Origin of the sequence: Aquidulcibacter paucihalophilus (assembly GCF_002105465.1) — a bacterium.
GTDB lineage: Bacteria > Pseudomonadota > Alphaproteobacteria > Caulobacterales > Aquidulcibacteraceae > Aquidulcibacter > Aquidulcibacter paucihalophilus.
Genome location: NZ_NCSQ01000161.1, coordinates 1 through 55,971, shown reverse-complemented (window position 1 = coordinate 55,971; position 55,971 = coordinate 1). Strand labels below are relative to the sequence as shown.

General features: G+C 56.2%; 57 protein-coding genes and 2 tRNA genes (1 of these 59 only partly in view). 30 read left to right on the top strand and 29 right to left on the bottom strand.

Annotated features, from left to right (window positions below; translation table 11 throughout):
* A protein-coding gene (locus tag B7364_RS12565; RefSeq protein WP_157893686.1) for a DUF3363 domain-containing protein crosses the window boundary here: on the top strand, nt 1–776 show its 3' end. The gene continues 847 nt to the left of window position 1, outside the view; only the last 776 of its 1,623 coding nucleotides appear in the window; its start codon lies off the left edge, out of view; the stop codon is at nt 774–776.
* A 16-nt stretch (nt 777–792) separates the two neighbouring features.
* Here the strand turns inward: B7364_RS12565 and B7364_RS12560 are convergent, their stop codons facing one another.
* Nucleotides 793–1,572 (bottom strand): hypothetical protein, encoded by a 780-nt coding sequence (locus B7364_RS12560; protein ID WP_085340384.1) that lies wholly within the window; start codon nt 1,570–1,572, stop codon nt 793–795.
* Nucleotides 1,573–1,815: 243 nt separating this feature from the next.
* Nucleotides 1,816–1,906 (bottom strand) — tRNA-Ser (locus B7364_RS12555).
* A gap of 156 nt (nt 1,907–2,062) precedes the next feature.
* Here B7364_RS12555 and B7364_RS12550 point away from each other — a divergent pair.
* From B7364_RS12550 to B7364_RS12540, 3 genes are read left to right on the top strand one after another with little or no spacing between them, the layout of a single operon-like run.
* On the top strand, nt 2,063–3,553 hold the full coding sequence (locus B7364_RS12550) for an exopolysaccharide biosynthesis polyprenyl glycosylphosphotransferase (protein ID WP_106407631.1): 1,491 nt from the start codon (nt 2,063–2,065) through the stop codon (nt 3,551–3,553).
* A 40-nt stretch (nt 3,554–3,593) separates the two neighbouring features.
* Nucleotides 3,594–5,045 carry an oligosaccharide flippase family protein gene (locus B7364_RS12545; protein WP_085340383.1) on the top strand — a complete coding sequence of 484 codons (1,452 nt, stop codon included), beginning with the start codon at nt 3,594–3,596 and terminating at the stop codon, nt 5,043–5,045.
* The gene (locus tag B7364_RS12540) at nt 5,042–5,971 is read left to right on the top strand and encodes a glycosyltransferase family 2 protein (protein ID WP_085340382.1); all 930 of its coding nucleotides are present in this window, start codon (nt 5,042–5,044) and stop codon (nt 5,969–5,971) included. The genes B7364_RS12545 and B7364_RS12540 overlap by 4 nt, the downstream gene beginning before the upstream one ends.
* On the opposite strand, the gene B7364_RS12535 is transcribed toward B7364_RS12540, so the two are convergent.
* Genes B7364_RS12535 through B7364_RS12525 form a run of 3 tightly spaced genes read right to left on the bottom strand, consistent with a single transcriptional unit; the run spans nt 5,964 to nt 9,325 of the window.
* Nucleotides 5,964–7,100, bottom strand: coding sequence for a hypothetical protein (locus B7364_RS12535; RefSeq protein ID WP_198534237.1), 1,137 nt, complete (start codon nt 7,098–7,100; stop codon nt 5,964–5,966). The two genes, B7364_RS12540 and B7364_RS12535, sit on opposite strands and share 8 nt — an antisense overlap.
* A 34-nt stretch (nt 7,101–7,134) precedes the next feature.
* A complete protein-coding gene (locus tag B7364_RS12530) occupies nt 7,135–7,788 on the bottom strand; it encodes a P-loop NTPase family protein (protein WP_085340380.1) in 654 nt (217 codons plus the stop codon).
* A gap of 55 nt (nt 7,789–7,843) precedes the next feature.
* Nucleotides 7,844–9,325, bottom strand: coding sequence for a GumC family protein (locus tag B7364_RS12525; RefSeq protein ID WP_085340379.1), 1,482 nt, complete (start codon nt 9,323–9,325; stop codon nt 7,844–7,846).
* Nucleotides 9,326–9,465: 140 nt separating this feature from the next.
* On the opposite strand from B7364_RS12525, the gene B7364_RS12520 reads away from it, so the two are divergent.
* Nucleotides 9,466–10,248, top strand: a complete 783-nt coding sequence (locus B7364_RS12520) for a polysaccharide biosynthesis/export family protein (protein WP_085340378.1) — start codon at nt 9,466–9,468, stop codon at nt 10,246–10,248.
* Nucleotides 10,249–10,289: 41 nt separating this feature from the next.
* Here the strand turns inward: B7364_RS12520 and B7364_RS12515 are convergent, their stop codons facing one another.
* On the bottom strand, nt 10,290–10,580 hold the full coding sequence (locus tag B7364_RS12515; RefSeq protein ID WP_232780903.1) for an SEL1-like repeat protein: 291 nt from the start codon (nt 10,578–10,580) through the stop codon (nt 10,290–10,292).
* A 218-nt stretch (nt 10,581–10,798) separates the two neighbouring features.
* Between B7364_RS12515 and B7364_RS12510 the strand changes: the two genes are divergently transcribed.
* Together B7364_RS12510 and thrB are read left to right on the top strand one after the other, a co-directional pair.
* The gene (locus B7364_RS12510) at nt 10,799–11,113 is read left to right on the top strand and encodes a hypothetical protein (protein ID WP_157893685.1); all 315 of its coding nucleotides are present in this window, start codon (nt 10,799–10,801) and stop codon (nt 11,111–11,113) included.
* 6 nt (nt 11,114–11,119) lie between these two features.
* On the top strand, nt 11,120–12,085 hold the full coding sequence (gene thrB, locus B7364_RS12505) for a homoserine kinase (RefSeq protein WP_085340376.1): 966 nt from the start codon (nt 11,120–11,122) through the stop codon (nt 12,083–12,085).
* Here thrB and B7364_RS12500 read toward each other — a convergent pair.
* Nucleotides 12,082–12,897, bottom strand: coding sequence for an alpha/beta fold hydrolase (locus B7364_RS12500; protein WP_085340375.1), 816 nt, complete (start codon nt 12,895–12,897; stop codon nt 12,082–12,084). The genes thrB and B7364_RS12500 overlap by 4 nt on opposite strands.
* Nucleotides 12,898–12,917: 20 nt before the next feature.
* Between B7364_RS12500 and B7364_RS12495 the strand changes: the two genes are divergently transcribed.
* Together B7364_RS12495 and B7364_RS12490 are read left to right on the top strand one after the other, a co-directional pair.
* Nucleotides 12,918–13,685, top strand: a complete 768-nt coding sequence (locus B7364_RS12495) for an NUDIX hydrolase (protein WP_085340374.1) — start codon at nt 12,918–12,920, stop codon at nt 13,683–13,685.
* A 9-nt stretch (nt 13,686–13,694) separates the two neighbouring features.
* Complete coding sequence (locus B7364_RS12490) at nt 13,695–14,342, top strand: dienelactone hydrolase family protein (RefSeq protein ID WP_157893684.1); 648 nt, start codon at nt 13,695–13,697, stop codon at nt 14,340–14,342.
* Between the two features lie 7 nt (nt 14,343–14,349).
* On the opposite strand, the gene B7364_RS12485 is transcribed toward B7364_RS12490, so the two are convergent.
* The 6 genes from B7364_RS12485 to B7364_RS17930 form a co-directional block, all read right to left on the bottom strand.
* Nucleotides 14,350–15,771, bottom strand: coding sequence for an alginate export family protein (locus tag B7364_RS12485; protein WP_157893683.1), 1,422 nt, complete (start codon nt 15,769–15,771; stop codon nt 14,350–14,352).
* A 165-nt stretch (nt 15,772–15,936) separates the two neighbouring features.
* Complete coding sequence (locus B7364_RS12480; protein WP_085340371.1) at nt 15,937–17,280, bottom strand: TolC family protein; 1,344 nt, start codon at nt 17,278–17,280, stop codon at nt 15,937–15,939.
* A complete protein-coding gene (locus B7364_RS12475) occupies nt 17,277–18,560 on the bottom strand; it encodes an efflux RND transporter periplasmic adaptor subunit (protein ID WP_198534236.1) in 1,284 nt (427 codons plus the stop codon). The genes B7364_RS12480 and B7364_RS12475 overlap by 4 nt, the downstream gene beginning before the upstream one ends.
* Nucleotides 18,561–18,564: 4 nt before the next feature.
* Complete coding sequence (locus tag B7364_RS12470) at nt 18,565–19,284, bottom strand: ABC transporter ATP-binding protein (RefSeq protein WP_085340369.1); 720 nt, start codon at nt 19,282–19,284, stop codon at nt 18,565–18,567.
* A 4-nt stretch (nt 19,285–19,288) separates the two neighbouring features.
* Nucleotides 19,289–19,768, bottom strand: coding sequence for an FtsX-like permease family protein (locus B7364_RS12465; protein WP_157893682.1), 480 nt, complete (start codon nt 19,766–19,768; stop codon nt 19,289–19,291).
* A complete protein-coding gene (locus tag B7364_RS17930) occupies nt 19,726–20,499 on the bottom strand; it encodes an ABC transporter permease (protein ID WP_157893681.1) in 774 nt (257 codons plus the stop codon). The genes B7364_RS12465 and B7364_RS17930 overlap by 43 nt, the downstream gene beginning before the upstream one ends.
* Before the next feature lie 144 nt (nt 20,500–20,643).
* Here B7364_RS17930 and B7364_RS12460 point away from each other — a divergent pair, with 144 nt between their 5' ends.
* The gene (locus tag B7364_RS12460) at nt 20,644–21,318 is read left to right on the top strand and encodes a TetR/AcrR family transcriptional regulator (protein WP_085340367.1); all 675 of its coding nucleotides are present in this window, start codon (nt 20,644–20,646) and stop codon (nt 21,316–21,318) included.
* Here the strand turns inward: B7364_RS12460 and B7364_RS12455 are convergent.
* From B7364_RS12455 to B7364_RS12435, 5 genes are all read right to left on the bottom strand, one after another.
* Nucleotides 21,315–22,178, bottom strand: coding sequence for an S-methyl-5'-thioadenosine phosphorylase (locus tag B7364_RS12455; RefSeq protein WP_085340366.1), 864 nt, complete (start codon nt 22,176–22,178; stop codon nt 21,315–21,317). The two genes, B7364_RS12460 and B7364_RS12455, sit on opposite strands and share 4 nt — an antisense overlap.
* A gap of 5 nt (nt 22,179–22,183) precedes the next feature.
* Complete coding sequence (locus tag B7364_RS12450) at nt 22,184–22,864, bottom strand: hypothetical protein (protein WP_085340365.1); 681 nt, start codon at nt 22,862–22,864, stop codon at nt 22,184–22,186.
* A 2-nt stretch (nt 22,865–22,866) separates the two neighbouring features.
* Nucleotides 22,867–24,153 carry a cytochrome P450 gene (locus B7364_RS12445; protein WP_085340364.1) on the bottom strand — a complete coding sequence of 429 codons (1,287 nt, stop codon included), beginning with the start codon at nt 24,151–24,153 and terminating at the stop codon, nt 22,867–22,869.
* A 133-nt stretch (nt 24,154–24,286) separates the two neighbouring features.
* Nucleotides 24,287–25,039: a hypothetical protein gene (locus B7364_RS12440; RefSeq protein WP_085340363.1), complete on the bottom strand. Its 753-nt coding sequence runs from the start codon at nt 25,037–25,039 to the stop codon at nt 24,287–24,289.
* Nucleotides 25,040–25,269: 230 nt separating this feature from the next.
* Entirely contained in the window at nt 25,270–25,674 is a 405-nt protein-coding gene (locus tag B7364_RS12435; RefSeq protein ID WP_085340362.1) for a hypothetical protein, read from the bottom strand.
* A gap of 91 nt (nt 25,675–25,765) precedes the next feature.
* Between B7364_RS12435 and B7364_RS12430 the strand changes: the two genes are divergently transcribed.
* Nucleotides 25,766–26,188, top strand: coding sequence for a DUF1801 domain-containing protein (locus tag B7364_RS12430; RefSeq protein ID WP_085340361.1), 423 nt, complete (start codon nt 25,766–25,768; stop codon nt 26,186–26,188).
* Here the strand turns inward: B7364_RS12430 and serS are convergent.
* Nucleotides 26,176–27,462 (bottom strand): serine--tRNA ligase, encoded by a 1,287-nt coding sequence (serS, locus tag B7364_RS12425; RefSeq protein WP_085340360.1) that lies wholly within the window; start codon nt 27,460–27,462, stop codon nt 26,176–26,178. The genes B7364_RS12430 and serS overlap by 13 nt on opposite strands.
* A gap of 77 nt (nt 27,463–27,539) precedes the next feature.
* On the opposite strand from serS, the gene B7364_RS12420 reads away from it, so the two are divergent.
* Nucleotides 27,540–28,463 carry a 50S ribosomal protein L11 methyltransferase gene (locus B7364_RS12420; protein WP_085340359.1) on the top strand — a complete coding sequence of 308 codons (924 nt, stop codon included), beginning with the start codon at nt 27,540–27,542 and terminating at the stop codon, nt 28,461–28,463.
* A 2-nt stretch (nt 28,464–28,465) separates the two neighbouring features.
* Here B7364_RS12420 and B7364_RS12415 read toward each other — a convergent pair whose 3' ends face one another.
* Nucleotides 28,466–29,587: a hypothetical protein gene (locus tag B7364_RS12415; protein ID WP_157893680.1), complete on the bottom strand. Its 1,122-nt coding sequence runs from the start codon at nt 29,585–29,587 to the stop codon at nt 28,466–28,468.
* Between the two features lie 160 nt (nt 29,588–29,747).
* Between B7364_RS12415 and B7364_RS12410 the strand changes: the two genes are divergently transcribed.
* The 4 genes from B7364_RS12410 to B7364_RS12395 are packed head-to-tail and all read left to right on the top strand — an operon-like array spanning nt 29,748 to nt 34,661.
* On the top strand, nt 29,748–31,559 hold the full coding sequence (locus tag B7364_RS12410; protein ID WP_085340357.1) for an aminopeptidase P family protein: 1,812 nt from the start codon (nt 29,748–29,750) through the stop codon (nt 31,557–31,559).
* 55 nt (nt 31,560–31,614) lie between these two features.
* Nucleotides 31,615–32,889, top strand: a complete 1,275-nt coding sequence (locus tag B7364_RS12405) for an MFS transporter (protein WP_085340356.1) — start codon at nt 31,615–31,617, stop codon at nt 32,887–32,889.
* Between the two features lie 42 nt (nt 32,890–32,931).
* Nucleotides 32,932–33,849 carry an SDR family NAD(P)-dependent oxidoreductase gene (locus B7364_RS12400; protein WP_085340355.1) on the top strand — a complete coding sequence of 306 codons (918 nt, stop codon included), beginning with the start codon at nt 32,932–32,934 and terminating at the stop codon, nt 33,847–33,849.
* A 32-nt stretch (nt 33,850–33,881) separates the two neighbouring features.
* Nucleotides 33,882–34,661 carry an META domain-containing protein gene (locus tag B7364_RS12395; protein ID WP_198534235.1) on the top strand — a complete coding sequence of 260 codons (780 nt, stop codon included), beginning with the start codon at nt 33,882–33,884 and terminating at the stop codon, nt 34,659–34,661.
* Here B7364_RS12395 and B7364_RS12390 read toward each other — a convergent pair.
* The gene (locus tag B7364_RS12390) at nt 34,658–35,569 is read right to left on the bottom strand and encodes a LysR family transcriptional regulator (RefSeq protein WP_085340353.1); all 912 of its coding nucleotides are present in this window, start codon (nt 35,567–35,569) and stop codon (nt 34,658–34,660) included. The genes B7364_RS12395 and B7364_RS12390 overlap by 4 nt on opposite strands.
* 140 nt (nt 35,570–35,709) lie before the next feature.
* Here B7364_RS12390 and B7364_RS12385 point away from each other — a divergent pair, with 140 nt between their 5' ends.
* The 6 genes from B7364_RS12385 to B7364_RS12360 all read left to right on the top strand — a co-directional run bounded on the left by B7364_RS12385 (nt 35,710) and on the right by B7364_RS12360 (nt 40,437).
* Nucleotides 35,710–36,285 (top strand): flavodoxin family protein, encoded by a 576-nt coding sequence (locus tag B7364_RS12385; protein WP_085340352.1) that lies wholly within the window; start codon nt 35,710–35,712, stop codon nt 36,283–36,285.
* Between the two features lie 3 nt (nt 36,286–36,288).
* Complete coding sequence (locus B7364_RS12380) at nt 36,289–36,987, top strand: pirin family protein (protein ID WP_085340351.1); 699 nt, start codon at nt 36,289–36,291, stop codon at nt 36,985–36,987.
* Between the two features lie 165 nt (nt 36,988–37,152).
* The gene (locus B7364_RS12375) at nt 37,153–37,746 is read left to right on the top strand and encodes a hypothetical protein (RefSeq protein WP_085340350.1); all 594 of its coding nucleotides are present in this window, start codon (nt 37,153–37,155) and stop codon (nt 37,744–37,746) included.
* Nucleotides 37,747–37,813: 67 nt separating this feature from the next.
* Nucleotides 37,814–38,356 (top strand): DUF3833 domain-containing protein, encoded by a 543-nt coding sequence (locus tag B7364_RS12370; RefSeq protein ID WP_085340349.1) that lies wholly within the window; start codon nt 37,814–37,816, stop codon nt 38,354–38,356.
* 127 nt (nt 38,357–38,483) lie between these two features.
* Nucleotides 38,484–38,957, top strand: a complete 474-nt coding sequence (locus B7364_RS12365) for a hypothetical protein (protein ID WP_085340348.1) — start codon at nt 38,484–38,486, stop codon at nt 38,955–38,957.
* 346 nt (nt 38,958–39,303) lie between these two features.
* Nucleotides 39,304–40,437, top strand: coding sequence for a GNAT family N-acetyltransferase (locus B7364_RS12360; RefSeq protein ID WP_085340347.1), 1,134 nt, complete (start codon nt 39,304–39,306; stop codon nt 40,435–40,437).
* Here B7364_RS12360 and queD read toward each other — a convergent pair.
* From queD to queC, 3 genes are read right to left on the bottom strand one after another with little or no spacing between them, the layout of a single operon-like run.
* Entirely contained in the window at nt 40,434–40,805 is a 372-nt protein-coding gene (gene queD, locus B7364_RS12355) for a 6-carboxytetrahydropterin synthase QueD (RefSeq protein WP_198534234.1), read from the bottom strand. The two genes, B7364_RS12360 and queD, sit on opposite strands and share 4 nt — an antisense overlap.
* Nucleotides 40,802–41,437: a 7-carboxy-7-deazaguanine synthase gene (gene queE / locus B7364_RS12350; RefSeq protein ID WP_085340346.1), complete on the bottom strand. Its 636-nt coding sequence runs from the start codon at nt 41,435–41,437 to the stop codon at nt 40,802–40,804. Before queE ends, queD begins: the two co-directional genes overlap by 4 nt.
* Entirely contained in the window at nt 41,434–42,174 is a 741-nt protein-coding gene (gene queC / locus B7364_RS12345; RefSeq protein WP_232780901.1) for a 7-cyano-7-deazaguanine synthase QueC, read from the bottom strand. Before queC ends, queE begins: the two co-directional genes overlap by 4 nt.
* A gap of 319 nt (nt 42,175–42,493) precedes the next feature.
* On the opposite strand from queC, the gene B7364_RS12340 reads away from it, so the two are divergent.
* Nucleotides 42,494–43,774 (top strand): pentapeptide repeat-containing protein, encoded by a 1,281-nt coding sequence (locus B7364_RS12340; RefSeq protein WP_085340344.1) that lies wholly within the window; start codon nt 42,494–42,496, stop codon nt 43,772–43,774.
* 23 nt (nt 43,775–43,797) lie between these two features.
* On the opposite strand, the gene B7364_RS12335 is transcribed toward B7364_RS12340, so the two are convergent.
* Both B7364_RS12335 and B7364_RS12330 read right to left on the bottom strand, forming a co-directional pair.
* Nucleotides 43,798–43,874, bottom strand: a tRNA-Met gene (locus B7364_RS12335).
* A gap of 21 nt (nt 43,875–43,895) precedes the next feature.
* Entirely contained in the window at nt 43,896–47,345 is a 3,450-nt protein-coding gene (locus B7364_RS12330; RefSeq protein WP_085340343.1) for an indolepyruvate ferredoxin oxidoreductase family protein, read from the bottom strand.
* Nucleotides 47,346–47,501: 156 nt separating this feature from the next.
* Between B7364_RS12330 and B7364_RS12325 the strand changes: the two genes are divergently transcribed.
* Nucleotides 47,502–47,990, top strand: a complete 489-nt coding sequence (locus B7364_RS12325; protein WP_085340342.1) for an Lrp/AsnC family transcriptional regulator — start codon at nt 47,502–47,504, stop codon at nt 47,988–47,990.
* Here the strand turns inward: B7364_RS12325 and metC are convergent.
* Nucleotides 47,977–49,176, bottom strand: a complete 1,200-nt coding sequence (gene metC, locus B7364_RS12320; RefSeq protein ID WP_085340341.1) for a cystathionine beta-lyase — start codon at nt 49,174–49,176, stop codon at nt 47,977–47,979. The two genes, B7364_RS12325 and metC, sit on opposite strands and share 14 nt — an antisense overlap.
* On the bottom strand, nt 49,173–50,039 hold the full coding sequence (sseA, locus tag B7364_RS12315) for a 3-mercaptopyruvate sulfurtransferase (RefSeq protein WP_085340388.1): 867 nt from the start codon (nt 50,037–50,039) through the stop codon (nt 49,173–49,175). The genes metC and sseA overlap by 4 nt, the downstream gene beginning before the upstream one ends.
* 139 nt (nt 50,040–50,178) lie before the next feature.
* On the opposite strand from sseA, the gene B7364_RS12310 reads away from it, so the two are divergent.
* Together B7364_RS12310 and B7364_RS12305 are read left to right on the top strand one after the other, a co-directional pair.
* Nucleotides 50,179–50,802, top strand: coding sequence for a ChrR family anti-sigma-E factor (locus B7364_RS12310; RefSeq protein WP_085340340.1), 624 nt, complete (start codon nt 50,179–50,181; stop codon nt 50,800–50,802).
* Between the two features lie 46 nt (nt 50,803–50,848).
* Nucleotides 50,849–51,526 (top strand): DUF6134 family protein, encoded by a 678-nt coding sequence (locus B7364_RS12305; RefSeq protein WP_157893679.1) that lies wholly within the window; start codon nt 50,849–50,851, stop codon nt 51,524–51,526.
* A 2-nt stretch (nt 51,527–51,528) separates the two neighbouring features.
* On the opposite strand, the gene B7364_RS12300 is transcribed toward B7364_RS12305, so the two are convergent.
* Nucleotides 51,529–52,890 carry an MFS transporter gene (locus B7364_RS12300; protein ID WP_085340338.1) on the bottom strand — a complete coding sequence of 454 codons (1,362 nt, stop codon included), beginning with the start codon at nt 52,888–52,890 and terminating at the stop codon, nt 51,529–51,531.
* A gap of 127 nt (nt 52,891–53,017) precedes the next feature.
* Between B7364_RS12300 and B7364_RS12295 the strand changes: the two genes are divergently transcribed.
* From B7364_RS12295 to B7364_RS12280, 4 genes are all read left to right on the top strand, one after another.
* Nucleotides 53,018–53,938 (top strand): NAD-dependent epimerase/dehydratase family protein, encoded by a 921-nt coding sequence (locus tag B7364_RS12295; protein WP_085340337.1) that lies wholly within the window; start codon nt 53,018–53,020, stop codon nt 53,936–53,938.
* A complete protein-coding gene (locus B7364_RS12290) occupies nt 53,935–54,144 on the top strand; it encodes a hypothetical protein (RefSeq protein WP_085340336.1) in 210 nt (69 codons plus the stop codon). The genes B7364_RS12295 and B7364_RS12290 overlap by 4 nt, the downstream gene beginning before the upstream one ends.
* A gap of 124 nt (nt 54,145–54,268) precedes the next feature.
* A complete protein-coding gene (locus B7364_RS12285; protein WP_085340335.1) occupies nt 54,269–55,288 on the top strand; it encodes an adenosine deaminase in 1,020 nt (339 codons plus the stop codon).
* A 53-nt stretch (nt 55,289–55,341) separates the two neighbouring features.
* On the top strand, nt 55,342–55,785 hold the full coding sequence (locus tag B7364_RS12280) for a protease inhibitor I42 family protein (RefSeq protein ID WP_157893678.1): 444 nt from the start codon (nt 55,342–55,344) through the stop codon (nt 55,783–55,785).
* Nucleotides 55,786–55,971 lie beyond the last annotated feature (186 nt).

Genomic DNA, 55,971 nt, shown 5'->3' with positions numbered 1-55,971 from the left:
TGGCAGCGGCTAATGACGGCACTGTCCCACGCGCAGAGATTGATCGGCATGACACCTTTGGCGCGGTCACGCGTGCTCGCATTGCTCACCTCACCCGCCTCAATCTGGTGGAAGCGGACACGCAGGATGGGGTACAGTTTGTCGATAGCTGGAAGGGCAGACTGGACCGGCTACAAGCGGCTCAGGACCAAATCCGGTCACACTGGGCAGCCAAACAATTGGAGGCGTTGACGGGGCTCTCTGGCACCAAAGTTGAGCGAGAGGCCCCAAGGCGCGAGGCACCGGTCGAGGCTGCTTTCGACACGCCTTCATCCCCTCAGAAGCCATCCCGAGTTATCGCGTTTGACCCAACCATCGAGCGGCTGACGCCACTTGATGTCGAACTGATGCGGCGCGGCCAGTTGAGTGCGAACGCTGCCACTTCGACGCACATGGGGGCAGAAGTCGAGGCGGTCCTCAAGGCGCGCGCCGATCACATTGTGAGATCCGGCCAGGCGATCGCCCAAGGCCAGGGGCTAGGATATGAGCCAAAAGCCTGGGCCAAACTGCGCGAAGCGGAGTTGAAGTACGTGATGGCCCGCGACCTCGGGATCACGGCGCCCGGTCACATCAGCTATGGCAGGGCCGAAGGCTTCGTTGAAGGGCATGTCACGACCAGTCTGGGCAAACACGCGATCATCAATCGCGGGGTGGGCTATGCGGCCATGGCCGTACAAGCAGGACAGGAGCTGGCCATTGGACAGACTATCGGGCGGGCGATGGGTGTCGAGCGTTAGTCAAGTAACCGGTTGCTCATCCGGTTCTTCGAAACTGGCGCAAGTTTGCCCTTATCGACGGTCGAGGCTTGCCTTGCATGTGTGCTGTTTTGATAGCAGCCTGTCTGCTGATAATCCACTCGGGCAAAGGTGGTAAGCCAATCTCCAAAAACCGACCAGCTGCCTTAGCCCATGGATGGCCGTCAATTTCGAGCTGCCGCAAATCAGATGACTTCGAAACCTGATCAATCGATATGATTTGATCAGCAGTCTTGCTCTTCAAAGCATCAAAATGCTTCTGATCAACTAATTCCAGAAATTCAGCCAGTTCTTCCTTTAGCTCGTAACTTCCTATGCCGGGGTCCACTGGCGCATCTTCCAGATAAATCAGCGGCGCGACTGATTCCTGGATGTTATCCCACCAAATCGAAGGAAGTTTGGCCCAGCAACTTCGAGATGAAGCGGGGTGGTTATGCAATTCGGCAACCGTTAAATCGACCCGTTCACCGTACTCGGTTATTGTCCAAACGTGATAATGGTCCTTCCAGAAACCGCCCCACGTGCATAGGCTTCCATCTTCGGATGCCTCCAGAAGACATATATCACCGATGAAATTCTTCGACTTTATCCCGTAGATATCGAGCAACCGCTTAACAGCAATTGACGATTGCAAGCATCTCATTGACACCGTGCCACCATAGAATTCGAAGAGTGCGTCGGCCACCAGACTGCTAATCAAGCGCCGCAAGAACGGGCTAGTCAGTGATAGTCGCTTAGACTTTTTCCTCTGAGCATCAAGAAATTGTGGCTTCAACATGTTTAACTTCGATTCGACACCGCCGCTTGTCCAGTTTTTGTTAGACCAAAACGAGCTATCAGAACAAATAAGCTTTTCCCGAAGTCTCTCACCCCGCTTCGAAACACATCGAAACGGAACGATCAAACTGCGTAGTAGGTGGACATTTTGCAGTGCCCTAGCGAAAAATTTCGTGGGTACAGTCGTGGGTACAGATTTCGCACTTCTGTAAGCTATTGAAAAATAACGCAAAAATAGAAAAACTGGCGGAGACGGAGGGATTCGAACCCTCGGTGCCCTTTTGGAGCACGCTCATTTAGCAAACGAGTGCCTTCAGCCTCTCGGCCACGTCTCCGCACACACGCCTGATAGCCCGACAAAAGGGGACAGAGCAAGAGCATCACATCAGTGAAGCTGCACACAGCCGTTTGGCACCTGCATTGGGCCTGGTTTCGTTAAGAGGGCGTCTACCCAATCCTGCTAAACGCATAGATTAAGGAGCACCTCGCCAATGGCACGGGTTGAGTATAGAGACGACATTGTCGGCGACCAGCCCATTGTTATGGCACGGAAAGCCGCTCGCGGTGCCCGCTGGTACCGCTCAAGCTTTGGCCGGGCACTCGGGATTGTCGATATTGGCGTCATCTTGCTGGTGATGACCCATGTGCTGAAAGTGGTCACAGACGATCATGTGTTGACCGCCCCCTTAAGCGCCTTCTTGCCCATGGCTCTGGGCAGCTTATGCCTTTGGTGGATTTTGCGGGAGCATGATCTTTATCGCTTTGACACAGAGCCTTTGGCGGTCACGCATGGCGTCAAAACACTTGGGGCGGTTTTTTTGGCTCTACCCTCGAGTGCAGCCATCGGGGCTTTGGTCGCCGTCGCAGTTGGTCGCGCTGCAGAAGTTGGCGCGTGGGAGGCAAGTATTGCAACACTTTTGGCGGGATCTACGATTGTTTCCCTGCACTTCTTTGCAGCCCTTGTCTTGGGAGCGATGAACCGGGCAGGCCTTTTTTCCTTAAATGTGGTGATTGTTGGGGCGACACCCCTTGCCCACAAGCTGATTGAAGAGGCCAAAGCCTCTGGCGATATTTCGGTTCTGGGCGTGTTTGATGATCGATTGGACCGGGCAGAGCCCCTCCCAAACCATGTCAAGCTTTTGGGCGATCTTGATGACCTGATGAGCTGGCCGCACTTGCCCACTATTGACCGGGTGATTGTAGCTGTCTCCAGCACGGCGCAGAACCGGGTTCTTCAATTGGTGACCAAATTGCGCGCTATGCCCAATAAGGTCGTCTTGGCGATTGACATGCAAGGCTTTGACAGTGACGGGACAACGATTGGTCGAATTGGCAATCGCCCTGTCGCTTATGTCTCCGGCGCGCCAGAAGACGCAAAGCGCGCTTTCTGGAAGCGGATGCAGGACCTCGGCCTAGGCACCCTCTTCCTGGTGCTCGTCAGCCCAGTCATGGCCTTGATTGCCGTGGCGATCAAACTGGACAGCAAAGGCCCAATCTTCTTCCGCCAGAAGCGGCATGGCTTTAACAACCAAGCCTTTGAGTGCTGGAAATTCCGTTCGATGCGCGTCGAGACAACCGATGCCTGCGCAGCCCAACAAGTGATGCAGAATGATCCACGCGTCACCCGCGTCGGGCGCTTTATCCGTGCGACGTCTTTGGATGAATTGCCGCAATTGTTCAACGTGTTGGCTGGCACCATGTCTCTGGTAGGACCACGCCCTCACGCGATTGGGATGAAAACCGGCAATGAACATAGCGAAGCTCTAGTCGCCGAATATGCTCATCGCCATCGGATTAAGCCCGGCATGACAGGCTGGGCAGCCATTCATGGGTCGCGCGGGCCTGTCCATAGTGCCGAGGAAGTAGCCCAACGTGTTGCCTATGACCTCGCCTATATTCGCGATGCCAATTTGTGGCTTGACCTGTGGATCATGGTGCGGACCTTGCCCGCCTTATTAGGCGACAAAGGTTCGGTCCGGTGAGCTTTCCGTCCACTTTCCTCGACATACGAGGGCACCGGGGATGATGAGCCGTCACCTTATGGCCTATTTGATCCCAAACTTGGCCCAAGCCGTGGCCAGCTTTGGGATGGTCGCGATCCTCACACGCCTGCTGAGCGATGATGATTATGGCCGCTATACTTTGGTCTATGCGGCCATGACCTTAGCGCAATATCTGTCGGTGGTTTGGATTGAGGCGGCAGCGGCGCGCTTTTATGCCGATGCGGCTGAGAAAGGCGAAAAGCCAGCCCATTTTGCGACCTTAATCACCTTATTCAGCTGGTGTGCCGGGGCATTCGCGCTCATGTCTATCGCAATTCTAGTCGTGTGGCCGGCAGACCTCAGTCTGAAAATCGTCGTCGCCGCAGCCTTTGGCAGCGTCATTACCCGCTCCTTGATCAAAATTGCTTTAGAAACCCGGCGTATGGCCCAAGAGGCCAAGCGCTTTGCTGTGGTTGATACCCTCCATACCTTACTCGCCTTTGGGTTAGGTATTGGCTGCGTGATCTTCCTTGCTATGGGGCCTGAGGGTCCATTCATCGGCATGTTGATTGCGTCTGTGGTGGTTCTTGCAATTGAAGGACCGGCCCTTTGGTTTGCCGCGCGTAAGGGTTCGCTAGAGCCCACCCGCGCCAAGGCCTACTTCGCCTATGGGGCACCCTTGGCGGGCGGACTTGTCCTGAGTCTCGCCCTAACCAGTGGCGACCGCTTTGTCATCGCAGCCTTTTTGGGCGAAGGTGACGTGGGGGCCTATTCGGCAGGCTATCAAGTTGGGGCACGCATCCTCGACATTATTTTCACCTGGGGTGCTACCGCCGTTACACCGATCCTGATTGCCGCTTACGAACGTGGCGGCCCAACCGAAGCCGTAAAGGCCGCCCATCAAGGCTATGTCGTCCGCCTTGGTATCGGCGCGCCCGCGGCCTTGGGGCTCTGTCTGCTTGCCACACCTATTTGCGAGATCCTAATCGGGGAAGCTCTGCGCGATCGCGCGATCCAAGTTGTGCCTTGGATTGCGTTTTCAGCTCTCTTGGCGGGCATGTGCGATTACTTTTCGGAAGCCTTTATGCTGTCGAAAAAGGCCTTGCAACGCGCCCTCTTGCTCTTGGTGCCCGTGGTCACCAGCCTCAGCCTCAATGTGCTGCTGCTGCCGAAATTTGGCTTGATGGGGGCAGCTTATGCCAATGTAGCAGCCTATGCTTTAGGCATGACACTATTGGCTTGGATCGGCCGTCGCTATGTGGCGTTGCCGATCCCTCTGTTTGAAACCGCCAAAATCGCATTGGCCTGCGCCCTCATGGCGGGTGTAGTGATGGCCCTTCCGAGCTTTGGAGCTTTCCAAGACATCGTGTTGAAAGGGGGCTTAGGGGCCCTAAGCTATGGGGTTTTTGTCGTGCTGTTAGATGTGGCCGGTGCCCGCGACCTTGCCAAATCCCTGTGGACCCGCCTCCGGCCGCACGCGGGGACTTCATGAGCGAAACGATCTTCACCAATGGCGTCAAGGCCGAAGGCCCCATCGTTCTCAGCATTGCCACGCCCTTTTTTCGCAATGATCCCAATGTCTTGCTTGAAAGCCTATCGGGCCAAATGGCAGGTCAAGCCGTCGAACTCATCCTGGTGGATGATGGGTCAGCCGACCCGACCCTTACCTCTAAGCTCGAAGCCTTACTGCATGGCCTATCTGTGCCCGCCAGCCTGATAAGCTTGCATCACAATCAAGGCCGTTCGGCAGCCCGCAACCGTTTGATCGCAGCCGCGCAGGCACCGGTCATCCTTTTCCTCGATTCGGATATGGCACCCGATACAGCCACCTTTGTGTCGGATTGGTTGGAACTGGCGCGCGACCCGGATATTGAGATTGCTTATGGCGGATTTTCCACCTTACAAATTGCAGATTGTGCTGCTTTGGCGTTGGCTAAATTGGTTGCCGAAAAGTCCGATTGCGCCTCTGCCAGCGAGCGGCAAGAACGCGGTGCCTTAGCTGTTGCGACCTCCAATCTGATGGTGCGCAAAGCCATTTTGGATGAAACCCCCTTTGACTCCGGCTTTTCGGGTTGGGGCTGGGAAGATGTTGATTGGGCGCTTCGGGCAGACGCCAAGGGCCACCGGGTTCGCCATGTCGATATTCCGGCCACACATTTAGGCTTGGATGATGCGGCAACCTTATTGGATAAGTTTGCCTCAGCAGGCCCGAATTTCCGCAAGATGGTTGAACGGCATCCTTCTATGGGCACTTTGCCTGGAACCAAGCTTGCCCGGATGCTGGCGCGCCTGCCAGCACGGGCATGGATTAAATCCATCGTGAAGGCCTTGGTTTTGTCCGAAGCTCTGCCTTTGGCTCTTCGTGCACAAGGTGCGCGGCTGTGGCGGGCTTTATGGGCGGCAGACGCGCTTAGTTAAGGCGCTGGCGTGTCGCGGGGCGCGGCCGCGCTTGCACCGATGGCGCTGGAATGGATTGCTTAGCAGAAGCCCCCCGTTGCGCCACTTGTGTTCTTTGGGGTGGTGGGGCCACCGCCAACGGCGCGACACCAACGCCAAAGCTTAAGCCAGCTAATAACAGGACCCACGGACCCAAGACAGAAACGTCGCCTGGTGCCCCTAATAGGGTAGTAATCCCCGCAGCCCACACACCAAACAGCACAGCCCCTTCCAGATCTGAGCCGCGGCGGTCGAGCGCCAGACGCACCGTGGCGATAATCGCCCAAAGTGCAGCCAATCCAAGCCCCAACACACCGAGACCTTGCCCAAATGCCGCCCCAACCGAGGCTCCAGCCACCCCAAAGCCATACCCAGTCCAATTGATCGCCCCCAAGGGGTCGGAGGAGAGTGACAGGGGTGTAAATAAACCAAGCAAGGTTAGGGTGAGGATCGAACAGGCCAAGGTGATGGCGATATCGATCGGTGTCCAAGGGCGGCGGGCCGAAATCCAGCGCAGACCATAGCCAAGAGCAGTTGCTAACAGGCCCATTCCTGCAGCCCAAACTACCACCAAATCGCCCAAGACCAGAGCCAGTGCGCCTAGAGCCACCGCCCAAGCCAGCCAAACCCAACGCCATTTGGTTGCAGCCGTACTAGCCCACAAAGCCGCGCACACCGCATAAGCCAAATCACCATCCAGCGAAGTCGCAGGCGGCAAACCGCGCGCTGCAACCGCATGGGCGACAATGGCCAAAGCCCCTGCAAATCCCGCCGTAAAGGCCAAATCCGCAGCGCTGAGGCGGGCGGCCAGTGTTAAGCCAAATACCCACACCAACAAAAGCAAAATGCCGTGCTGTAGGGCGAGGGCCGGAGCCATGGCCCACGCCGCTGAAGCCATGCTGACGCTAACCAAAAGCAAGCCGTCTAAGCGTCGCACAAGGATTGGGGCCAAAGCCTCCCAACGCACAGCAAAAGCGACAAGGCCCATCGAGGCAACACCGGCCTTTAATATCAGGGTTCCTAGCGGCGCTTCTTCTAAGCCTGCAGCCCCCGGCCAGAGGCGCCAGAAACCAGCGCTGAAACAGGCAACAGCCAGAGCCAATAGAGCCATGTCCCAGCGCAACGACAGTTTTGATGCGACCATATTAGCGATTTCGGCTTAAGGACAGGACTGGACTTGCCTGTCCAGTCACCACGATTCCGAGACAGCGTCCACCGCGGCCCAAGACCTCGTCACGCAGATCAAGTGACTCGCGCACATCACTTCGATTGCCATCGATAACCAGGATGACACCGTCCATGTCCGCGGCCAATGCTAAGCCCGCGCGCGATTGTTCTAAAGGCGGCGCATCAACAATGGTCAAATCGACTGCGCGACGAACCGCGCGCCAATAATCGGGTGCAGGTGCCACTTGGAGTTTCTGATTACTCGCTAAAGCGGCCCGATTAAAGCGGCTGACATAAAGCTTTGGAATGGTGGTCTTATAGCTAACAACGGCACCCTCGCCCTGTGCCCCCTCTGGCGTACGGGGTTGGGCGCGCCAGAACGGCGTGACGCCAAACGTCATATCGAATGGGCCTTTAAAATTGGCTGTCGTTCCGCCAAGAGCGGTGAATTGGCCAGGACCAAAGAAGTCCAAATCAATCAGCCATGCAGACTTTGCAGCTCGCTCGGCAGCCAGCTTAGCAAAGGCTCGAGCAACTTCGGAAATTCCAACATCGTGTTTGGCACCCACGAACATGACAGCAGCGCCCGCCCCCCCTGTTGCAGCGGCAACAGCAGACCAGACTCCGTTCATCTGTCCTTGAATGCTTCCCATCCAGACCCCAACTCAAACAAGCCCTTATGCCGCCTTAGCGTGTCACCGTCGCCAAGATCGGAAGACTCAAAGTCCGACCGATCGAGGATGGAGTTGGGAAGGTTGTCCGCGAGAATGCCCGCATTAAACCAACCGCCAGTGCCGTAAGAGCCGCGAAGAAGACAGAGAGCATTGCTACTTCCCTCTTCCAGCTCTTGCCACGAGTCGGCACATTAGCACGTTCAATGACCCGAATATTTTCATTAGAGGTGCGGCTGAGTTCATTTTGGGCTTGAGAAGATGCTTCTCGGGTTGAGAATTGTTTGACTTGTTCTTCCAAGATTGCTTTGCGGCGCATCAAATCATCAAATAAAGGCTTTACTTGACTTAATTGGATGGCGCGGGCCTGCAATTGGGCAACCTGAGCTTCCAAGATGGCTTCGCGTTGAGTCAAAGCTTCAACCTCAGCCGCATTGCGGGCGCGGTCGGCTGCCAAAGTATCGCGAACCGGATTGGCCCCGGTCTTGGTCGTCCCCGCTGCCCGCCCCTGTTCGGAGCCCAAGAGTTCATCCAAGGCTTCGATCCGGCGGCGCATATCCTGCACGGGCTGGCTTTGCTCGGTATAGCGGGTTTGCAGCTCGGCCAATTGGCTCGCCAGTTCAATCCGGCGGCGGGAATTATCCGTCTCAAAAGATAGACGCACCTCACGTGGCTCGCTGCGATAGCTGCGGTCGCTGGCGGCAAAGCGGCCTTCTGCCTCGCGCTGACGCGATTGAACGTTCAACAGATCGGCTCGCGCGGTTGCAAGGAGGGATTGTACGGCGGCGCGCTCCCCCTCAAAATCTGCCACTCCATTTGCGCCCAAGAAGGCGGTAATCTCTGCCTCTAATTCCTGCAAACGCGTATCAAACTCGTTACGCTGCAGTCTTAATGCGCCTGTTTGATCCTCAAACAAGACCTCTCGCCGATAGGTCAAATACTCATCAATCATCGTATTCAACACCTTAGCAGCAATGACGGGGTCTTTACTTTGATAACCAAGTTTAATCACCGTTGTATTGGCTGAGGCCTCGGCAGAAAAATTTCGCTGGAACTGATCAACACCAAAAGCAATGCGGCGCTCAGGCGTGTCAGGGCCTTGGGTGATCTGAATATCTTCGGGATTGAACAGGCGATCCAAGCCGATTTTACGAATCACACGTTCGGCGATTTGTGCTGACTTGATAACTTCGACTTCAGATTGGACGATTTGTTCTTGCTTTGGGGCCGCCCCTTCCCCCGCCGCACCCACACGCGGCGTGAACACATATTCCTGCCCTAAGAGGATCGAGAGCCGCGCATTGGCGGTATAATTCTTTTGAAGCGTGGTCGCGAAGGTGATCCCAAGCCCAGAAATCACAATAAAAACAATAATCATAAGCCATTTTTCGCGCCAGAGAAGACTGATCCAATCTGCGAGATCAAGCTGTGGGCGCGCGCCGCCTGTCGGCTCATAGCCGCCAGAGCGGGGATAGCTTGGGCCTGTGTGATAGGTCATTCTAAATTCCGCGCGTCAGGACGTTTGGCAAAGCATTTTGCTTCCTCCAAACGTTAATCAACCATTATCCATTAACGAAACGTTTAACGATTGGGTTTCTAAGAAACAGGCTATTGCCAACCACGAGAGGGAGCCTGTTCATGCGTGCCAAAACCACCGCTATCCTCTGGTCTTGGGTGGTTCTTGCCTGCACCGCGCTGACGGCCTGTGCGCCAAGAGGCTATGTGGATGCATTGCTCACCGAGGGGAAAAATTGGCAAACCCCACGGCCCGTTGCCACAGTGGATTTCCCCGCCATTCCAACTTTTCCTAGCTGGACCGCCGAAGATGACACTTACCGCTTTTTTCCGGGCGATGTCATCGATTTTCAATCGATTGGCGCACCAGAGCTCAGCCGCAAACTGACCGTTGCCCCAGACGGTCGAATCCATCCCCCGATGTTGGAAGCCATCATGGCGGCGGATCGGACGCCCGATGATTTGAAGCTGGAACTCCAAGGACTGTATGCAGCCTATTTGCGCAATCCTGCCGTTGCCCTTGCACCCGACAGTTTTGCGTCACAAAAATTCTTTGTGGGCGGCGAAGTGGCTAAGCCCGGCCTCTATGATTTATCGGGGGAAATGGACCCGTTACAAGCGATCACAACGGCCGGCGGCTTCTTGAATAGCGCACGCCGCGAAGAGGTTGTGGTTTTGCGCCGTGGTGCCGGGGGCACGCCCTATATGCGTGTCTATGACCTTCGCTCGGTCTGGGCGAGCCAAGCCCTTTTGGCCGAATTGCCGCGCCTGCGCCGTTTTGACGTTGTTTGGGTGCCGAAGTCGCGCATTTCCGAACTGGGGCAATTCACCCAACAATTCGTGCGCGACGCGCTGCCGATTACCATCGGCTTCAACTATAGTATCGGCTCAAACATCATCCAATAAGGGCACCAGACCGCCAAAGTGCGGCCTGCGACCAGACCGATTTAGTTGGCCGTGCGCTGAAGCCACTCGCGTGCGGCGCGCTGGGCTGCCGAAACTTGGCTTTGGGTCATCATGGCGGTTAATTCCTGACGACGCAGCTTGGCTTCGCTATCGCCACGCATCGCAGCAATATTGAACCACTTATGCGCTTCGACATAATCCACGTCGGCACCAACGCCCGTTGCATGCGACAGACCCAAGGCAAATAGGTCGCTACCTGCTTCATTGGGTTCAACTTCGGTGGTCGTTGTGACCTCTAAAGTGCTGCTCATATCATAAGCCATTTTAGTCATTCCCCTAACCATACTGACCACATTCTGGGCCAAGTGCTTTTTCGACCGATTGGCCATTTTGGCCGCTCGCAGGGACAATGTGACGGCTGATAGTGAATCGAATCTTCCCAAGACCTTGCTATAAAATGAATTTCAGTACCTTTTACGTAAACAGGTGGTTCACGCCCTCGGGCATGATTCACCACTCCTTCAGCTACTTTGCTCAGAGATTGATAAACTTGCCTTTTTTCGAACCCGAAGATGCTAACGCTCTATCAACCGAGAATTTCGACGTCTCTCAGGTTTTTGATTTGAACGGCAAAGGGGCGATTGAAGCCTTAGCCCTGGTTGAAGCCGCCCTACAGGATCACCGGCGCGAGGAAGAAGTTAAGCTGTGGTTCAAATTTGATCCACCTACACCCGGCGGTGGGGAAACATTGTTTCAGCCCGTAGGCAGACGATTGCGCGATGCGATTAAGTATGGCCAAGCCGTACGCGCCATGCCAGCCCAAGGCGGTGGTTGGATTGTCAGACTGGCGGCAAAGGTGCGATAGTTAATCATGGCCGTCTATACCGAACCCACAGATGAAGAATTAGCGATCCTGTTAGAAGGGTGGGGTTTGGACGGGTTGCGAAACTTCAAAGGGATTGCCGAAGGGGTTCAAAATTCCAACTTCCTGGTCGAAGCTGCCCAAGGCCGCTTCATCATGACGATTTATGAAAAATCTGTCGCGCTGGAAGACTTGCCCTTTTATCTGGGCTTGACGGAGCGGGCCGCGAATGCAGGCCTACCCGCTGCCCGACCCATTCGCACCCAAGATGGCCAAATAGTGCAAACAATTAGAGGCAAGCCCACAGCATTGTGCAGCTTTTTAGACGGGGTCTCCTCCAAACGTCCCCCCGCAAGCCACGCCCGTGCCGTAGGTGCGGCCTTGGCGCACTTACACCAAGCCCTCGAAGGGTTTGCGCTGTCGCGTCCAAATGATTTGGGTCCCGATAACTGGGCTGGCCTTTGGAAGGGCCGTTCGCGTCATGCTGAAGCATTAGAGCCCGGCATAGCAGCAGCGATCCAAAGTGACCTCGAGCGCTTCAAATCAGACTGGCCCACCGATTTACCCCGCGGCATCATCCATGCCGATCTATTCCCAGACAATGTGTTGTTTCTGGGCGACCAGGTTAGTGGCCTGATCGACTTCTATTTCGCGTGCAATGACTTTTTGGCCTATGATGTGGCCGTCATGCTGAACGCGTGGTGCTTTGAAGCCAATGGCAGGGAATTTGACCTTGTTAAAGGCCGCGCTTTGATTTCCGGCTATGAAAGTGTGCGGCCTTTGAGTGCGGCCGAGCGCGCGGCCCTGCCCCTATTGGCGCGTGGTGCAGCCTTACGCTTCTTCCTTACCCGCCTTGTCGATTGGATGACCCCAATGGATGGGGCCTTGGTGCGCAAAAAAGACCCACGAGACTATGCGGGCAGGCTTGCCTTCCACCGGGCGGCGCGAGATGCCTCTGATTATGGGGCGCCTTAAGCGTCCAACCAGCCTGCAACCATCGAGACCACTTCCTCATCCTGTACCAAGGCACGGTGCCCAAGCCCATCGACGGGCCAAAAGCGCGCACCCGGCCAAGCCTCTGCTGCGCGCTTACCTTCTGAGGCTGGACATTGCTCATCATCGAGGGAATGGATGAACAAAGCGTGGGCTGTCATGGTGGCTGCTGCCGCCGCCAGATCAAAGAAACGGCCCTCCTCCTGACCAAGCGCTAAGGCCGCTTCAATCATCGGCTCTTCCACGCCATAGCGCCGCCAGGCCCGCTCAAACTGGCGCGCTTGCACGACAGGGGGCGAGATCAATACAACTTGGGCCAGATCTAGTCCTTGTTGGAAGGCCTTGGCCAAAGCTGGCCCCCCGAAGGAATGCGTGGCAGCCCCAGAGAAAGGACCAAAGCGGGCTTGCAAAGCCAAAATGGCGTCTGCCGCCAATTCCAAGCTGCAACGATCCCCATCACTATGGCCATGGCCCGGTAAGTCAAAGGCAACCACCGAACGGCCACGCTGACTTAACAAGTCAATCAGGGGCGACCACAGACTGGTGTCATCTTCCCACCCATGGACCAACAACACAGGCGGTTCTTCAAAGCGGTGGCCTAGCAAATGCCAACTGGCAATTTGCACGCCTACAGGCCCAACCATCTCATGCTCGGCTTGATGCAGCTGGGGACTAACACGGGGCACTGCCCGCCGCTTGGGTTGGCCAGATTGGTTCAAAAGATGCTTGGCATGAGTCACAAGGTCGTTCATGAAACAGCGTGTGGAACGCCGCCGCGCAGTTTGCAAGGTCATGACGAAACGGAAACCTCAAGATGGATGACACTTTATTTCCTGCTGCAACAATTTTATTGGTGCGCGATGGCGCGGACGGGCTGGAAGTCATGATGGTAGAGCGCCACGCCAATATCGGCTTTGCTGGCGGCGCGATGGTGTGGCCAGGCGGGAAAGTTGATCCCGCAGACTTTGATGAAGGCTGGTTGGAGGCCGCCGAAGGCCTAGAAGGCTTAGAAGCCGATGAACGCGCCGCCCGCGTCGCTGCGCTTCGCGAAGCCTATGAAGAGACCGGCATTTTGCTCGCCACCCGCAATGGTGAGCCGATCGGTGCCCAAGCCCTAGACCTAACCGATATGCGCAAGCGCGTGGACCGCGATGCGACTTTGTTTCAGCCTTTGGTGCGCGGCCATGGCCTAAAGCTTGCGACCAGCGCCCTTCGCCCATTTGCGCGTTGGATCCCGCCCCCAGCCCTGCATAAGCGCTTTGATACCCGCTTTTATTTGACCCCCGTGCCTTCGGGGCAAGACGGGGTCCAAGACGGCAGCGAAGCGGTCGATCTGGTCTGGATTAAGCCACAGGCCGCTTTGGATGACTTAGCCGCAGGCCGGCGCAAGATTATCTTTCCAACGGCGCGTAACCTCGAGCTCTTGGCCCTGTCCAAAACCGTGGCTCAAGCCTTAGCCGATGTAGCCGCCCGCCCGCAGGGCATCGTCCAACCGATCATTGAAAATGGCGTGTTGAAGATCCGCTCAGACCTTGGCTATCCGGTCACCGAAGAAACACTCGACACTGCAATGCGAGGATAAACTATGGCGATGATCCAACTTCCGACCGGCATTCCGGCACTGTTTGAGCCCGCCAAAGGCGAACAGCGCCGGGGCGGTTTGGTTGTGGCGCAAGAGATTTTTGGCCTAAATGCCAATATCCGCGCTTTGTGTGCCCGCTTTGCTGGCGACGGCTTTGACGTTGTCGCCCCTGCTTATTTCGACCGCATCGAAGCGGGTTTTTCAGCTCCCTATGATCAGGATGGAATTCAAAAGGGCCTATCTGCGGTACGGGCGACATCTTGGGATCAAGTCGCAGCGGATACCCAAGCAGCGATTGATCTGTTGCGTCAAACCCAGTCTCGAACCTTTGTCACAGGCTTTTGCTGGGGCGGCACGGTTGCCTGGGTGGCCGCCTGTCGCTGCGCGGGCGTCACAGCGGCGTCGGGCTTTTATGGCCGGATGATCAACATGTTCTTGGCTGAAACACCACAAGCACCGATTGAGCTGCATTATGGCGACAATGACCCGGGCATTCCTATAAGTTTGGTCGAAGAAGTGCGCATGGCCCACCCTCATGTCCCCATTCATCTGTATCCGGCAGGCCATGGCTTTTTCTCAGACAGGGGCCATGATTTTGACCCCACCCAAGCAGACATTGCTTGGGCGCGCACCCTTGATTTGTTTGATCGCAGTTAAGGTGCCGTCAGAAGAAGCGCGTAAAGGCGACAAACCCATAATGGGTTGTGCCTTGGCGCGAGGCATTGGGGGCAGTTCGCGCAAAGCGACCAGGAATGAGCGCTGACGCGCCAACTTCCACACGAAGCGTGTTAGGCTGCAGCCAATAGCGGGCGCGACTATCAATTGTCGTGCCGATAAAAGTGCCGGACTGACCTGTCCGGTCTTGAACGCGTGCAACCACCCAGGCGTCGCGGGCTTCATCCAAATGGGCGAATTTGAAGGCCAAGCGCATATCGCTGCGGGCATTTGGCTTAACTTCAATCCGCCCACCGGCAGCATTGATATTGGCTGGTGTCAAAGGCCCATGAATACCAGTATTGCCCAGATCGGTTCGCCGCCCGCCAAATAAGCGCTCGGCTTGTTCGTATCTGAGGTCATCAGGATTGCGGTCGCCGGAACCAAAGTCCCAATCCAGCACCAAACGTGGCTGCCACGGTGCATCAAATGTATAGCCAAGATGGGCGTGGGCGGCAAATGTCCGCACTTTCAGGTCAATGGTATCGCTCAGCGCCGCACTTGCCCGGCGGGTACCCGTGCGCCAAGACGTATCGAGTTCAAAATCCCATTGGCCCGTTTGGGGTGGACGGAATAAGCGGAAGCCCGGCTGCAGATAGTCGCGATTGGGAGTATTGGTTCTGGCTGTATCGTGTTCTTTCAAGCGAAACACGAACAATTCGCCTGACGTGTCGGGTAACAAATCGCCCAGCAGATTGGCGCGCCGATAATGCACCCCCAAGAGCAGGCGCGACCATTCCTCGCGGTCCGCCTGCATTTCATTCTTTTCAAGGCTCGCGCGGTCCTGCGGCAGTCGCCCGACCGGCACCACGGCAAGAATATTCCAGGCATCGCCACGCGCATTGCTGGACTGCCAATAGGCACCGGTGAAGTTCAGCAGCACATTGGCCATATCCGCGCGTTCAAGGATACGCCGACCACCTATATCCAAGGTTTGACGCCCCAGTTTCAGGCGCGCATTGTCTTGTTTCAACGCTTGGGCCAAGCCCGTGCCACCCAGATCGATTGAGGCATAGGCCTGCAAGACATCTAGCGGATTAACCAGCGAGGCGCTGAGCGTAGATCCCGAATCATTCAGTTCCTTGCGGCTGTCTTGCAACTCGAAACCAAATGTGACGGGGTCAAACTTTGCTTCAGCAAGGATTGTGGTGCGAAATGCCAGCGCTTGGTCGCCACCACTTCCCCCGGCGCGAAATTGTCCGTCGAGGCTTTCATAGCGAACGCGCGATTCCCCAGAGATTTTCAGCCAGTCGGGCAAAATCCGCTCAGGCGTGGCGGCGGGACTGCTGTCTGGTGCAGTTTGGGCGAGTAACAGCCCGGGCTGAGAGATCGCCACAGCCACGAGGGCATAAGCCGCTAAAAACTGACGCACGTTGAGACTGATGTCCTTCGCTAACTGTCGCAGATCGCCGGTGACGGTTCGGTGGATTCCCGGCTGCTCCCTACTTCAGCTCGCGTGGGATGGCAAAGACCACACACACCCAATCGCCAAGTTACCAAGGCGACTCGCGGATACGTGAAGACTTAGCGCCAATCCCTAAAGTCCAAGTGCCAAAGCAAAGGCAAATTGTGCACGGGCTGCCTCTGCCTGAGCGCTCACTTCCGCGCTCTGGGCCTCATAGGCGGCACGCTCTGCCGTAAGCACATCCAAAAAGCCAGACAGGCCCGACGTATAGCGAACACGGGCCAATCGCGCCTGATCGGCCGCAGAGGCAACATTGGCGGCTTGTGCTTGCGCACTGCGCTCACCTTGGCGAACCGCCGAGGCTTGAGTTTCCAGATCGGCCATGGCCTGCAAGACGCTCTGTTGATAGAGCAAGGCCTCGGTCTCAGCTTGTGCGCCCGCGGCTTTTGCCAATCCGCGCAAACGCCCAAAATCAAACAGCGTCATGGCTACATTCCCCGTCACACGATTGGAGGGGATGGACACGCCTTGGCCAAGATCGGTTTCTAGACCGAGGGCAGTAATCGACAGATTTGGCAAGCGGTCACGCAGGGCTGCGCGGGCATCTAGCCCTGCCGCGCGTAAACGCTGTTGCGCGGCGACCAGATCGGGACGCGTGTCGAGCCAGATTTGTGGGGCCACGACAGCTTGCCGAGAATCAAGCTGCGGGATTGGGGCGATTGGTTGCAGTAAACCGACCAGACTGCCGGGCCTGTCACCGATTAAGGCTTCCAGACCAAGGCGGGCAGAAGTTTGGGCTTGCAGAAAGCTGGGTAAGCGCGCGGCAATCGCATCGCGATTACTGGTAGCTTGGGCCACTCCAAGACCTGTCTCCAAGCCGGCTGCTTGGCGCGCTTTAGCAAGGCTAAGGCTATCCTCCGCACTGGCCAAATTGGCCTGTGTAACAGCGACTTGGGCTTGGGCCGCGCGATAGGCGATGTACAATTGGGCCAGATTGGTGCGGGTGGCACTTGCAACCCGTTGCACATCCAAACGCGCGGCCTGTAGGCGGGCTTTACTGGCACCTGCCCGCGCACGACCGGCACCAAACACGTCTAAGGGTATCGCCAGCGTGGCGCTGCCAACCTTCTCCAAGCTTGCTTTGCCGCCATCAATTTCGGTCCTAGTTTGGCTGCCACCGAGGCTAAGAGACGGCAAGAGCCCAGCCCGGGCGACCATCAAGCGCGCCTCTGCCTCTCTCAAGCGGCTTTGGGCAAGGGCAAGGTCTGGTCCCACCTGCACCCGGTAGAATAATTCTTTCAAAACAGCATCTTGACTGGTTACCACATCTGGCAAGCGAGCGGCTTCCTGCCAAGTGGAGGGAAGGCTTGCGCGGGTTTCAGCCTCAATTTGTGCGCTAGTCGCCGTCGCACAGCCTGAAAGCACAAGGCTCAGCGCCATCAAACTGGCTAGAGCCCCAAAACGAGACCGGCTCATTTCGCATCCCCTGTCTTTTTAGGAGCTGCGGCGCGGACAATTGGTTTGGCCGTGACGAAGACATCCATTTGCTGACCGACGAAGGCCTGGATTCCCGAAGGATTAAAGGCATAAATGGCTTCCACAACGCGCGTATCCACCCGCTCTGCCCCGCCATTAAGGTTCTTCTTCGGCATGGCTTGAGGTTCAAACCGCACAAAGGTTAGGGGGATACGTTTGGAAGCATCCCCGCGCAGGCTTGCTTGGGCGGGTGCACCAGCGGCGATACGGGCGGCATCTTCTTCATCAATCTGCACCCGTACATGCATGGGATTAACCGCACCCATGGCCACGAGCGGTTCTGCCAAGGTCCCAGCACTGGCAAACTCCCCCACCCGAATATTCAGACGCAGGACTTGGCCTGCAATCGGGGCACGTACCGTCAATCGATCCAGGTCTGTAGAAACCACTTTGGCTTGGGCTGTGGCTTGGGCTGCCCCGGCTTGCGCGGCCAAAGCTGCTTGTTGGCCTTCGGTGATGGAAGCTTTGGCGCTGGCGCTTGAGGCTTTTGCCGCCGCTAAACGGGCTTGCGCATCGGCCAAGCCGCCACGTGCGGCAGTAAGCCCGCCTTCAGCCTCAAGGACAGCCCCACGGGCTTGATCATAGGCGGCCTTTGCCCGTTCCATCGCGAATTTAGCGCGATCTCTTTCATCGGTTGAGACCGCGCGTGGATCAGAAATCGTGGCAAACAGACCTAAGCGGGCTTGCGCATCGGCAAGGGCAAGGCGGGCCGCTTCGGCTGCGGCCTGTGCATTGGCCACACGCCCTTCGGCCTGCGTAAGGGTTCCACGTGCTGTTGTGACGCCGGCTTCAGCTTGGGAAATGCCTGCTGCGGCATTGGCTGCATTGGCTTGTAAGGACGGAATGCGGCTGGTGCTTGCCGCACTATTGGCGCGCGCCTGCTGGGCGGCTGCCAATTGTGCTTCCAGACTGGCGCCCAAGGCACGCCCATCGAGACGGAACAAGGGTGCACCTGCGGCCACTTGATCGCCGGGCCTTACAAAGACCTCGCGCACAACGCCTGACAATTCAGACCCAACGGCGATGACTTCGCTAGAGGGCTCGATCACACCAAGGGCGGCCACCACCGAGTCTTGATCGGCTGGTGCGGTGGCTGGCGGAGCGGGTGGCGCGGCACCAGCCTTATCGGGTGGCGACAGGGTCAAGACCGCAAAAGCGATCAAGCCGGTCGCACCAATTGGCAGAATGAGACGGCGCAAAAGTTGGGGAGTGACTTTCATCTTCTTAGACCTTTTGGGGGAGGGATTGGGTGAGGCCATCGTCGATCACACGTCCATCTTCCATGCGGATGATGCGATCGGCGAAGGAAAAGATGCGGTCGTCGTGGGTCACGACGAGAACCGCGCGATTGGGGTCATCTGCGGCTTCATCCAGCAAAGCCATCACGGCTTGGCCTGAGGCAGCATCGAGGGCGGCTGTCGGCTCATCACACACCACCAGAGCCGGATTGTGCGACAGTGCACGCGCAATCGCGACACGTTGCTGTTGACCGCCTGACAATTGGCGCGGGTATTTCGCCTTATGCGGGCCGAGCCCCAAATGGTCGAGCATCCGACCAGATTGGGTAAGCGCGTCTTCCCAAGCCACACCATCGGAGATCAGCGGAGTAGCCGCATTTTCAGCCACATTCAGCGTGGGGATGAGATTATATTGCTGGAAGATAAAGCCGATCTTGCGCCGGCGAAACCGCACCAGATCATCATTCTTCAAGCGGTCCAGACGCTCATTCATCACAGTGACCGTGCCGGAAGTCGCCGACAGCGTGCCCGAAAGGATGGACAAAACTGTTGTCTTGCCGCAGCCAGAGGGACCGACCAGCATGGTCATTTTGCCGTAATCAATGCCCAGCGAAATGCCGTGGAGAACGCGGATCACATCATTGCCGCTGGGAAATTCCTTGATGACTTGATCAATGACGGCGGCTTGAGGGGAAATTATCGACATGTGCTTACCCCCTAAACACGATGGCAGGATCGAGCTTTAGAACTTTGCGCACGCTGGCATAGGCAGAGCCCAAGACAATCGCCATCACCAACAGGGCGCTGCCACCAACAATCTCGCCCAAGGCTTTAAAGCCGCGCAGGCTGGGGTCGGCTTGACCGAAATAGAGGAAGGCGGCGGTGCCCCCGATGCCAATGCCATAGCCGATAAAGCCCACCAGCATGGCTTGGCTTAAGACCATGACCAAAATCTGCTGATTGGTGACGCCTATGGCCTTGAGGGCACCGAAGTTCTTGAGGTTCTCGGCCACAAACATAGCCAGCGTCAATGCGGTGATCACCACCGCCACGAGGATGCCTAGGCCGATAGCAGCCCCAAAGGAGATGGGGATGCCGGTATTCTCAATGATGAATTGCGTACCAGCTGCCGCAAATTGCTGCCGTGTCAGCGCTTTGAGGCCTGTAACCTCTGTAATCCGTTTGGCCAAAGCCTCTGGTTCAACACCGGGCTTGGCCGAGACCAGGACGAAGGAGAGCTTGTTGCGCTCTGGCGGGGTAATCGCAATCGCATCAGAGGCGGGGTAATCGCAATCGCATCAGAATATTTCATATACAGGGTTGGCAGGCCGCTGAAATTGGCAAGCGAACTGGTAAGCCCAGTTACCACGACACGATTATCGTTGATTTCGACGACTTCGCCGACGGGGTCGCGTCCATCGGCCCAAATCAGATTGGTCTTGTTGCCATCAAGGATGGCCGCATTGCGCCCGCGGATCGCTGCCATGCTATTGGCTAAATTCTCTTCCGGCAGGCCCACCATGGACTGATTGTCGACACCAACCAAAGTGATCGCGGCAATATTACCCTGCATGGTTTTGACGGTTGCGGCCGACCGCGCATAGGGCACTGCCCACGCCACCCCATCCACCGAGCGAACCCGATAGAGGCTTTGGTCGCTGATCGGCTGGCCCTGGTCAGGCTGTTTCACCCGTGGGTCCATCACCCAGATTTGGGCCTGTCGCACATCAAGAACCGGATTAGCGCCCCACGTCAAAAGACCTACAAAGATCGAAGCCTGCTGGCTCATCAACAACGTGGAAAAGCCAATCCCAAACACCAATCCAAAATATTTCACCGGGTCGCCCATCAGCATTTTGAGCGCAATGCCAATCATGCCCAGAAAGGACTGCGGCCCGGATTGAGAATTAAGTGATGCCATTGGACTGCTTCTAAGTTTTGGTTCGGGTTCGTCAGATTTGCCTTACCCATACCCATCCAAAAAAAACGCTGCCGGGTACTGGCAATTTCTGAACCGAACTGTTAAGTTCAATAAGTACATCGCTAATTAACTGAACGGTTCAGTATGTCAAGAGACTCGGAACAAAAAATTTCTGACGCACAAACACTGGGCCAGACCGCCTCCGCGCGCTTGGGCCGCCCAGTTGACTTGGCCAAGGAAGCGAAAATCCTTGAAGCGGCCAAAAACGCCTTCTTAGAAAGCCCCTATGACCGCATTAGCATGGACGCTTTGGCTGCGCGCGCTGGTGTATCTAAGGTAACCCTATACGCAAAGTATAGGTCAAAGGATCAGTTGTTTGTGACGGCCATGAGCGTGGGTTGCAGTCCGATTTATCAGCAAGCCATGCTGGAAGTTGAGGCAGGTAAGCCCTTGGCCGAAACGCTGGAACGCTTGGGCATCGATTTCATCAAAATGATGCTGAACCCTGAAATCTCAGCCTTGCATGGGGTTATGATGCAGGCCCTCGCCACCCGCCCCGAACTGCCGCGCACATTTTACGAGCGCGTGGTGCATCACTCGACCCTGATTTTGGCAGAAGTCCTGACCATTGCCGACAAGCGCGGTGAGATTGCCTGCGACCAGCCCTATATGGCCGCGGTGCAATTTATCGCCATGGTACAGGGAGAGTTCCGCTATAAGCAGGAATTGGGGGTCACCCACGGCGTCGACGAGGATGAGCTGACGCAGTTTGTAAAATCCTGTGTCCGCGTTTTCTTGCGCGGCTGGGGCAAGATTTAAAGCACGCGTCCTGCAACCGCCGATAATTTCGCTATTAGGGCCGGATCGCGGGCTTCTGGAGCCGTGATCAAGGCAAAGTCCAAGCATGTATCAATCGGTGACGGCGTCCGTTCGACAGATTTGAGGGCGCGCGCCAACTCGGCCACCATCGCTTTGGCCTTGGTTGAATTGGCATGCATGACTTCCAGAATCGCCGAGACCTCTACCGCGGCATGGTCTTCATTCCAGCAATCATAATCGGTCACCATACAGACTGACGCATAGGGAAGCTCTGCCTCGCGGGCGAGTTTGGCTTCGGGCATATTGGTCATGCCGATGACCGAACAACCCCAAGACCGATAAAGATTGCTTTCGGCCAAAGTCGAAAATTGTGGACCTTCCATCACCAGATAGGTCCCGCCCTCGGTCACATCGGCGCCAGAGCGCCGGGCAGCTTGCGCTGCAAGCGCGGCTAAGCGCGGGCAGATGGGGTGGGCTACCGACACATGGGCGACAAGCCCAGTGCCAAAAAAGCTCTTGGGTAGCGCAAAGGTGCGGTCGATAAATTGATCCACCACGACAAAATGCCCGGGTGGAAGCTCTTGCTTCAGCGAACCTACGGCCGAAATGGACAAAACATCGGTCACCCCTGCCCGCTTCAACACGTCGATATTGGCGCGACTATTGAGTTCGGATGGCGAAATGCGATGCCCACGACCATGGCGCGGCAGAAACACCACCCGTTGGCCATCTAGTTCCGCATCAAAAATTTGATCCGATGGCGCACCCCACGGGCTCTCAATGGTCCGCCATTCCCCAGAAAGGCCCGGAATATCATATAATCCCGAGCCACCAATCACACCTAAAACCCAGTCGGACATCTCGTTTAACCTTCTTTGCGCCAGCGTGTGACGTCACGGCGGCAAGCCTCTAAAGTCGCGAGACGACGCTGCATGACCGCATTGGGATTTTTGGCGCTTGCCAGTTCGCGCTGCCCTTGACGGGCAAAGGCATCATAATCGGCACGAAAACGGGGCTCCCCCCGCACGGTCGAGGCAGCCAATACCATGGGCTGCATGGCATCGCTTAAGGCCATGATTTCGCGCGCTACGCCAATTACTTGTTTAGGCGCACCTGGGCGACTGGCCTGAATACGCGTGATCGCCCCCATGAAGTCCGCCGTGCCATAGCATTGCACCAGGCGCGTATAATCCTTGGTCACGTCAAAATTTGGGGCAATCTCGCGCGCGATTTCGGCAGGCGTCAGCGGACCACGTGGCGCGGCAGGGGGCATGGCTATCGCGGGGTTGGCGATATCGGGCACGCTTGCCTCTGATGGGGCCGACGAGGCTGCATTTGGGCTAAGTTCTTGCGGCAACTCAAATTGCTTGGTCTCAAGGGGGGCAATCAACGGCGTTGCCGGTGCCTTGCGGCCGAGATTCACCGTGACTTCGGGCACCGACGCTGCGGGCGCCGCCGTCGGCACTGGATCTTGAGCCTGGGCAAAAGCGCCTTGGCTGGGCCCGGCTGCCAAAGTGAGAATAATCGCAAAAGGTGCAAAACGCATGATCAGTCCATTACATAGCGGATGGGTAGGTTTTTGAACCCCCCAACAAAATTGGCTTCAGAAAGCTTGGGTTCGCCTGCAAATTCGACGGATTTGAGGCGTGGTAGCAATTCTTCCCAGAATTTCCGCATCTCCAGCTTGGCCAAATGTTGGCCTAAGCACAAATGCGCCCCATAGCCAAAGGCTAAATGCCTGTTTGGGGTGCGATCAATCCGAAATGCATAAGGATCTTCGAACACGTCCTCGTCGCGATTGCCAGAGGGATAGGACAGCATCAGCCAGTCGCCTTTTTGGATGGTTTGGCCGCGTAAGTCATAATCCTTTGTCGCCGAGCGCATGAAATGCCGCACAGGCGTGGCCCATCGGATCGATTCATCGACCAAGCCACTGATCCGATCCAAATCATTTTGAACGGCTGCCAATTGGTCTGGATTTTGGATCAAGCCATAGAGGCCCGCGGCGGTTGAGGACGAGGTGGTGTCATGACCCGCCGTGGCGATGATGGTGTAATAGCTCACCGCTTCAAACGCACCGATTGGCTGGCCATCCATCGTGGCATTGGCTATCACAGTGGCAACATCTTCGGTTGGATTTGCCCGGCGCGCCTCGGTGATCTGGTTGAAATACATAAAGAAGTCCATCAGGACGGCCTGAATGTCGGCCAAAGCCTTTTGCTCATCTTCCAGCTCACCGCCCGACCGGTTCATTTCAGGGTCTTGGGCACCAAATAATTCTTGGGTTAGCTTCAGCATGCGCGGCTCGTCCACTTCGGGCACACCCAGAATTTCCATTATCACCCGCAACGGGAAGAAGAGCGCAATATCATTGAGGAAGTCGCACTGGCCGCCCATGCACACCATCTTATCGACATAGACGCGGGCAATCTTGCGGATTTGATCTTCAAGCTTGCGCAAATTCTGCGGCATAAACCAAGCTTGGGTCATGTGACGGAACTTTGGATGATCTGGTGCATCCATCTGCACCAAGGTGCGAATTAAATGGGGTGAGCCGCCTGTTTGTTGCCGTACCTTCTGATCCACAGACTTGGTGGTCAGAGTTGTTGGCATTTCCCCACTTAAGAACACATCATTCTGGCGACTGATTTCAAGAATATCGGCGTGTTTGGACACAAACCAAAAGGGCTCAAAATCCGGCAATTGGGTCTTGGCAAGGGGATAATCGGCACGAATTCTTGCAAAGGTTTCGTCCATCGTGGCTTGGTTGGCATAGGTCTTTGGACTAACCACCGCCCGCGATAACGCATCGGGTAGGATCGGGTCAGCAGGCATGACTTACGCTCCCTCAGCAGCCTTATAAGAACGGGCTTGTTGAAGGGACGTTGTGACGGTCAGGTTGCAGCGGTCAAGGGCATGCAGACAATTTTGATGCGATGGCCACCAATGGGCGATGTCTGTGCGTCGCTTAAGAGGCCGATAGACTGTCCGCAGCCTTGATCCTGACGACGCCTGATTGGGCCTCAAACCGATAATCCTGGTTCAAAAGCCGGCAAGGCTGATCGCTCGTGATCGCACACTCCTTCTCCGTCAGCTTGACGCCATTGAGTTTGTAATCAAAGCGGATCGTGTTGCCCAGAATGCTGCTGACAACCAATTCGGCGGGTTCGCGCTCTATCAGATTACCTGCCGTAAGCTCATACGGGGTTTGCGGCATGGGTGAGAGGCCCTGCAGACGGCCGCCATAGATATTCTTCCCCCGATTGATGTAGTCCGTGATATAGCCTGCATCAAACACCCCATCATTATTGAGGTCGCGGAAACACTGGGAACGGCGCACACCTTGATCGGGCCATAAGGGTGCACAAAAAGCAACGCCATTATCCAGCTTAACTTGGAATAAGATCGTGCCAGCCGGCACCGAACGGGGGTAAGCAGGACGCCGCGCAAGCGTGTCCACCTTCAAGCGCGCAGTTTGGGTGACGCCCACTTCATACCGGCCAATCACATCGCCCGTCTTTAGCACCTCGCCAGCTTGCTTGGTGCTAATCATTTTGGCTTCAAATTCAAAGTCGATCAACGGCATTTGCAACAGCTTACCCGCAGGCGTGCGCTCATTTTGTGTGGCGGTGCGATCGGCATAAGAGGGCCCCGCTACAACTGCTGCCATACCCACGGCCAAAACCAATGTGTGTCCAAATACTTTGGCAACAAAAGACATCAAACAACCCTTTTCCCAGACGCGCCGCCAATTTCGCGACGCCTAATCTGCGGCTTTGAATGGTGAAGGGCCCGCTGTCGTTTCTAGCCAACAGTTTGGGCGACCCCCGCCGCGTTACAAGCGGGACATAGGGATAGTTGCGGCGGATTGCCAATTACAAAGAGGTAAGTTTCTGAAGTTTAACGTTTAGGTAGCATGCGACTTTGACGAGGTAGACCCTCTACTTCGCTTTAGAGACGCAAAAGTGTTGTGATGGGCCACACCGCAATCGCTAACCCGATAATGACTTCAATCGCGACTGATCGCACGACATGACTGTGCTGGATGTTGCTATCCATGCTGTAGGACAAATAGCGGCCAAGCGCGGTAAACCACCAGCCAGCAGCCAAGACGGAACAGGCTGCAACCCCGGCCTCCTCGCCCCAGAAAATCATGAAGGCCAGTGCGGCTAGGTGGAGGCCCAAAAACATGCCGCCAAAGGTGGCACGAAACTCAGCATAGCCCTCTGGCTGACCATTTTCAGGCTGCAAACGGACCAGCCTGCTGGCCCACATTGGATCAAGCATGCCTTTAACGCCTAGACCGGCCCCAAAGGCAAGCGTTCCAGCCGAAATATAAAAGACAATATCATACATAGGCATAGCCTCGAAAGGAACGTGATGGTCTGTGGTCAATTTCCTATATATTTGTTAATCGTAAAATTTCTTCCAACAGGAGTGCATAAGGTTGGCCAGCGCGAACAAAACCAAGCCCGAACCCAAAAGTGTGGCGGCTTTTCTTGCAGAACTCGACGCACCAAATCGGGCAAATGAAGGCGAAGCCTTAATCGATCTGTTCGCGCGGGTAACTGGGCAACCGCCTGTTATGTGGGGCCCATCCATCATTGGTTTTGGATCGTACCATTATCGGTATGAAAGCGGTCATGAAGGCAATGCCCCGCGCGTGGCCTTCTCCCCGCGCAAAGCCAAGCTTGTCTGCTACCTCAAACTTGAATCGGCTGGCGCAGGCCCGCTACTCGCGCGGCTGGGCAAACACAGCACCGGTAAGGGCTGCCTCTATATCAACAAGTTAAGCGATATTGATCTTGGCGTCCTAGAAGAATTGGTGACCGACAGCTATCAGGAAATGGCTACAGCCTATCCCACGTGAGTAAGCCCGCCCATATAGGGCACCAGCACATCGGGTACACGAATGGTGCCATCTTCTTGCTGGTAATTCTCCAAGACCGCCACCAAGGCCCGTCCAATGGCCAGACCTGACCCATTCAGCGTGTGGACAAAGCGTGTCGCCTTCTCGCCCTTCGCGCGGGTGCGGGCATCCATGCGGCGGGCTTGAAAATCACCACAATTGGAACAGGACGAAATCTCGCGATACGCCCCGGTGCCGTCATTTTGACCGGGCAGCCACACTTCTAAGTCGTAGGTGCGCTGGGCCGAAAACCCCATGTCGCCCGAACATAACAGCATCCGACGATAAGGCAGCTTGAGAGCCTCCAAAATACCTTCGGCACATGTGGTCATCCGCTCATGCTCGGCGGCAGAGGTTTCTGGCGTGGTGATGGAGACCAATTCGACTTTCCAGAACTGATGCTGGCGGATCATGCCACGTGTGTCGCGACCAGCACTGCCCGCTTCAGACCTAAAGCAGGGGGATAGAGCCGTCATGCGGATGGGTAAGCGCTCTTCCTCAAGGATTTGTTCGCGGACTAAATTGGTCAACGAAACTTCCGAAGTAGGGATCAGATAGCGCCCATCGGTAGTCTTGAACAAATCTTCTTCAAATTTGGGAAGTTGGCCGGTTCCAAACAAGGCATGGTCGCGCACCAAAACCGGGGCATTGGTCTCTTGATAGCCATTGTGTTGGGTGTGGTGGTCCAGCATGAATTGGCCCAAAGCGCGCTCAAGACGGGCCACTTGCCCACTCAAGACCACAAAGCGCGACCCTGAAATGCGCGCCGCGCCCTCAAAATCCATGCCGCCCAGCGCTTCGCCGATCGCAACATGGTCCTTTGGAACAAAAGAAAATTGCGGTGGGCTGCCCCAATGCTTGACCACCACATTGCCCGTCTCATCCTCGCCCTCGGGAACCCCAAGGTCAGGCAGGTTAGGCAGAGCTTGGATAATGGCATCGAGTTCTGCTTGCGCGACAGCTTCGATTTGACTGAATTGTTCAATCGTGGCCTTCGCTTCGGCAACTTCGGCCATCAAACGGGCAGCTTCGGCCTCATTCTTCTGCGCTTTGGCCGCACCAATGGCTTTGGAGGCCGAATTACGTACCGCTTCTGCTTCCATACGCTGGGTCATGGCGGTTCGCAGTCGGCTATCAATGTCCAAAATCGCAGGGGTTTGCGGCGACAAGCCACGCAGCGCCCAGCTGGCGTCATAATGGGCGGGATTATCGCGGAGGGCTTTTAAGTCATGCATGGTTTGGCTCTAAGTTGCTGTGCGCTCCTGATAGCGCGCGTTGGACGCGCCTGAAAGAGCACGCGCGCAGACGGAGGATGAGACTGCCCGATCACCTCGACAAAAACGCTTATGGCCTCTATCTCGCGGGCATGTATCTGATCCTCGCCACTGGTCCGCGCGCCGCCATTGAAGGCGCTTCAAAACTCCTCGACGCTCTGGGTGGCTTTGGTGCCGTCGGCTGGTGGGAGTTAGAGCGTCGCCAGTTCAAGCTGGAAGCCTATGCCTACACGCTAGAAGGTGCCCAAGCAGGTGTGGGGGCCATCGCAATTGCTGAACCAGACTTAGACGCCCGCATTGCCCCGCTTGAAGATGCCGATTGGGTCAAAATGTCGCTCGAAGGCCTGCCACCCGTGCCAGCGGGCCGCTTTATGGTGGTTGGCAGTCATGATGTCGGTAAAGCGAAGAACGGCACGGTTGAAATCATCATTGATGCGGGCGAAGCCTTTGGGACCGGTCATCACGGAACCACCTCCGGCTGCCTCCTTGCGCTGGACCGACTGTTGACGCGCGGCAAGCGCCCGCAACGCGTTTTAGACGTCGGCACAGGCTCTGCCATCCTGGCCATTGGTGCAGCCAAAACAGGTAGCCAGGTTGTGGTCGGGACCGAGATCGACCCCCGCGCCAATTATATTGCTGGCCTCAATGCCAAATTAAACCGCGTCGGCCCCACAGTTCGCACCTATGTGGCTAATGGCGTTCGTCGCGCCTTGATCCGTTCGCAAGGCCCGTTTGATTTGGTGTTTGCCAATATTTTGATGAAGCCATTGGTGCGCTTGTCGCCAGACTTGGCCAGCATCGTCAAACCCGGTGGCCGCATCGTTTTATCGGGCCTGTTGACCCATCAAGAGCCCGCCATTCGCCGGGCGTATGGGCAGCGAGGTTTGGTATTGGAACATCGGTATCGCAAGGAAAATTGGTCGACCTTGACCTATCGTCGGCCCGTACGCGCCATCTCATGACCTCAAGCGCGGCGCGTTAAATCGTCATACGAGGTTTCGGTCAGGCTGGTCAGGAATTCATTCAACATCTCTTGGAATTCCCACGCTTGCATATGCAGACGGTTTGGATTGGGGAAACGATAATCCCAGAAGCTGGTGATATGGCTCATCACCCCCATGCTATGGCCCAATTCAATGAAGAGGCGGGGTGCTTCCAGCAAGAACTTACGGAAAGCTGCCGCATTTCCGTGCACTACCAGATCATTAAAGGCGTCATCATAGAGGCCCAAGATCGCAACGCAGCCCCGTGCCGCCTTTTGGATCGCCTTTTTCAGAGCAATGCGTTGGCTTGCGATCGAATTGTCCAACACTTTGTCCATGGCACCTTCAAGGGTTACGCGGTCTAGCGCCACCGAAAGGCTTTTCAACTTATTCATGCTGCCGTTGAATTGCCACTTGAAGTACAAAAAGCCTTTCCAGCTGAATATGCTATCTTCAAATTGCTGACCATCGAGACCCAAGGTGATGCGCAATGGGTCCAAGCGGGACTCGGTGTCCTTGGTCAGGATCGCATCCACCATACGTTTGATACTTTGGCCCATTTGGTTGTTGGAACCGCCAAAGGCCAAGGTAATTAATTGGCGAATTTGTTCGCCTGCGAAAGTACGCATCCGCTCAATGTCGGCGTTTGACATCGCGAAATAGCAATCGGCGGGTGCAAAATCATGTCGCGTCAGCGTCTCTTTCAATAGGAACGGATCAAGGGATGGTAATTTCGATAACAGGCTCAAGAGCCTGAAGTCTTCGTCCATATTGCGCTGTTCGCCACCCAGCATTTCAATCAACGTAGCCTGATAGCCCGCTTGCCCAATCAGAATCGACTGACCGCCTGCTCGCAGGGTCCTTTTGTCGAACGGAAAAATGATTTTGGTCGCCACAGGGCTGGAGCGCGGCATCAAATAGGTTTCATCCGAGCGAAGTCGGTGTTTGACATAAATGGCGCGGTTTAACGTGGGATCTTGAAAGAAGGGACGACGTGCATAGTCATCCTCTTCCTTGTTCTGCTCGAACACTTGGAACAGATTAAGCACGCGACTGGTCGAGGCTGTCCGGTATAAGGCTTCAAGACTTCTGAGACCACGCATGTTTTCGAGCTACCTCCCAGCCTTTGCGTGTTTTTGTTTGCCAGAACTTGGTTCAGCCAAAGACTAGATAGGGGTTTGTAACTCTACGGATGCAAACAAATTGTGAATCCGTCAGTAACATTATCTTGCGCGAGATCGACCATAGCTATAGGTTCGAGGCATGTTTCAAACCTATGATGTGCGCGGTGGCGCTGACCAAGGCCGCAAGGCCCTTCCCCTGATCCGAGCTCAGTTGGAGCACTTAGGCCTCGATGGCCTGTTTGTTCCTCATGAGGATGAATGGCAGAATGAGTATCTGCCCGATTGCGCTGAGCGCTTGGCTTGGGCCACAGGTTTTACAGGCTCCGCAGGTGCGGCCATCATTTTGCGGGACAAGGCTTATTTGTTCTCGGATGGCCGCTATACCCAGCAGGCGCTCAGCCAAACCGCACCGGAATTGTTCGAGCAACGCGACCTGGTCGATCAAGGCCCGGCCGTCTGGCTCAAAGCCGAAGCACCCGCTGGTGCGAAGATTGGGTATGACCCCCGCCTTGTACCCCCGGATGCATTGGCGCGCCTCAAAGAATCGGCGGCCCAAGCAGGTGTTGAATTGGTCGCTGTGGGTGCCAACCCAATTGACCAAGCGTGGCAAGACCGCCCGGCAGAGCCAAGCGCTGAAATCGTCCCCCATCCTGAAACCTTCTCAGGCGAAAGCAGCGCTTCCAAACGCTCGCGCATTGGAGAAAAACTATCAGGCGATGGGATTGAGGCCAGCATTCTGACCGCGCCTGCCGCTTTGGCGTGGCTGTTTAATATTCGTGGCAAAGACGTCACCCGCACGCCTTTGGCTTTGGGCAGTGCAATCCTCAATAAAGATGGCACCGCGCAATTATTTGTGAAACCTGAGAAGGTGACACCGGAACTGCGCGGCTTCTTGGGCAATGAAGTGTCGATCAGTGCCGAAGCTGATTTCGTCGAGGCGCTCAAACAAACCGGCGGCAAGCGGGTTTTAGTCGACCCAAGCCTTTCCTCTGCTCATGTGTTTGATGTGCTGCATGCAGCCGGCGCGCAGGTTGTTCGTGGGCAAGACCCGACGATCCTGCCACGATCCCTCAAAAATGCGGTGGAGATTGCAGGCTCTAAACGGGCCCATGCACGCGACGGGGTTGCATTGGCCAATTTCCTGCATTGGTTCGATCAAGAAGCACCGAAGGGCGAGCTGACAGAAATCGATGTTTGTAAGGCCATTGAAGGGTTCCGCATCGCGACAGGCGCTTTGCAGGATTTATCCTTTGACTCCATCTCGGGCGCGGGTCCGAACGGGGCTTTCCCCCATTATCGGGTCACGGTGGAAAGCAACCGGAAAATCGATCAGAATAATTTGTTCCTGCTCGATTCAGGCGGCCAATATCTTGACGGCACGACCGATGTAACCCGGACGGTCGCAGTGGGCACGCCAAGTGACGAAATGAAGGACCGTTTCACCCGCGTGTTGAAGGGCCATATTGCTTTGTCGCGCGTGCGCTTTCCAAAAGGCACAACCGGCTCAGCGCTTGATGCTTTGGCGCGCATGAGCCTGTGGGAGGGCGGCTTTGATTATGACCATGGCACAGGCCATGGCGTCGGCTCCTATCTCGGCGTGCATGAAGGCCCCCATCGTATCGCGAAAGTACCCAATCATGTGGCGCTAGAGCCTGGCATGATCGTTTCAAACGAGCCAGGATTCTATAAGATTGATGGCTACGGAATCCGCACCGAAAACCTGCAATATGTGACGCCTGCCACCCCGATTGAGGGCGGCGAGCGGCCTATGTTGGGCTTTGAGACGCTTACTCTGGCCCCTATTGATCGCCGTTTGATTGTGGTGACGATGTTGACCGACGCAGAGCGCGTTTGGCTGAACACCTATCACGCCAAAGTTCTGGCTGAAATTGGGCCGCGCGTTGAATCCGATGTGCGGGCGTGGCTGGAAGCGGCAACTGCACCGCTTTAGGCCTGATCGTCTTTAGTCCATTGACCTCGAAGGTCGGCTGACCCATCACAGACGGGTGAGCCGCTCTTTAGCCCCTTTCCGACATACTTCATTTGCCCGCTATTGGTGCGCCCGTGTGTTTTGGACCTTGGGCACGCAGATTCAAATCACGGCCATGGGCTGGCAAGTCTATGATATTGCGCGCGCGCGGGGCGATACGATTGAAGAAGGCGCATTTCTTCTGGGCCTGATTGGCCTATCACAATTTGTGCCCCTTCTGATCCTGTCCTTATTTGGTGGTCAAGCTGCTGACCGATTTGACCGTCGCCTGATCATCCTCGGCTGTATCGCGCTGAAGGTGGCCATTGCAGGTGCTTTGGTTGCCGCATCCGGCTTTGCACCCAATGCTTTGATTGCCGCTATTTTTGCGGTTGCCATGGTGACAGGGATGCTGAACGCCTTTTTGCCCGCAGCCAGTTCCGCCATGGTCTCCAATTTGGTCCCGCGCGAGGAATTGCCCCAAGCCATCGCGCTTATGTCCTTAAGCTTTCAGGGCGGATCAATCCTTGGCCCTGCAATAGGCGGCCTTCTGTTCCATTTCGGGGCCCATGTGCCCTATAGCGCGGCGTTGGGCCTGTTTATCTGCGGCTGGATTTTGGCGTTTTGGACCAAAGCGCCACCGCAAGAAAAAGTGGAAAGCGGGCGTACCTTTGCCATGATCAAGGAAGGCCTCATCTACGTGCGTGACAATAAGATTGTGCTGGGTGCGCTTAGCCTTGATCTGGCTGTCGTGCTCTTGGCTGGCGCGACGGCGCTTTTGCCTGTTTTTGCCCGCGACATCCTCCATGCGGGGCCCACGGCACTGGGTGCTTTACGGTCAGCCGGGGCAATTGGGGCAGGCTTGGTCTCGATCTTTTTGGCAATCAAGCCGATTGAGCGCCATGTCGGGCGCTGGATGTTTGGCGCGGTCTTTGTGTTTGGCTTGGCGACTTTGGGCTTTGGCCTATCGACCACCTTATGGATTTCGGTGGCCTGCTTGGCGCTTGCAGGCGCGGCTGACATGATTTCAGTCTATGTACGCTCCTCGTTGGTCCAATTGGCCACGCCTGATGCCATGCGCGGCCGAGTGTCTGCGATCAGCTTTGTGTTCATCTCTGCATCGAATGAAATGGGCGAGTTTCAATCCGGTGTTGCCGCCCGCCTGCTCGGCCCGGTTACTGCCGTCGTCGCGGGCGGCATTGGCGCCGTCTTGATCGCTGGGGCGTGGATGCGCCTCTTTAAGCCCTTAGCCGAGGCCGACCGCTTTGAAGATGCCGCGCCAGAAAAACAGGGCTCGACCAAGGCGTCTTGATCAGGCTAATCTCAAACAAACACATAATTAGGGAGCACGACCATGGGCGTTTTGGATGGTAAAGTCATTCTGATTACGGGCGGGGGCAATGGCATTGGCCGCGAATGTGCGCTGCAAGCCGCCGCCGCTGGGGCCAAAGTTGTTGTCAATGATTTGGGTGGCTCCGTAACAGGGGGCGATGAAGGCTCGGTTGGCCCCGCCCAAGCCGTAGCCGACGAAATCAAGGCTGCAGGCGGCGAGGCGGTTGCCAATTCTGATTCCGTGACCGATTTTGCCGCCGTCAAAGGCATGATCGAACAAGCCAAGGATGAGTTTGGTGGCTTGCATGCCATCATCAACCCCGCTGGCATCTTGCGCGATGGCATGTTTCACAAAATGTCCGAAGCTGATTGGGACGCGGTGATCGATGTGCATTTGCGCGGCGCGTACAATGTCACCCGCGCCAGTGTGGAATTGTTCCGCGAGCAGCAGGACGGGGCCTATGTCCTATTTACCTCTACCTCTGGCATTATCGGCAATATCGGCCAAGCCAATTATGCGGCCGCCAAAATGGGTGTAGCGGGCCTGTCCCGCATCATCGCAATGGAAGGGGCGCTTAAAAATGTGCGCTCTAATGTGATTGCGCCATTTGCCTGGACCCGCATGATCGCGACCATCCCCGTCAAGGATGAGGCCAGCGCCCAACGGGTGGAGCGGATCCGCACGCGGATGCGCGCCGATCAGGTTGCCACCTTTGCAGTCAGCCTGTGTTCAGCTGCCGCCAGCCATGTAACGGGTCAAATATTCGGCGTACGCGGCAATGAAGTGGTCGTCTTTGACCAACCACGGCCTGTTCGCTCGGTATCGAGGATTGACGGATGGACACCAGAAACACTGATCGAACATGGACTGCCCGCTTTGAAAGGTGGCTTCATGGGGTTGGAAGCCACCGCCGGGGTCTTCACCTGGGACCCCGTCTAAGCACGACGAGCCTTGCGTTCGCGCTGTGCGGGTTGGCGGCGTTCGCCGCCAGCCCCGCGCTAAGCCATGGCAGCCATACCCACACCAAAGCAGCACCCAAGCCGGTTTTGGTGCTGGAGGGAGAGTTTGTTGCGACAGAGTTGAGAGGTCGCCCCCTCAACCGCGCCGCACAAGCGCCCAAAGCGACTTTGATCTTTCTGCCGCAAGATGGCGTCAGCGGCTCGACCGGCTGTAATCGCTTCAGCGGCAAGTTGGTACGCGGGGGTGAAGACAGCACGCGGTTTGGCCCGCTGGCTGTGACCAAAATGGCCTGTATGGGCCCTGCGGGCGCGCTGGAGCGCGACGTGCTTGCAGCCTTACGCGCGACCCATCAAATCCGGAAATTTGGCGGCGAAGTTCGCCTCTTGTCAGCCAAGGGCCGCGTGCTAGCGCGACTACAAACTGTGAGCGCGCGCGTTGAAACCGGTCCAAGCCTTTATGGCAAATCATGGACCTTAGTTCGATTGAATGGTCAGGCGCTCGACCCGCAAAGCCTGAGGCCACAAGTCAGATTTGACGGCAATCGCATCAGCGGCACAACCGGGTGCAACCAGTTTTCTGGAACCTATGAGCGGGCTCTGGGTAAGTCGCGTTTCTTCAGATTGATGCAGACAGAGCGTGCGTGTCTGGCCGCAGTGGGCGACCCTATGGCCGTTGAAGCCGCTTTTGGCGCGGCTCTCAGCAAAGTCGATCAAATCAGTTTGACGGCCAACCAATTGACCCTCAAGTCCAGTACATCGCCTGATATATTGGTTTTTGAAGCGGGCGATTAAAGATGCCACGGTGGGGTGCGCCCACCAAACTTCTTGATCATGAAGTCAGAAAAAACCTCCAAGCGCTTCGGTTTGCCTCGACCGGGCGGGCTTAAGAGGTGGAGTGTCAATTCAGGCGACCGCCAGTCTTCCAGCGCCCGCTCTAGCCGACCTGCACGCAGATCTTCGCACACCAGAAAGTCGGGCAAATAGGCTACACCTAGCCCCTCGCGCAGGGCCGGCATTTCAATCTCACCGCCATTGATGGTGATGGGGCCTTGGACCCGGACCCGTAAATCTTGGCCCTCGGCGTCGACATAGCGCCACAGCGAGTGATTGGGCGTGTTGGTGTAGCGAAAACAGCAATGCATGGCGAGGTCTTCGGGCCTGCGCGGCTTGCCCCGCTCCTGCCAATAGGCCGGTGCTGCAACCGTCAACAGGCGCACGGGGGCGAGTTTGCGCGCCGAGAGACTGGAATCGGGCATTGTGCCGATACGGATCGCCACATCGAAATTATCCGCAACCATATCCACCGTGCGCTCATCGACCGCGAATTCGAGGCTGATTTCGGGATAAGCACGGATAAATTCTGGCAAAAGGTCTGCCAGCCACAAGCGGGCAAAGGCTTGGGGGGCGGCGATTTTCAAATTACCGCGCGGCACCTCACGGATCTCGCGGGCTTCATCTGCCAAGGCGGCAGCTTCTTCCATGATGCGTTGCGCCCGGGCATAGGCGCGCTGGCCCGCATCCGTCAGCGAGAAAAGCCGCGTTGTGCGGGCGAACAGAAGAACACCCAGCTTTTGCTCCAGCTCTGCGATCTGCTTGGACACGGTTGCCTTCGACAAATTCAAATCGCGAGCCGCGGCCGTGACGCTGGCGCGTTCAGCTACTTTGGCGAAAGTCGTCAAAAGATCGAGATCAAGGCTCATGCGTGGCACCCTGCACTGATTAAAACTTCGAAACAATTGGTTTCGTTTTTCCCCAGTATTCGAACAATCAACTTTCGTCCATAAGGCGTTTCAACATCTGTCGCTTTTCTGGTGACAGCTATAAAGAAAGGTCTCCTCCCATGACGAAAATCGCAATCATCTATCATTCGGGTTACGGCCATACGGCTGTCGTGGCAGAACAGGTCGCCAAAGGTGTAACCGAGGCCAAGGGCGAAGCTGTGCTGTTGAAGATCGAATCGGCTGCTCAGGATTTCAGCGCGATTTTGGATGAAGCCAGTCAAGCTGATGCCATCATCTTTGGTGCCCCCACCTATATGGGCGATATCTCGGCACCTTTGAAAGCCTTTTTTGAGGCCAGTTCAAAAGTCTGGTTCACCTTAGGCTGGAAAGACAAAGTCGCCGGGGGCTTCACCAATTCCTTGAGCTTTGCTGGAGATAAGGGCCATGCCCTCAATTCCATCCTGACTTTGGCCATGCAGCATGGCATGATCTGGGTGGGCACAGGTCTCGCGCCTGGCGCACATAGCAACAGCGATGCGGCCCCTGACGTCGTCAATCGTTTGGGCTATTCTATTGGGGTTGCCACCCAGTCAGACAATGCGGCACCTGAAATCACCCCGCCAGCTGGCGACCGTGAGTTTGCCCGCCTCTATGGCGCGCGCATCGCAGAAATTACGCAGAAAATGAAAGGTTAAGCCATGATTGAAAAACGCGAATTCAACAGTCTGGGCCGCTTTAAAAACAGCTGGCTCAATGCCCGCCACCACTTCTCCTTCGGCCATTATCACGACCCAAAGCGCACCCAATGGGGTACGATCCGGGTGTGGAATGATGACGAAATTGCCCCAGGTACTGGCTTTGATCCCCATGGCCATGCCGATATGGAAATCATCACCTATGTTCGCGAAGGGGCCATCACGCACAAGGATAGTTTGGGCAATGTCGGCCGGACTGAAGCAGGCGACGTTCAAGTTATGAGCGCCGGCACCGGTATCACCCATGCTGAATACAACATGGAAGATAAGACCACGACACTCTATCAAATCTGGATTTTGCCAGAAAGTGCGGGTGTGGCTCCGTCGTGGGGGGCGGCGAAATTCCCCAAGGATGATCGCTCCGGTCAGTTTGTGACGTTGGCATCAGGCTATTCCGAAGATGAAGGGGCTTTGCCAATCCGGCAAAAAGCCCGTATCTTGGGGGCGACCCTAAAAGCTGGCGAAACCGTTACTTATGATCTGTCCGCTGGCCGTCATGCCTATTTAGCTGCAGCCAAAGGCGTGGTCGAACTCAATGGCATCGACCTTTATGAGCGCGATGCTGCTGCCATTAAGGATGAGCCTAAATTGACCATCAAAGCAGTGGTAGACGCCGAACTGGTATTGGTCGACGCGCCTTAACGCGACATTGAGGCTAACTTGAGAAGCTGGCCGTTCTTCGAAAGCAGGACGGCCAGTATGTTGTTTAATAAGCCTCCCTCCCCTTCCCGTCCGCGTCGCAGCGCGGGGCATAGGCCTAGTCCACGTCCATCAGGACCAAGACCGAACGGACCTGACACGCCTTTAATGGAACCCGCCGCCCTCGACCGTGCGCTGCGTCATGCGGCTTGGCGCGACCCTCGGGTTGAACGTAAGAAATTCACCGAAGTCTATAGTGCCGTCCGCACTTTGGAGCGCACAGCCGCCTATGTCGACCAAGCGCTTGAACGCTTGGCAGAAGTCGCCGAAGCCCTCCGCATTGGGCAAACCACCGAACATGATTTGATGCGCGGCCTGCAAGCTGCCCGGATTGAAGAGGTACTCGATAGTCTCGATCGGCTCTCCAAAATTGCCGCCGATGGCAAGCTGAATCTGCTCCATGGCGAGTCCGACAGCCTCTATCTCGACTTTGGGCATGAGGCATTTCGCTATGTGCTGCCGCCCTTTGATCTGCGACGTGGCCCCAAAGGGCTCAATATTCCACACTTGAAAGATGGGTTTGAAAATAGCTCAGACGTGCAGGCAGTTAGCCAAGCGGTCAAGCTTGCGCACGTCCGCGTCAGCCAATTTGCCGCCCGCCTTAGCCATGACGCGGGCATGTTGGTGCGTATGGCCAATACCTATGAAGCCGATATCTCGGTTGAGACGGCGGAAGGCGTAACCCACGCGCCCGTCGACTGAGTTACCGGACCGTCAAACTGAACCATTCACGCCCTTGGCACGTAGAGAGGCGTGAAAGGTGTTTAACATGTTCAAAGCCCTCCAAAAGGCAGCCGCCCTGACCGCCGTCGCCATGAGTATGGCCGGTTGCGCCACCACGGCAGCTGCACCTACCGCTAAAGCCCCTCAACAGCTTGTCTTGGAAGATTATTTCAAAGGCAAAACCACCGCTTGGGGTGTATTCCAAGACCGTAACGGCACCCTGATCCGTCAGTTCAAAGTCGACATTGACGGGCAATGGGATGGATCGGTCCTAACTCTCGACGAGCGGTTTGATTATGCCGATGGCGCGAAAGAGCAGCGCATTTGGAAGATCAAAAAGACTGGGCCAAATACCTATGAGGGCACAGCAGGCGATGTCCGCGGCGTGGCCCGCGGCCTGATCCAAGGCAATCAATTGTCGTGGGTCTATGATGTCGACCTGAAAGTCGGTGACCGAACGGTCCTCGTAACCTTTGATGACCGCATGTGGTTGCAGCCCGACGGGATATTGATCAATCGGGCGAAAGTAAAAAAGTTCGGCATTGTCTTTGGTGAAGCAATCATCGTGTTCCAACCTGCGAAGCCCTAAGACGACGGGCGGGTCTGCCTAAAATTTTATGTTGACCCGCCTTGCCGAAATCGCATTTTGCACTCATTTTAGAAGTAGCTGGGGCTAAGTTGTTGTCGTACTGCGGATCGACACAGAGGAGATAGACATGGTGAAGTTTTTTTCTGCCGCTGCACTACTCTTGGCGATGATTGTTGCTTCCCCTGCATCTGCCGGTCAGTTGCAAGTCAATGTGACTTATGGCGAGAAGGCCCAAGAAAAGATCGAGAAGACCTATGGCGTGCGTGAAAAGGCCGTCATTCAGGAAATGGTTGAATCGAGTCTGAAGGAAAGCCTTGGGGATCGGGTTTCCCGCGTTGATGTTGTGATCCACGATCTGACGGCTAATCGTCCCACCTTTAAGGAATTAGGCGATAAGCCAGGTCTGTCCATGCAGAGCTTTGGCATTGGCGGGGCCGATGTCTCTGGCAAAGCCTATGATGCGGCAGGCAATCTGATCGGCGAAGCACGCTATGATTGGACCGGCGACATCATCTGGGCCGACACAGCTTGGGTTTGGTCAGATACGGACCGGACCTTGTCGGTTTTCGCACGTAAGCTGGCGAAGGCAGTTCCAGGCTAAAGCGCAGTATGAGGCGAAGTATCCTCGGTCATAAAACATCAACGGGGCCCAAGCGGCCCCGTTTTTGTGGGGTGGGCGCGCGCTTTTGCAAGCGCATTGAAAGCGCCAACCCTGTTTCAAAATTAAACACAATCAGGCCGGCGCCCTTGATAAGCGCAGGGCTGATTTCCAGTTTCGAGACACATCCTCCAACAAATCTGTCGAGATCGGGCTATTCGTCGCAAGTTCTCACATAAACGTGATAAATTACTCTGGAGGAATATGGGTTCCTGCGGCGTAAGTTTTCAGCGCTTGGGCCAAATCTTGCTAGGCAGGATGCAAGCTCTTTTGAAAAGGGATTCGCGTCATGACCAAAGTTACCCACGTTTCGGTTGCATCATTGGATGGCATTAGTGCGTTTGAGGAAGCTTTGTTCTGCGAGTTCCGCGCCGCTAATCCTGATTTGACGAGCCCTTATTTTTCACCGGACTTTTTAAAAGCTATTGCGCCCCACACGCCCGGTGGCATGTTGGCGCGTTTTCATGATGGTGACGAGATTGTTGGCTTCTTTGCCTATCAGAAGCGTGGCCAAAGCTTGCAACCTGCCGGTGCCCCGCTAGCCGATTATCATGCAGCCGTGATGAAAGAGGGCTATGGGCCAGATTGGTCGCTTCTGTTGTCGGCAGCCGGTGCGAAGCGGCTTGAGTTCAATGGCCTGATTGGGGCACAGGGCCTCGACCGCGCGCCTATCGTCAAGCATCGCCAAATCGTTGACCTCGTCGATGGCTTTGAGGCTTGGTTTGCCAGCCAGAAGGCCCGCTCGCCAAAATATTTCAAGAATTTGGGTCGATGCACCCGCAATGTGGCCAAGGACTTACCGGATCTGACATTTGACTGGACGGAAGTGACCCCAGCCCTCTTGGATTGGGTTTTAGACCTGAAAATCGACCAATATAAGCGCTCAGGCATGCATGATGTGTTCAGCTGTGGCTGGACACGTGACCTTTTGAAATCTCTGGCTGAGCATAAATCCACCGGCGCGTCCCTCATGGCGGGCGTTTATCGCCGGGGTGAGGAATTGGTGGCCGCTGAAATTTGCTTGCTGGATGGGGAAGATTTGCATTTCTGGTTCCCCGCCTATAACCCCGCTTATAGCCGCTATTCGCCCGGCCTTTTGTTGACCTTTGACATTATTCGCCACGCCGCAAAGCTTGGTTTCAAAGTGTTTGATTTCGGCAGCGGTGGAGAGGCTTATAAAACACCCATGACCACGAATGGCCCCCTGTGCTATGAGGGCCAAGTTGGCCAAGCCTTGGCCTTGCCAGTCAAGAATGACCGTTTGCAACGTGCGTGGCTGAGCGTGTGGCGGCGCGCCCATATTGTGCGGGCCTGCGAAGTCTCGATTAAGGGCAGACTCTTAGCCTGTTGGCGGCTTGTTGAACGGGCCCATATTCGCGCCCGTGCCCGTCTCGTCACCCGACCCCAACAATCGGCTGCCTAAAGACCAATCTCGAGCGTACACATTTCGCCCAAGGATGGCCGTGCAACTGAGACACGTCTCAGATTAGGCAGGCTTGGCTTCAAGCGGTCTGCCACCCACGCGCAGATATTCTCCAGCGTTGGCGTCTCAAGGCCTTCGATCTCATTCAGGAATGAATGATCCAGCACTTGGCGGACTTCGTTGATGGCTTTGGTGAGTTCGGCAAAATCACGCACCCAATGATCTTTGCCATCAGCTTCATCCTCTACCGACACATCCAGCCGGAAGGAATGGCCGTGCAAACGGCGATAGGGGTGGCTTTCATCGCCTTGATGGAGATGATGAGCGGCGTCAAAGGTTACGCTTTTGGTCAAAAGGCAGCGGGTCACGGGATTCCAAGCATTTTATGTGTTTGTAAGCTCAATCGCCATTGTGGATGGGCAAGACAATAGGCGACCGCAGCTTGGGTGTTTTTGTCCGTGTGCGGCCCGTCCATGGGTTGGAGGAAAAAATGGTCGAAAGAAAGCCCTTCAAACTGATCGGGCATGGCTAGAGCTTGGGGATAAACCAGCTTCAATTCATGGCCAGACCGCTGGGCTAGGGCTGCATTTGCCTTGGGGCTTACACAAATCCAGTCCAGTCCTTCAGGGGCTGCAATGGTTCCATTGGTCTCCACCGCGATTTCAAAGCCTGCCCGATGCAAGGCAGCAACGAGGGGTGGGTCGAGTTGCAATAAGGGCTCCCCCCCGGTGCAGACCACATAGGGCCTGCCCTGCTGAAGGTCTGGCCAAAGCTCTGCTACAGCCTCGGCCAAGGCTTCAGGGGTTTCAAATTTGCCACCGCCTTCGCCATTGGTACTGACAAAATCGGTGTCGCAGAATTGGCAAACAGCTTCACGTCGATCCTGTTCGCGGCCGCTCCACAAATTGCAGCCAGCAAAGCGCAGGAATACGGCCGGGCGGCCGGCCTGGGCCCCCTCGCCCTGCAGGGTATAAAAGCGCTCTTTCACCATATAGGTCATGGGGCCACGCGTAGGCCTTCTACCGCATGCCCCTGATGTTGGGCTTGCCATTGCTGCCAGCCTACAGCACGCAGCTCGCACGCCGGACACGCGCCGCAGCCATAGCCCCAGTCATGCCGCTGGCTGCGATCACCCGCATAACACGTGTGCGAATGTTCCAAGGTCACGTCAATCAAGGCCTGCCCACCCAAGGCAAAGGCAAGGTCCCACGTCTGCGCTTTGGTGAGATACATAAGCGGAGTCTGAAGCTTGAACGATACATCCATCCCCAGCGACAAAGATTGTTCTACCGCATCCAAAGTCGCACGGCGGCAATCGGGATAACCAGAATAATCGGTCTCGCACATGCCACCAACCAAAACCCCTAAACCCCGGCGATAGGCCAAGGCACCGGCAAAGGTCAGAAAAACGAGATTGCGACCGGGCACAAAAGTTGTCGGCAAGCCAGACGCGGCCATAGCAATGGCCGTATCGCGGGTAAGGGCCGTATCAGAAATTTGGCCCAAAAGGCCAAGGTCCAAAAGATGATCTTCGCCGAGCTTCTGGCCCCACTCGGGCATTTTTCTACCGATCTCATCCAAAATCACCAGCCGCTGGTCCAGTTCCACCCGATGCCGCTGACCATAATCAAAGCCAATGGTCTCCACGCGCTCATAGCGCGACAGTGCCCACGCCAGACAAGCAGTGGAATCTTGACCGCCTGAAAACAGGACAAGCGCATGTTTGGGCTCAATCACGAGGCAACCTTCACGGGGCAAAGTGGGGGGATGGAGGCGCTCCATAGCCTATTTTCAGCCAGACCGAAACTGCCACAGCGCAGAAAGCCCGGCGTGGCGGGACCAAGCGTCCGATCGGGCTCGATCGGGTCCGGCAGCGCCGAATGTTTAGTCAAATCTATGTATTCATTTCACTGACACATTCATCGTCGCGATTTATTGAAGTCACTATCTGGGAAATGGCGATTTTCCTTAACTAAGCCACAACACTCCTCAGCTAATGTCGTGGTTTCGTTACTCAACCAGTATCAAGAAGTTTAGGTGACACTTGAGCAGCATCATGACTTACGTAAAACTGGACTCCGAGACACTTGAAGCTGTCTTGAAACTCCATGAACGTTATGCAGGCGGCATCCTGGGTGGCAAGCGAGCCTCTTTGAAATTTGTCGATCTGTCGGGTGTTGACTTGTCTGGTCGCAATCTGGCCGATGCTGAGCTGACTGGATGTATTTTTGAGAATGCAAAGTTAATCAAGACGATATTTGAGCGAGCTATCCTGTTTGCCTGTGATTTTCGCAAGGCCGACCTGCGCGGCGCGCGCATGGCGAAGGCAGATATGCGCGGGGCAAATCTGCGCGGGGCTGACCTCTCCCATGCCGATTTAACCCAGTCAGACTTCCGCGAAGGCGAAGTGGCGGTGGCCGACAAAAGAAATGGCATGATGGTCGTCAAGCACCGCATGCGTCCGGGTGACGCTGAGGGCACTTTGTTTGTGGGGGCTACACTTGACGGTTCGCAATTCAATGGCGTGCAGGCCAAGGGGGCGGATTTCCAAGACTGCTCGATGAAGGGGGCTAAGCTCTCTGGCGCGATCTTGAAAGATTGCAATCTGGCTGGTGCTGATCTGCAAGATGCCGATCTCACGGGTGCCCGCTTGGAAGGGGCGCATTTTGAAGATGCGATCCTGACTGGGGTTGCCTTGGGCTTTGGCAAGATCGACCCCAAAATGGCCAAGGGCGCTTTGGGGGACCCAACCGACAGCGCAAAAATTCGGGCGATCCAGTTGGAAAATATGGCTCATGAACACCAGGCATGGTGGGAGAGTAATGGCAACGCTGGCAGGCATGCTAAGTTTGATGGTGAAGACCTGCGCCCAATGGCTTCCATGTTTAAGGGCATGCGCCTGACGGCAATTTCGGCGGTGAAATGCAATGGGGTCGGTGTTCGATTCATGTCGACCCAGCTGCAAGGGGCTAACTTCTGTGAAGCCGATTTGCGCGGTGCGTGCTTCGTAGGAGCCGACTTGCGCGGGGCAAACTTTACCCGTGCGCGCCTCAACAAGGCAGATTTCAGAAACGCGAAACTAAGCCCTCTGCGCATCAGCGCCGACAAGACCAAAGCAACTGACTTTACCGGTGCTGAAATGCGCTATGCCAATTTCGACCAAGCCGATATTCGCGAAGCGCTTTTCTATGACGTCGATATGTTAGGGGCGAGTTTCCGCGGCGCACAAGCCACCGGGGCCAAACGTGGCAAATCGCCCCAGAGCGAGGGCCAAGACACCCTAAAAGCCGACGACGCCGCACCAGCGGTGTCGCACGCTGCGGCCAACGCCGCCTAAACAATCCAAGGAAGAAGGCCCGATGGTGGCGGGAGAGAGACTTGAACTCTCGACCTCACGATTATGAGTCGTGCGCTCTAACCAGCTGAGCTACCCAGCCAACGCATCGGGGAGCCGTCATTTAGTGCGCATCGACTTTCGGGGCAAGTCTTTGGGTCAGTTGAGCCATGAGAGTTTTCCGTTTGGCATCTGTGCGCACCCGTGCAGCCTCCTTCACATGGCCAAAACCACGGACATCGTCTGGCAAATTGGCCAGTTCGACGATCTGACGATGGGTTGCTGTGGACAAATGCTGTATCCAGATGGCAAGGTCAGCCAGATATTGATCGCGGAAAGCGCGTTCCTTGGCCCGCTCCTCAGTCGCGCCAAATAGATCCAGCGGGGTGCCACGCAGGACTTTGCCGTGCTGCAGCACTTTGAACGCCCCCAAAATCCAAGCACCAAAGGCCTGTTTTTTGGGTAGGCCCGTTGCAGGATCCTTCGCGCCAAGGAAGGGCGGAGCCAGCCAAATCTTCAACGACTTCCGGCCCCCCAAAGTCGCATTCAAGCCTTCCATATAGGCGGGGTCAGCATAAAGCCGGGCGACTTCATACTCATCCTTATAGGCCATGACTTTGGCCAGATTGACCGCAACCGTGCGCGTTAAGGTATCGCCCAAGCGTGCTTCGGTCTCGGCTTTGCGAACTTTAGCCACCGCGTCCGCATAGATCTGGGCATAGGTTGGGTTCTGATAGGCCGTCAGATGGGCGATGCGATGGGTGATCAAATCATCGAGCGATTTTTCGGGTGGCGGCTCGCGGACTGGCACCATTTCTTTCAGGCGTGCTGGATCATAAGCCGCCAAGCGCCCAAGATCGAAGGCGAGCACATTTTCATCAATCGCCACGCCATTAAGCTTGATTGCCCGATACAGCCCGCGCAGCGATACCGGAACCAATCCCCTTTGCCACGCAAAGCCTAAGAGGATCATATTGGAATAAAGGGCGTCATAGAGATATTCTTCCGCCAAGCCTTCGGCATGGATCACCCCCAGCTCGCGCACCGCTTGGGCGAACAAATCGACCTTGGGCTGACCGCGAAACCCGCGCTTGCGGTTCTGGATAAATTCGCTCGTCGGCTGGATGTCAAAATTGGCGACAGCGCGCGTGGTTTCTTTACAGACCAGATTGAGGCCATCGAGATTGGTTGCCACGATCAAATCGCCCGCGATCATCACATCGGCTGAAGCAGGGGGAACGCGGCCCGAGCGAATATCTTCGGGCTGATTGGCAATGCGCACATGGCTGAGCACTTGCCCTCCCTTTTGGGCAAGGCCGGTCATATCCAGCGTAGAAGAGGCCTTGCCATCGACATGGGCCGCCATGCCGACAATGGCTGACACCGTGGTTACCCCAGTCCCGCCAACGCCAGTGAAGACGATCGAGCGCGGCCGCTCTAAACTCATGGGCTCTGGCAAGGGGATATTGGTGGCGTCAAAGGTCGGACGCGCCCGTTCGCGCTTGGCATTATGGCTGCCCTCAACCGTCACAAAGGAGGGGCAGAAACCATCGACACAGCGGATATCTTGATTGCACGAGGACTGATCAATCTGCCGCTTGGTGCCAAATTCGGTTTCCAGCGGATGGATCGACAAGCAATTGGATTGCTTAGAACAATCTCCACAGCCCTCGCACACGGCCGGATTGATATAGGCGCGGGTCGAAGTGGCCTTAAGGAGCTTGCGCTTGATCCGGCGGCGCTTCTCAGTCGCGCACATTTGGTCATAGATCAGGACGGTCACGCCCTTCGTCTCGCGCAGGCGGCGTTGAACCGCATCCAATTCCTCACGCGGATAGACGCGGACCGAAGGCTCAAGCGCCACATTGGCATAGCGGGTTGGATCATCAGCGACGATCACAACTTTCTTGACACCCTCGCCCAGTAATTGCTTGGCAATTTGCGGCGTGGTTTGACCGCTCTCGGTGGACTGACCACCGGTCATGGCCACCGCATCATTATAAAGAAGCTTATAGGTCACATTGACCTTGCCCGTGACCGCCGCGCGAATGGCCAGCGAACCTGAGTGGGAATAGGTACCATCCCCCAAATTGACAAAGACATGATCTTCATCGGTAAACGGGGCTTGGCCAATCCAGCCAATGCCCTCCCCGCCCATTTGGCTTGTCATATCGGTCTGACGGTCGGGCATGAAGGTTGCCATATAGTGACAGCCAATACCGGCTAGGGCGCGCGACCCCTCTGGCACGACCGTTGAACTATTGTGTGGACATCCTGAACAGAAATGGGGCGTGCGGTGCGCATCCCCCTCTAATGCCTTTGCCCGGTCCTTGCTCTCTTGCACCCGGTTCAAATAAGCCAAGGCCTGTTCGCGATGTGGCCCCTCGGGCACCAGATCAAACAAAGTCTTGGCCAGAACCGGAATGGAAATAGCAGCTGTATCAGGCAGCAATGGCTTGCCATCCAGCCCCCTCTTGCCAATCACCCGTGGGCGTTTGCCATCGGGCAAATCATACAAAGCATCGCGAATTTGGGGCTCGATCAACGCACGCTTGTGCTCCACCACCAAAAGCGTCTCAAGCCCAAGGGCAAAACCACGCAGATGGTAGGGCTCTAACGGCCATGGCATGGCGACTTTAAAGATGGTGAGGCCCAGATCGGCTGCCAATTCTGGGCTGATGCCTAAAGCATCCAAGGCTTCGAAAATATCGCGTGTCGCTTGCCCTGTTGCCACTAAACCGATCCGGCGCTTGTCCCCGCTCAAAATCTCCCGGTCGAGACTATTCGCCCGCACAAAGGCTTGGGCAGCAGGCAGCTTGTATTGGCGCAGGCGCGCTTCCTTTGCCATCGGATCATCTCCACGGCGGAGGTTGACCCCTTGGGGTGGCAATTCAAAGTCGGTTGGCAGGCGGATGTTAAAGCGGTGGGCACCTACGTCAATCACCGCACCAGAATCCATCGTATCGGCCAAGGCAATCAGGCCCGTCCAAGCGCCAGAAAAACGCGACATCTCAATGCCATAAAGGCCAAAGTCTAAAACGTCTTGGATCGATGCTGGCGACAGAATCGGCATTTCTGCGTCGATGAAGGCAAATTCGGATTGGCTGGGCAAGGTGGAGCTCTTGCAAACATGGTCATCGCCCGCAATCGCCAATGTACCGCCAAATTTGGACGTGCCGGCAAAATTGGCGTGTTTGAACACATCGCCAGTGCGATCCACACCCGGTGCCTTGCCATACCAAATGCCAAACACGCCATCAAAGCGCGCCCCAGCAAACTGGCCCAATTGTTGGCTGCCCCACACCGCTGTTGCACCCAAATCTTCGTTCAGACCGGGCCAAAACTCGATATTGTGGGATTTCAAAAGCTTAGAAGCGCGCTCCAGCTGCATATCATAGCCGCCAAGCGGGGAACCGCGATAGCCAGAGATAAAGCCTGCCGTGTTCAATCCGGCCTTCACATCGCGTCGCTTTGGGTCCAAAGGAAGCCGCACAAGGGCTTGGATACCTGTTAGAAACGCTCTACCCTCGTCGAGTTCATACTTGTCGGTTAAAAGAACTTCGCGATGGAGCATCTGATTTGGCCCTCGGGTTTGCTACCATGTGGAACATGGCCTGCTTTTATCTGGGCATCATCTTCTGTTTTCGCGGAAAAAGCTTGCTCTTTTTTTCGTTATTTGCGAAGAAATGCGCAAGATACATGTTCACTTTGCCAGAATTGAGGAAAATTCGTGTCGGAAGAACTAGACGCCATTGATGTACGCATACTCGATCTGGTCCAAGAAGATGCGGCCCTGTCTGTGGCCGAGATTGCCGACAAGGTCGGTTTGTCGTCAAGCCCTTGCTGGCGGCGGATCAAACGGCTGGAAGAAATTGGCGTCATTACCAAGCGCGTAACCATCTTGGAGCGCGCCGCCTTGGGCCTTGATTTCGAAGTAATGGCCTCGGTGAAACTGGCTTTGCCCAATCGCGAAAACCTCGAGAAATTCGAAGCAGCCGTGGCCAACTGGCCAGAAGTTGTCGATTGTGCGACGGTGACTGGGGCGGTTGATTATATGATCCGTGTCGTGACCACCGACATGCATGCCTATGATGGGTTCTTGCGCGACAAACTCTTGGGCCAAGGCCTCGTATCGGATGTGCAATCGCGCATTGTGATTCGCGTTGCGAAACGCACGACTTCAGTGCCCTTGGGGCTTAGCCAGTCTAAGCGGCGTTAAGCACGGCAAAGCCGCGCTCAAGGTCAGCCATCAAATCCTCTTGTGCTTCCAAACCAATGGAGTAGCGCACGATAGGGCCTTTGGGATGCAGCGCCGGAAATTGGCGGTTGATCTGGACCGTGCTCGGTAGAGCCAAGCTTTCAAACCCGCCCCACGAAAAGCCCATCGAGAAGATTTGATAGGCTTCGGCCATGGCATTGATTCTCGCTGCAGCAACAGGCTTGAACACCACCGAGAACAAGCCGCCCGCTCCACGAAAGTCACGCTGCCAGATGGCGTGATCTGGGTGGGACGGTAAAGCCGGATGCAGCACTTGGGCAACTTCGGGGCGACCTTCTAGCCAAGCGGCGATCTCGCGCGCCACCCGGTCTTGGTGGGCCATGCGCAAGCCCATGGTGCGCAAGCCACGCAAGGTCAGCCACGCATCTTCTGCAGACGTCCCAATACCCAGCATCTGGTGCATGGTCTTCAGCTTGATTAGCCAATCGGGGCTGTTTGTGATCAAAGCGCCTGCCAGCACATCGGCATGCCCACCCTGATATTTGGTCAGGGCCTGCATGGAAATATCCACACCCAGATAAAACGGCTTCATATAGAGGCCTGCTGTCCAGGTATCATCGATTAAGGTCGCAACTCCGCGCGCCTTGGCAGCAGCAGTGATGGCGGGCACATCTTGCAGCTCAAACGTCAAAGATCCCGGGCTTTCCAAAATGATCAAGCTGGTATTGGGCTTGATGAGGCCGGCAATATCGGCCCCGATACGAGGATCATAAATCTCTGTTTCAACACCATATTTAGCCAAGACTTCGCGGCAGAACCGGCGGGTTGGGCCATAGGAAGAATCCGTCAGCAGAACATGATCGCCCGCCTTGGTCGCCGCCATCAGCGCAAGGGTGAGGGCTTGCAAACCCGAGGGAGCCAAGACCGTGCCCACCCCGCCGGAAATTTCGGTCAAGGCTTCGCAAAGGCGATCCTGGGTCGAAAGGCCTTCGAGGCCATAGCCCTTCATGTCGCTTAAAGGGCCCGCCCGATAAAGATCATCCGCCTGATCAAACAAAAGGGTAGAGCCGCGCTGAATGGGTGGATTTATCACCCGCTCATGGGAAAATGGGTCGCGGCCGATCTGTACCAGCCGGGTGGCAGCCGAAAGCCCCTCGCCACGGCCACTTTTGGGCGTCTTGCTCATCCAGCAGCCTCAGTCTCGATTGGGGAAGCTGGATCTGCCGCCCACTCACTCCACGCCCCGTCATAGACGGGCACATCCCACAGCCCAAGCCGGGCTAGAGCCAAAGCGATGACACAAGCGGTAACGCCAGAGCCACAGGTGGTCACCACGCGCTTGCTTAAATCAATGCCAGCAGCTTTGAAGGTTTCGGCCAAATCGGCAGGATCCTTCATCGTATTGTCGGGCTTTAAGAGGGTTGAAAACGGCACGTTGAAGGCACCGGGCATATGGCCGCTGGGCAGATTTGGGCGTGGCTCCGGGGCTGTGCCCGCAAACCGACCAGCTGGGCGGGCATCGAGAATTTGGGCGCTTTTGGCGTCGATTTTGGCCAGAACTTGCGCTTTGTCTCGGATCAAATCGGCGCGGCGGCGCACCGTGAAATGCCGCTCACGTGCGACAGGTGGCATGTCCTCAAGCTCTCGACCTTCGGCCTGCCATTTGGGGAGACCGCCATCAAGCACAACCACATCATCATGGCCCATATGGCGGAACATCCACCACACGCGGGCAGCCGAAAAAACGCCCGTGCTGTCATAGACGACAAGACGCAGGCCATCGCCCAAGCCCAGCTTCTTGACCCGGCTTGCAAACTTTTCTGGGCTGGGCATCATGTGCGGGAACGGGCTAGCGGTATCGGAAATCTCATCAATATCAAAGAAGACAGCGCCTGGAATATGAGATGCATCATACTCTTCTTTGGCATTGCGTCCGGCACTTGGCAGATGCCACGAGGCATCAATGATGCGAACATCCGGCGCGCCCAATTTGTCGGCAAGCCATTGGGTTGAAACTAAGGGATCATCAGGATTGGCCCAGCCTGCCATGTTCGTGTCCTCAACCAACTTCTTGCGCTGCCCGCCCAAGGCGTGCCACACGGGGTTTTTTCAGTGCTTATGATCCACTAAAGGGATTTCAACGTAAGTTGCAAAGACTATCTCATAAACTGGCGACACAACCAAACCCATGAACGACGAATTCACTGCTCATACGATTGAAACGGATCAGCGCTATCAAGCGCTCATGCTGGACTATGCGGCTGGCAGTCTGCCGCGCGGGCCTGCACTGGTTGTTTCTGCGCATTTAGCACTGCAGCCGCAGGCGCGCGAGATTACGCGCACCTTTGATGCGGCTGGCGGTATGCTTTTAGATACGATTGAGCCTGTTGAAATTGCGCAGCCTGCTTGGCTGGAAGCTGAAACTGGAACCGATTATTCCAGCCATTCCTTGCGCGAAATTGACGATATGGCCCATGTCCTGTCCTCCATCGATCAAGGCCGCTGGCGGCGCAATCTGGCCGGCATGCTGACCATGCCGCTACCGGGCTGTGATGCGGAATTGCTGAAACTGGAAGCAGGTCGGAAAGTGCCAGAACATGGCCATTCTGGCCTTGAAGTCACGCTGGTCCTGTCGGGTGCCTTGGACGATGGTAATCAAATCTACCGTCGTGGCGAGCTGTTGGTGCATGACGAAGATAGCGAGCACCAGCCCGGTGCAGCCAAAGGTGTCGATTGCATCTGCCTGATCGCCCAGACCGGCAATGTGCGCCTGAAGGGGCCACTTGGGTGGTTGATTAACCGTTTCAACTGATTTTTGGCATAAACGCCCGCAAGGGCTGAGTGAAAGAGGCTTTGTGATGTCATCTAAAAGCAGTCTCCAGTCGAGTCTTTTGGCTACTGCCCTTGTACTGGGCGGGACAGCTTTGGCGTCAAGCGCGGCTGCAGCGACACCGGGGCGGACGGAATTTGAAATCCTTATGAATGGCAAACCCGTCGGCAAGCATATCGTCACGGTTTCCAGAAATGCCGACATGACCAATGTTCGCATTGCCATTGATATGGCGGGCAAAATTGGCCCTATTGGCTTTACCTACCGCCACCGATGCGAAGAGGCGTGGCGTGGCAATCAATTAACCAGCCTGAATTGTTCGGATCAGGAAAATCGCTCGAACAAGGCGGTTGCAGCAAATCTGCGTGGGGCTAATCTCGTCGTCGATGGCACGGGCTTTAAAGGCAATGCACCTGCCACCATTCTGCCTTCCAGCTGGTGGCGGTTTAGCACTATCAACCAATCTCGCCTGCTTGATAGCCGGGATGGCAAGCTAAGCCGGGTGAATGTAAACCGGGTCGGCGAAGAGGTTTTACAGATTGGCGGAACACCCGTTCGGGCCAATCATTATCGCGTGCGCGGGGCGGTCAATACCGATTTGTGGTATGATTCAACGGGTCGATGGGTGCGCACCGCATTCAAGATTGCCGGTCAGAGCTTTGACTATCGGAAAGTGACTTCAGTCGCCAATTCGCCTAGAGAGTAGGGCTATAGGCTCGTCGTGGTTCGATTGCGGGCAATCTCAGCCCTGATGCGGGCTTGCTCGCTGGCGTCAATTGGAAAGCCGCGCATCAGGGTGATCGCGATCAACTTCAAGCCAATGGGGATCGCGCAATAAAGCGCAACAAGGCTCGTTAAGGCCAAGTCGGTTTGTTCTCCGCCTTGCGTGTTAAAGCCAACCAATCCCAGTAAGCCAAAGGCAGCACCGGCTGCCACGGCCAAGGCCAATTTGGTCGCGACACTCCAGAGGGCGAAATAAAGCCCGGTTCTAGGGGCTTGGCCGGTCTTTAACTCGTCCAAATCCACCACATCGGCTTGCATAGCAGCTGGCAACACAATATCCGCCCCCAGAGCCAGACCAGAGCCGATACAGACAATCAAAAACAACCCCCACGCCTCGGGCCCGGTCACGCCGAGGGCCAGAGCAAAGACAAGGCACGCCCACACCATGGCCCAGCACCACACGCGGTCCTTGCCAAATTTGCCGCCAAGCCAAGCCCAAAACGGTGCCGAGACCAGCCCGGCGAGAAAATAGGTGCCGAGTAAAGCCCCTTGCAAATCCGGCCGACCCAAACGCTCGGAAACGAAATAGAGAAACAAGGTCGCAGGCAGGCCATTGGCAATGCCATTGATGATATAGGCTACGACCAGCCGACGAAATGGCTCATTGGCGGCACAATCTTTCAGGCCCTCGCGTAGACTGGCAACTGGCTGTGTCGCCAATGGCGGGTCTGGCACCAAGAGCACACAGATGCCGCAGGCCAAAGGCGTTGTGACCGCAGCAAACAGGCCCAATAGGGCCATCGCCTCTCGTAGCGCTCCGCCATTGGAGACAAAAGCAACCAAAGCTACCGCTCCGATCACGCCCAATACAGTGGCAATCTCGCGCCAGGCTGTTACCACAATACGTTCGCGATAATCTGGGCTCAGCTCTGCGCCCCACGCATTTAGCGGCAAGGTAATGGCCGCCCAGGAGATGGAGACCATCAAGGTCCAAAAAGCGAAATAAGCTGCCCCCGCCCCGTCCGGCGGCGTCATAATCATAAAGGCCGACCAAGCCGCCAGCGGGCTTGCCACCAACACCCATGGCCTACGCCGCCCAAAGCGGCCGCGGGTCTGATCCGACAAGCGGCCTGCCACGAGATCGCTCGCCGCATCTAACAGCCGCACAATCAAAAGGATGAGGCCAATCAGGCCGGCCCCTATGCCTACTTCTTTGGCATAAAAGGTGGGGGCAAACATATAGAAGGGCTGACCCAAAGCCGCGATCGGCACCGCGGGCAGCGCATAGGCAAACAGCCGCCAAGGGGAAAGCAATCGGGCTGTGCCGGGGGGTGTAGGGTCTTTCATGCAGGTAACATGGTGCCTGCAAGCCAAGCTGCCAAGCTGCTAGACAGCGCCGACATTCGCTCGTAAATGTGTGAAATTCACACATATTGGTGTGATCGTGTAAGATTGGCACAAAACGGATGTCAAAATGCCCTCTTTAGGCCGGAAATTCATCATCATTGGCGGCGCAGGTCTGGTCGGCAGCGCCGTGGCGCGGCATTTGGCCCAAGATGGTAGCGCACAGGTGATTATCTGTGATCAATTGGGGTCGAGTGCATCGGGCAAGTGGGCCAATTTGCCGTCAAACATGGCCGACCTTTGGACGCCGGATGATCTGATGACCCATCTTGATAAAGCTTGGCGTGATGTGGCCGGTGTTTTGTGCTTTGCCGATGCCGGCCATAGTGCGGGCGATATGGATGGCTTGTTTGAGACCTCTTATCACCTCCCCCGTCGTATTTGGGATTATGCCGTTGCCAAACAGCGCGCGATCTATTGGGCATCCTCGACGCAAGTCTATGGTGGGGCCACGCCGGACCTGTCGAGCGACCCTCATGTAATTGCGGGCTTCCAACCCAAAACAGCCTTTGGCCGCGCCAAGCAAGCCTTTGACTATTTCGCAGCGAGCCAAGGTACAGGCCCCGACGCCGCCCCAATCGCCACCGGCCTTCGGCTCGCGTCCGTCTATGGCCAAGGCGAAAGCCATAAAGGCGCTCTCGCCAGCTTGCCCAGCCGGGCACGTGCCCATGCTTTGGCTGAACGCCCCCTTTCAGTCTGGGACGAAAACCGGGATTGGGTGCATGTAGACGATGCCGCCCAGCTAATCACCCAGCTTGTGTTGCAAGGCCATGCAGGCTTTTTCGACATCGGCAGCGGTGCCCTCACCTCTGCAAAGGCCATTGTGAAGGCGAGTGAAGCGGCAACCCGTAAAGCGCTGGCCGTAGAAACCCGCCCTGCCCCTGTTGACGCGCGCAGCCCTCATGCTGCGGTAGCCGACCTATCGGCCCTTGAAAAGCTGGGCATATCTTGCACATTCCGAACGATGGAAACTGGACTATCCCTGACGTGAGCACGCCCTCTGGCACGACCCCTGACGCCGTCACCCATGCAGCCCGCCTGTTACAAGCACACTATGGCGAAGATGGTGCGGTGATTGCCGTGATGCGCGCTGCTGAGGCCGCCGCCATGGGCGATCTGGAAATGGCCGATCATTGGGAAGCGGTGGCCGCCCTGATTGATTCCCCAGATGCCACCGCCCCTGATGCCCTCAATTAGAGCGAACACACCCAATCGCCCCACAAATCAGTTGCGCAACAGGCCTGATGATTTAGAAGGCCTGTGACTAATCTGTCAGGGCCTTATGGCCCTGCCGTCGCTGCGACGCACTCCGGGGACACCTATGACCGCTTTTGACCGTGACGCCTTTATCGCAGGTCTGCCCAAGGCAGAGCTTCACTTGCATCTGGAAGGCTCGCTGGAGCCTGAATTGATGTTTGCTTTGGCCCAGCGCAACAAAATCGCGATCCCGTTCAACACTGTGGAAGAAGTGCGGGCCGCCTACAGTTTCTCTAACCTGCAGGACTTTCTCGATATCTATTATCAAGGCGCAGGCGTCTTGCAGACCGAGCAGGATTTCTATGACCTGACCATGGCATATTTGACGCGGGTTGCCGCCGATGCCTGCCGCCATGTTGAAGTCTTTTTTGACCCACAAACCCACACCGATCGTGGCATTGAGATGGGCGTAGTGATTGGCGGCATCGCGCGCGCCTTAGCCGATGGGCAAAGCCAATTGGGCGTTACCTCAAAACTCATTTTGTGCTTCCTGCGCCATTTGGACGAAGACGCCGCCTTTGCGACTTTAGAAGCGGCTGAACCCTATCTGGAGCATATTTTTGGTGTTGGCCTTGATTCGAGCGAAGTGGGCCATCCGCCTTCCAAATTCGCCCGTGTCTTTGAAGCTGCCCGCGCCAAGGGCCTGCATTTGTTTGCCCATGCCGGCGAAGAGGGCCCGCCCGCCTATGTCTGGGAAGCACTTGACCTGCTTAAAATCGACCGCATTGACCATGGCAATCGCGCTTTAGAGGATGAGGCCTTGGTTGCACGCATTGCCAAGGACGGTCTAACCCTGACCGTATGCCCCTTGTCGAACCTATCTTTGTGCGTCGTCCATGACCTTACCCAACATCCCCTGCGGGCCATGTTGGAAAAGGGTCTCAAGGCAACGATCAATTCCGATGATCCGGCCTATTTCGGTGGTTATCTCAATGCCAATTGGCACGCCATCGCCAAGGCGCTGGACTTAAGCAAGCAAGAATTGGTTACCCTGGCGCACAACAGCTTTGCTGGCAGCTATTTGACGCCCACAGAGAAGCAGGCTCATGCTGAAGCCATTGAGGCTTGGGCGGAGCGCTTTTAGGCGCAGCGGCCACCGGCCTAAGGACCTGAAGGGTGAGTATCATGAAGTGGAGGATGCCTCGGGCGCTAGTGGGCTTCGGCCTTGTCTCCATCAGCGCCTGCGTCAGCCAACCCACAGCTGAGAAGGCCGCGGGAATAATCTTCACCGCCGCAGATACAGCCTCCAGCAAAACCCTGAAACTCGGGCAAAGCTTTGAAGTGCGGGTATTGGGCACACCGACGGCAGGATATCTGTGGGACGTACAATCTTTGCCTGCGGGCGTGGTTTTGATCGCCAAAACCTCCCGCCCAGAAAATCCAGAGGGCCGCAAACAAGGCATGGTCGGCGGCAATGATTGGACCATCTTCCGCTTCCAAACCATTTCGGCCCCTGCGGATTTGCAGGGTACTGCCGGTCAAAGCTTGGTCCTGCGCTACGGTCGGCCCTGGGAATTAGAAAAGGGCCGCCCCGCTGACCAGATCTGGCGCATGCAGATTGCGGTCAAACCAGCCGGTTGAGGATTGTGAGCGGCCATGTCCCACTCTTTATGTGGTTGTCATCCCAGATGGCGTGAGCCGCTTACTTGATCTTGCGCTAGAGAGTGCCGCAAGGTCCCGTAGGGTCCCCGCTGGTAGCCTAAATATCGGCAGAGATGGCATTCTCGGGGCGGGGAGAGTTTTTTGTCTAGAAGCGCTTTGGTGACC

Excerpts from the sequence above, each read along its gene's own strand:
- B7364_RS12560 (WP_085340384.1), bottom strand. The coding sequence starts at position 1,572 with ATGTTGAAGCCACAATTTCTTGATGCTCAGAGGAAAAAGTCTAAGCGA.
- B7364_RS12550 (WP_106407631.1), top strand. The coding sequence starts at position 2,063 with ATGGCACGGGTTGAGTATAGAGACGACATTGTCGGCGACCAGCCCATT.
- B7364_RS12545 (WP_085340383.1), top strand. The coding sequence starts at position 3,594 with ATGATGAGCCGTCACCTTATGGCCTATTTGATCCCAAACTTGGCCCAA.
- B7364_RS12540 (WP_085340382.1), top strand. The coding sequence starts at position 5,042 with ATGAGCGAAACGATCTTCACCAATGGCGTCAAGGCCGAAGGCCCCATC.
- B7364_RS12535 (WP_198534237.1), bottom strand. The coding sequence starts at position 7,100 with ATGGCTCTATTGGCTCTGGCTGTTGCCTGTTTCAGCGCTGGTTTCTGG.
- B7364_RS12530 (WP_085340380.1), bottom strand. The coding sequence starts at position 7,788 with ATGAACGGAGTCTGGTCTGCTGTTGCCGCTGCAACAGGGGGGGCGGGC.
- B7364_RS12525 (WP_085340379.1), bottom strand. The coding sequence starts at position 9,325 with ATGACCTATCACACAGGCCCAAGCTATCCCCGCTCTGGCGGCTATGAG.
- B7364_RS12520 (WP_085340378.1), top strand. The coding sequence starts at position 9,466 with ATGCGTGCCAAAACCACCGCTATCCTCTGGTCTTGGGTGGTTCTTGCC.
- B7364_RS12515 (WP_232780903.1), bottom strand. The coding sequence starts at position 10,580 with ATGACTAAAATGGCTTATGATATGAGCAGCACTTTAGAGGTCACAACG.
- thrB (WP_085340376.1), top strand. The coding sequence starts at position 11,120 with ATGGCCGTCTATACCGAACCCACAGATGAAGAATTAGCGATCCTGTTA.
- B7364_RS12500 (WP_085340375.1), bottom strand. The coding sequence starts at position 12,897 with ATGACCTTGCAAACTGCGCGGCGGCGTTCCACACGCTGTTTCATGAAC.
- B7364_RS12495 (WP_085340374.1), top strand. The coding sequence starts at position 12,918 with ATGGATGACACTTTATTTCCTGCTGCAACAATTTTATTGGTGCGCGAT.
- B7364_RS12490 (WP_157893684.1), top strand. The coding sequence starts at position 13,695 with ATGATCCAACTTCCGACCGGCATTCCGGCACTGTTTGAGCCCGCCAAA.
- B7364_RS12480 (WP_085340371.1), bottom strand. The coding sequence starts at position 17,280 with ATGAGCCGGTCTCGTTTTGGGGCTCTAGCCAGTTTGATGGCGCTGAGC.
- B7364_RS12475 (WP_198534236.1), bottom strand. The coding sequence starts at position 18,560 with ATGAAAGTCACTCCCCAACTTTTGCGCCGTCTCATTCTGCCAATTGGT.
- B7364_RS12470 (WP_085340369.1), bottom strand. The coding sequence starts at position 19,284 with ATGTCGATAATTTCCCCTCAAGCCGCCGTCATTGATCAAGTCATCAAG.
- B7364_RS17930 (WP_157893681.1), bottom strand. The coding sequence starts at position 20,499 with ATGGCATCACTTAATTCTCAATCCGGGCCGCAGTCCTTTCTGGGCATG.
- B7364_RS12460 (WP_085340367.1), top strand. The coding sequence starts at position 20,644 with ATGTCAAGAGACTCGGAACAAAAAATTTCTGACGCACAAACACTGGGC.
- B7364_RS12455 (WP_085340366.1), bottom strand. The coding sequence starts at position 22,178 with ATGTCCGACTGGGTTTTAGGTGTGATTGGTGGCTCGGGATTATATGAT.
- B7364_RS12450 (WP_085340365.1), bottom strand. The coding sequence starts at position 22,864 with ATGCGTTTTGCACCTTTTGCGATTATTCTCACTTTGGCAGCCGGGCCC.
- B7364_RS12445 (WP_085340364.1), bottom strand. The coding sequence starts at position 24,153 with ATGCCTGCTGACCCGATCCTACCCGATGCGTTATCGCGGGCGGTGGTT.
- B7364_RS12440 (WP_085340363.1), bottom strand. The coding sequence starts at position 25,039 with ATGTCTTTTGTTGCCAAAGTATTTGGACACACATTGGTTTTGGCCGTG.
- B7364_RS12435 (WP_085340362.1), bottom strand. The coding sequence starts at position 25,674 with ATGTATGATATTGTCTTTTATATTTCGGCTGGAACGCTTGCCTTTGGG.
- serS (WP_085340360.1), bottom strand. The coding sequence starts at position 27,462 with ATGCATGACTTAAAAGCCCTCCGCGATAATCCCGCCCATTATGACGCC.
- B7364_RS12420 (WP_085340359.1), top strand. The coding sequence starts at position 27,540 with ATGAGACTGCCCGATCACCTCGACAAAAACGCTTATGGCCTCTATCTC.
- B7364_RS12415 (WP_157893680.1), bottom strand. The coding sequence starts at position 29,587 with ATGCGTGGTCTCAGAAGTCTTGAAGCCTTATACCGGACAGCCTCGACC.
- B7364_RS12410 (WP_085340357.1), top strand. The coding sequence starts at position 29,748 with ATGTTTCAAACCTATGATGTGCGCGGTGGCGCTGACCAAGGCCGCAAG.
- B7364_RS12400 (WP_085340355.1), top strand. The coding sequence starts at position 32,932 with ATGGGCGTTTTGGATGGTAAAGTCATTCTGATTACGGGCGGGGGCAAT.
- B7364_RS12390 (WP_085340353.1), bottom strand. The coding sequence starts at position 35,569 with ATGAGCCTTGATCTCGATCTTTTGACGACTTTCGCCAAAGTAGCTGAA.
- B7364_RS12385 (WP_085340352.1), top strand. The coding sequence starts at position 35,710 with ATGACGAAAATCGCAATCATCTATCATTCGGGTTACGGCCATACGGCT.
- B7364_RS12380 (WP_085340351.1), top strand. The coding sequence starts at position 36,289 with ATGATTGAAAAACGCGAATTCAACAGTCTGGGCCGCTTTAAAAACAGC.
- B7364_RS12375 (WP_085340350.1), top strand. The coding sequence starts at position 37,153 with ATGGAACCCGCCGCCCTCGACCGTGCGCTGCGTCATGCGGCTTGGCGC.
- B7364_RS12370 (WP_085340349.1), top strand. The coding sequence starts at position 37,814 with ATGTTCAAAGCCCTCCAAAAGGCAGCCGCCCTGACCGCCGTCGCCATG.
- B7364_RS12365 (WP_085340348.1), top strand. The coding sequence starts at position 38,484 with ATGGTGAAGTTTTTTTCTGCCGCTGCACTACTCTTGGCGATGATTGTT.
- B7364_RS12360 (WP_085340347.1), top strand. The coding sequence starts at position 39,304 with ATGACCAAAGTTACCCACGTTTCGGTTGCATCATTGGATGGCATTAGT.
- queE (WP_085340346.1), bottom strand. The coding sequence starts at position 41,437 with ATGACCTATATGGTGAAAGAGCGCTTTTATACCCTGCAGGGCGAGGGG.
- B7364_RS12340 (WP_085340344.1), top strand. The coding sequence starts at position 42,494 with ATGACTTACGTAAAACTGGACTCCGAGACACTTGAAGCTGTCTTGAAA.
- B7364_RS12330 (WP_085340343.1), bottom strand. The coding sequence starts at position 47,345 with ATGCTCCATCGCGAAGTTCTTTTAACCGACAAGTATGAACTCGACGAG.
- metC (WP_085340341.1), bottom strand. The coding sequence starts at position 49,176 with ATGAGCAAGACGCCCAAAAGTGGCCGTGGCGAGGGGCTTTCGGCTGCC.
- sseA (WP_085340388.1), bottom strand. The coding sequence starts at position 50,039 with ATGGCAGGCTGGGCCAATCCTGATGATCCCTTAGTTTCAACCCAATGG.
- B7364_RS12310 (WP_085340340.1), top strand. The coding sequence starts at position 50,179 with ATGAACGACGAATTCACTGCTCATACGATTGAAACGGATCAGCGCTAT.
- B7364_RS12305 (WP_157893679.1), top strand. The coding sequence starts at position 50,849 with ATGTCATCTAAAAGCAGTCTCCAGTCGAGTCTTTTGGCTACTGCCCTT.
- B7364_RS12300 (WP_085340338.1), bottom strand. The coding sequence starts at position 52,890 with ATGAAAGACCCTACACCCCCCGGCACAGCCCGATTGCTTTCCCCTTGG.
- B7364_RS12295 (WP_085340337.1), top strand. The coding sequence starts at position 53,018 with ATGCCCTCTTTAGGCCGGAAATTCATCATCATTGGCGGCGCAGGTCTG.
- B7364_RS12285 (WP_085340335.1), top strand. The coding sequence starts at position 54,269 with ATGACCGCTTTTGACCGTGACGCCTTTATCGCAGGTCTGCCCAAGGCA.
- B7364_RS12280 (WP_157893678.1), top strand. The coding sequence starts at position 55,342 with ATGCCTCGGGCGCTAGTGGGCTTCGGCCTTGTCTCCATCAGCGCCTGC.